Raw genomic sequence first — 54,140 nt, forward strand, 5'->3', positions numbered from 1 at the left:
GACGGTGAAGGGCTGCATCTTCGGCGGCGGCAACGCCCGCCAGGACGCGCCGCGCCTGCTCGCGCTGTACAAGTCCGGCCAACTCAACCTGGACGACATGGTGACACGCAGCTACTCGCTGGACGAGATCAACCAGGGCTATCAGGACATGCTGGACGGCAAGAACATTCGCGGCATCATCAAGTACACCGAAGCCGACTGGTAGACCGGATCAGCGCTGTTCGGCGGGCCGGGTGGCGGTCTGTGCGAACAGGTCGTACGCACCGGCTCGTCGAGGGGGACCGGGGCGCCCCTTGCCCGCCCGATACACCTCGACCGTGCGCTCGAACGCCACGTCGCCGTCCGGAATCGAGTAGCGGCTGACATGCTGCTGACGGCCCGCGAAGTGCCTCTCGGGCTCGTCACACATGGTGAGTCGATGGCAGTGGCGGGGTTCTCGTAGGCTCGCAGCGTGCGTTCACTGGAGCAGATTCGGGAATGGCCGGTTCGGCACGCGGCGGCGGCGGTGGTCACCGCGGACGGCGGCATGGCGAGCGAGGGCGAGGTCGACCGGGTCTTCCCGCTCGCGTCGGTGACCAAGCCGCTGGTGGCCTACGCCGTGCTGGTCGCGGTGGAGGAGGGCGCGATCGAACTGGACCAGCCCGCCGGGCCGCCGGGCGCCACGGTGCGCCACCTGCTGGCGCACGCGTCGGGACTCGCGTTCGACACCACCGATGTCCAGGCGGCTCCAGGCGCCCGCAGGATCTACTCGAGCGCGGGCTTCGAGGTGCTCGCCGGGTTCGTCACCGAGCAGACCGGTATCGCGTTCGAGGAGTATCTGCGCGACGCGGTGTTCCAGCCGCTCGGCATGACGGCTTCGGTCCTCGCGGGCCCCGCGGGACACGCGGGCCGGTCCACCGCGGCGGACCTGACGCGTTTCGCGGCCGAATTGCTGGACCCGCAGTTGATCTCCGCGCAGACGCACTCCGAGGCCACCTCGGTCCAATTCCCCGGACTCGATGGTGTGTTGCCCGGCTACGGCTCGCAACGCCCCAACGACTGGGGGCTCGGTGTCGAGATTCGCGGCGGAAAGACGCCGCATTGGACCGGTGGCACGAATTCGCCACGCACGTATGGCCATTTCGGCCAATCCGGGACGTTTCTGTGGGTCGACCCGAACGCGGGGGTGGCATGTCTTGCCCTGAGCGACGAGAATTTCGGCGACTGGGCGCGTGCGGCCTGGCCTCCCTTGAGCGATGCCGTCATGGCGGAGGCGAAAGCCGCACGCAACACGATCGCAAAGTAACACGTGTAACTTCGGGCACTCCAGTACACTCGGGCAACGCCAGTTCGACGAGTCGTTGGGGAAGACGTTCCTCGTCGAAGCTGGAGGTATTGGTGGTGCGAGCATCGAGTCAGTTCGCGGATGCGACGGCGGGTGTGGTCTACATCCACTCGTCGCCTGCCGCGCTGTGCCCGCATGTCGAGTGGGCACTCACCTCGACCCTCGGCTCCCCGCCAAAACTGCGTTGGACCGCACAACCGGCCGACGGCCAACTGCGCGCAACCAGCGACTGGATCGGTCCCGTCGGCACCGCCTCCCGGATCGCCCAATCGTTGCGCTCCTGGCCGGTGCTGCGTTTCGAGGTGACCGAGGACCCCAGCGACGGCGTGGACGGTGAGCGCTACAGCTTCGTCCCCGGCCTAGGTTTGTGGCACGGTTCCACCAGCGCCAACGGCGACGTCACGATCGGTGAGATGCGCCTGCGCGCGATGCTGCGGTCCACTCACGAACTCGGCAAGTACTCCGCCTACGACCTGGCCGCGGAAATCGACCGTGCCCTCGGCACCGACTGGGACGAGGACCTCGAAATCTACCGTTACGGAACCGAATCCGGCGCCGAGGTCACCTGGCTGCGCCGCGACGTGGGGTAGACACAACCCGCGATCCGTGTGGGTCCGCCATGAGCTACCAACCTCCGGGCAAGGAGCGACGGACCTGGTCCAATGCTTCGGGAGTGCGAGCCCGAACGAACAGGCAGTCTGCTGGGTCCACGCGCAACAGAACATCCGGGCCTGCGAACCAGCGATACCCGGCCTCAGCCGGGAGCTGAGGATATTCCGGTATCGGCAGCCGCGAATACAGTTGCTCCAACCTGGTTTCATCACTGAGGGTCAGGCAGTTGACGTCGCCGAATTCTTCCATTGCCGAGTACACCGATTCCGACAACACCACTTCGATGCAGGCCAACGAGAACCGGTCGAGCCATGGAAGACAAATATCTGAAGACTCATCGAAGATGTCCGACCGAACCATCACTGGAGGATCCGGCACAGCAAGATCAGCCATCGATATACCCAGATCCCAGATACCCTGGTTCTCCACCCTGAATGTCAACATCTCCCCGTCCTCGTCCATCTGGAGGCGATCCGGCGGCAGGAATTCGTCCTGGTTGCTCGTCAGATCCGCCCGCCGCCCGAACAACCCATACGCCTCACGCATCGCCAGCGGAAGCCGGAAGCCGAGCCTGTTCTCGACCGCCGCGAGTTCGGCGTCGGTCCACCCATCCGCAGCGGTCAAAGGCGAGCTCCAGTGCGCCGCAAAGCCCTTGATGAACTGCCAGGCGCCGGCCCGATCAGCGACGCCGCGAGCGAGTTCCGCACATACATCAAACCCAGTCGACATGCTGGGGAACCCTACCGGGTCGATCCTTCCCACCGGAGCGACCCCGGCAATCCATCGAAGCGCTCGAAGAGACGCAAACTCGCTGGGGCGAAACCGAATTCGGTGCCGTGATCGCCTGGCTGCATTGCAAGGATGGAATGGACACATACCCGTCGGCCCACGAGAGTCGTTGAACTACACTGCTTTCCATTTGGTGAGGTCGCGCATCGAGCAGGCTCGTAGAGGGGGTGGCCGTGCCGAACGGCATCGCATTGGGGGTAATCGGTGATGTCCTGTATTCCGTCGTGCAGACGGATCAGCCTTGGGAACTGGATATCGACTCCATTGTGGCGTCGGTGGGAAGCTCGCTCGGCTCGCTGGCGATGGCGCTGAAGAGACAGTACCCGCGAGCGCCGTGGCCTTCCGTTCAGTTCGAACGAATCCACGCCGATCAACCCGCTGTGCTGGACCTGTCGGAGGCGCGGAGCGACGATACGTCGCTGCGCCGAGCGATCCTTGTCACCCCCCGCGATCAGCCAGCTGATTTCGGGGACGTCACAGATGCTTCGCTGCGTCTCGCCGCCAGAAGCTCCGTCGAGGCCGCGGCAACGGAGGGAGCGAAGGCGGTCGGGTTTTCCTTGCTCGGTGCCGGAGCACTGGCGGAGCCCGTGCAGCATGTCGCGGCCGTTCTCGTTCCCGCCGTCGTCGACGCGGTTCAGGCACTGCGCGGCCATCGGCCGGATCAACTCGTCTTCGTGTGTCAGACAGGGGAGACCGAAGATCTGATCAGACGAGAGTTCGAGCAGCTTCCGCAGGCCACCACGGAATTGGCCGGTGGCGTGGCCCGAGACCTGGTGGACCCCAATGTCGGGATCCCATTGACCGACGACAAGCTGGTCTTCGCCCCTTACGTGTCCATGCTGGCCACCGTAATGGCGGACCGGGCAACGCCGCTGCCGCTCTCCGTGGGTGTTTTCGGCGAATGGGGCTCGGGCAAGAGTTATTTCATGGCCATGCTGCGCGATCGAATTCAGGTGCTGGCGGAATCGGGCGACGATCGATATTGCGGTGAAGTGGTCCAGATCGGCTTCAATGCCTGGCATTACGCGGACACCAACCTGTGGGCCAGTCTCGGGGACGAGATATTCCGGCAGCTAGCGGGGACGGGCCCGTCCGCGCATGAAAGCGCTGAGCGAATTCGCGCCGAACTCGCCAACCGATTGGATCAACGGCGCCAGTTGGAAACCGCCACCTGTGAGGCACGGACCGTCGCCGCTACTCTGCAGGCGGAAGTGGACCGCGCGGTCGCGGAGCGCGCAGCCAGCGCCAGGGATCTTCTTGTAGCGCTACGGAATTCGAGTGCATTCCGGAGGAAGGTCGACCTGCTGTGGAGCCGGCTCGGCATCAAAGACGAGGTCGAGCAGGCGAAGCTGTTCTCCGCTCAAATGCACGGCACACTGACCGAGGCCGAGGTACTGCGGCGGGCGTCGGCCGAGCGCCACGGCCGGATTGCATTGACGGTGGCGCTCGGGCTGGTCGGGGTGGGTGTGCTCGCCGGACTCCTGGCACCGGCTGTGCGCGAAGTGGCGGCCGCCGTGGTCGGCCTCGTGACCGTCTGTACCGGGGGTGTGGGGTTCACTCTGCTGAAGCGCGCGCGCGACGGACTGCAGAATCTGCGACAAGTCACCGAGGATCTGCGCTCCGAGTTGAGCCGGGCCGCGGTCGCGGCGGTGCACGCCGACATGGCGGGCACACTGGACAGGTTGCGTGCCGCCGAAGCCGACCAGCGGGTGGCGCAGGCCCAACTCGACGACGTCGTCGCGCACGTCGGTGAGCTCGGTCGGCAGTTGGCTGAGCTGACACCGGGACGTCGGCTGTACACCTTTCTTGCCGACCGCGCCAACAGTGCGACCTACGCAGGGAGCCTCGGCCTGATCTCGACGATCCGGAAGGACTTCGAGCAACTGATCGAACTGATGGCCGACTGGCAGGCGCATCCCGAGGAATGGGAATCTCGGCGTCCAGTCGATCGCATCGTGCTGTACATCGACGACCTCGACCGCTGCCGCCCCGATCAGGTCGTCGACGTGCTCCAGGCCGTGCATCTGCTACTGGCTTTCGAGCTGTTCATCGTCGTTGTCGGGGTAGATCCGCAGTGGTTGTTACGTTCGCTGCACAGTCGGTACACCGAACTCCTGCACGATGGTGCGCTCGGTGATCCGGTGGACGAACGGCACAGGCCGGAGGACTACCTGGAGAAGATTTTGAACATCCCGCTGGTGTTGCCGAGCATGCAGCAGGGGAGCCTGGAACGCATTCTCCGTTCCATCGAAGCGGAACATGCCGATATCCCGACCAGACGTCCGGCGCCGGTAAGCGATATCCATAGCACGCAGTCGCTGCGCCTGCCGGATCCGCTCGAGGGCGAATCCGTCGATGCTGCAGTCATCACCGTCGAGCGAGGATCCGAGGTCGATACTCAGTGGCCCGCGGCCGTTCCGGCCCCACGACCCCGACCGCTCACGGAGTCGGAAATCACGCTGCTGTCTGCGCTGGACCTCCTGATCGATACGCCCCGCGAAGCCAAACGCCTGATCAATCTGTACCGCATGGTGCGCGCGACCCGCGACCTGTCCGACGCGTCCCGCTTCCTCGGTACCGACGGCCGACCGGGGGAATACCAGGCGGTCGTGGTCCTGCTGGGACTGCTCACCGCACACGCGCGGCTGCTGGGCAGCGTGCTGGATGCGCGACCGGACCCGGATCAGGAAATCGACGGCGGTCTGGCACACCGCCCTGCTCACCTACCCTGGTCGGACTTCATCGATGATGTCGAACCGCACTGGGTGCACAGCGGATGGATCAATCGGATCGTCGGACCACTGTCGGAAAGCCAGCTCCCACACTGGGTCCGGCTACACCGCGGTCTTGCCAGGGTATCCACAGTGGCCGATTTGCGTGATCTGTCCGATCTGCAGACCTGGCTGCCGCGCATACGCCGCTTCTCCTATGCCCTCTCGGCGGCCCGAAGCGCTCAGAACTGAAGTCGACCGGACTCGCCGGCGAACTGCCCGGCGGGCACAAGCCACCGAAGCTGGCGGCTGCTTCGTGTTCCTCCACCCGATCACTTCGCCTGAGCCGTCGAAGCGTCGATGTTCGTCCGCGGTTGCCCGGTCATTGCGGCGAGCCTCCCAGGTTGGGTGTGCTGTCGGCAGACGAGGTCGTCGTCGAGAGGCGACGATGTCGGAAATCGCGCGAAAGATGTCGGTTCCGACGCTTATTCTCCATCGACGCTCGACGTACTGTTCTTGTCAGGGCCTCAGCGGGCCACCCCGGACGGTTCCGCGACCTTCAATTGAACAGATGAGGTAGCGAGACCGCTACACCTATGACAGTCCTGCATCCAGCAACGGCGCTGGAAGGGCCACCAACGATGTCGGCCCGTCAGCGGGAGCTGAACCGAGAGGGCTGGCGAGCCGCAAACCGGCATGCACGTAGGCGATCTCAGCCTCGAGTGCGCCGGTTATCCCTCGCCAGTCGTCGACGGTGTCGTGTCGGTCGAGATAGGATGCGAGTTGGGATATCGCGTTGTGCGCCAACACTATTCCTTCTTCCTGGCCCGAATGCGCCTCTACCTGGAACCTTGACCACGCACACCCGCCAGGCAAGCGGCCCCGTTGTCAGCGGGGTCGCTTGCCTGGCCGGCGCGGTCCTGAGGCCGCCGACGAGATGGCCGGAACGGTATTCTGCTTGCCCGCCGGCACACTCCGGGCGTCTTGGAAGCGGGCCAGCGCGGCGATCGGGCGAAATGCGGCAGCGTGCCGTTCGCTTGTGGGCGCACAGGGGATCGAACCCGAGGAGCCGCTCCTGACGTGCAGTGTGCGTCGCACTTCCGGTTCCTGATCATTCCGATCGCCAAGTGCGGCTATCCTTTTGAGCACCCTGGAATACGGGTGCCCTGCGCAACCGCAAGCCTGGCCGATAGGGAGGTGTGGTGGTTGGGGGACTGCTTGTACGTTCTTGACAAGGGGAGTGCGATTCTCAGGATGAAGATTCTGGTTGTAGGTTCATTCCGTGACCAATCGGATGAAAATCTGAATGACTTCAGGTCCGCTTGTAGAGCGCTGGGTAGCGTCTTGGCGCGACAAAAACATAGGGTGATACTCTGTTCAACAAGTGAATCCACGGCCGACAGATATGTTCTGGAAGGAATGGATCAGTCTGCTGAAGTGGCGCAGGTAATTTTCTACAGATTGTATAGGGGTCTCGCGGATCCGGTAGCAGATCGAGTGACGGCAGAGCTGTTCGGGTCGCTAAACAATGTAGAAATAGATCAGCGCTACGTGGATGGGGGCTGGCGAGTAGTCCATCTGAAATCAATTAATGAGGCTGATTTGGTTATCTCGCTCGCCGGGGCGGAGCGAGGCACTGGAACGGTAATATACTCGGCCGAAGCTCTTGAGAAGCCGGTGTTTGTAGTCCCGATATTCGGTGGAGCATCGGAAGATGCATGGCGAGACTTCAAGCGGTTCTATACCTCTGAAGAGGCAGCATTGCTCCAGAGGCCTTGGCGAGAGGGTGGGACCTGGGCCGGCGAGCTGCTCGATGCTGCGGTGGATTTTTCCCGACGTAATCCGATTGCCAAAGTGCGAGTGTCGGACGCTATGGCTTCTGTGATTGTAAGTTTGAGTCTGGTAGCTGGATGGATAGCGGCTTTAATGAGAGTGGACGAGGGTCTGATTCCCCCTCTGGCATGGGCATATGCAATGATATTGTTCGCTACGTACTTCGGTGTCATGCTGCGTCATTCAATATCTTCGGGAAGATATGATTGGCGCCGACGTCTCTATGACTTCTTTCAGGCGATACTGGTCTCGTTTGCGGTGTTCATATTGGCAGAAGGTGTGAATGTCTTTGTCACCGATAAAGGAATTCTGCTTGATCGGGAAAGTGCCCGGCTGGTTGGATGGAGGTTATCTGTTATAGGGTTTTTCGGCGGGTTTTTGCTGGACGAGTACATCAAATCGTTGGAAAAGCGTGCAAGGAAAGCTCTCGAGGAGTAGGCGGGATTCCCGAGCTCGGGGCTCCGAGGATGGCGACCCATTCCCCTGAGTTCTGGTCGTGGCTGTGAGCTTCGGTCAGGGGTTTGCAGTGTGGCCGGTGTCCTGGTCGCGGTGATTTGGTCTTGCCTGTTGGTCAGTGCTAGTTGGCCAGCGTAGTGCCACGATTCATCGCTTGCGCGGTTGGGCATGTCCCAGCCGGAGTTCGGCCAGTCTGGACAAGCTCCCCGACCCGCACTGGCGGCTGCTGGACAGGCTCGCGATGGTGATCAGGGTTGGGCGGGCTTGTAGTTCGTCGAAGGCCGCGAGTGCGCGCGAATCGGACGTTTCACAGTTGCGGGCGCAAGAGGTGTTCTCCCGCGAGTTGGATCGCTTCGCGTTTGGTATACCCAGGGTGGTCCGCGACGATGAAGTGGCGGCCGATGGCGAGCGCGAACGCCAGGGTGCTGCGTGCCTCGATCTCGTCGGGGTCGGTGATGAAGGCGCCGAACATCTTCCGCAGGAACTGCATCCGCTCGTTGTCGATGCGCCGCAAGCGCGTCGCAACGGACTGATCGTGGTGGGCCCAGGCCCGGATCGCGAGATCAATCCGATGAAGGTCCTCTGAGAAGGTCAGTCGACCCGCGCGCCGGATCCTGTCGGCGGCGTCGTCACCTTCAGCGTGGGCCTGGGCGATGACCTCTTTGGTGCAGCGGCGTTCCCACTCGTCGAGCATCTCCCTGAGGAACGCGGAACGGCCATCGAAGTGTCCATAGAACCCGCCCTTCGTCACGCCGAGTTCAGTGGCGAGCGTTTCGACGCGAACTGCGTCGGGTCCTCCCCTTGCGAGGGCTTCGAGGCCCGCCTCTATCCAGCGGACTCGTGTTGTGCGGAGCACGGCAGGAATCGGCACACCTCCATTGAGCGCGTTGAATTTATACGCTATCGTACATATGAACTGTACGACACCGTATAGATGAGATGTCGAACCCTGACTCGGAAATGGGAACGAGCCTGGCGCGACCGCAGTCACGCAGAGGCGCGGAGTGCGAAGTAGAGAGGTCACGATGAACTCCAGAAAGCGGTTGCTCCGCTGGGCGAGCGGGATCATGCTCGTGCTGGGAATAGGGCACCTATCTTTGCTGGCGCTCGCCGCCTGGGCGGACATCACCGGCTGGGTGGATCGGGGGCTGTGGGCAGCCGTCCCGCTGGTGCTCGATGGAGACGCTGTTCAGACGGTGGAGTCCCTTCAGAACGAAGTCACCTTCTGGGGCGGTCCGGGAAGTTTCGCCGTGCCCCTGATTCTCTTGGGCTGCCTGACCTGGCACCTCGCTGGACGGGGGGTGGCTGTGCCCGCCGGGATCGGCTGGGGCCTCGCAGCGTGGTGTGTGTTAGGCGGCGTCCTTCTTGTGCCGTCCCCGTTCTTCGCCGGGATCATCTCCGGGGCACTCATCATCGTGGCAGCGCGAAAGGAAGATCGGCTGGTAGCAACCCAAAGCCGGGAGATGGACCCGGCGTAATTCGCCGCCACCGGCGGCCCCTGTTCTGCCAATGCCACTGGACTCGGCCGCCGGATCACCGAGCCATGCCAGAGTCGTGGACACGTAGGCATCCGACTTGGTGGGGTCATATCGGAAGTGGTGTTCCGGCTGGCCGTGAACGCTCAGTCCGGACACCGGTGCCAGCGGGACGTTGGCCTCGCGGCGGCTCAACCGCCGGTCGAGCCGATTGCTTCGAAGCGGTGGAGCAGTGCTTCGTATGCGGTGGTGGCCGCGATGTTCTCGGTCATCGATCGGTTGAACAGGGCGTCGTCGTTGTCGTCGAAACTGCGTCGGCAGTCACTGCCCGCCTGCCTAGCGATGTCGAGATACCTGGCCGAGTCGGCCTGTGTCCGGTCGTCCGGAATCGGTATGAACGCGGCTATGTCGTCGGCATCGCGGACGATCGCGGCACACAGCGGCACAAATACCGCCTCATCGATTGGTACCGTGGGCAGCCACTCGGCGGCGCGCAGGGCATCTGCGGTGGCCGTTCGTAGCCGTTCGAAGTCGTCGCGAAGCGTGTTGATCTTCTCCGAACCACCGACCTTCAGCCAGGCATCGACTTTCCGCGCGATCGTGTCCGATGTGCGCGGCGGCTCGAGGCCGAGAGCCCCGACGGCGTCGACCTCGACCTCGCCCCGGTCGTAATAGTTGATTGCGGTGTTCGCGATCAGACCGATCACCGATCCGACCGTGAGTACCACGACGAACCTGCGCACGCCCACCGATTCGCGATGCCCGAAGGACATCTCGCCGTGAGGTGCCGTCCCCGGCCGTCGACCGGCGAGCCGACGGCCGCCCTCGACGACAAGCGCCCCAAGCAGCGCGGCAACGGCCGCGACGTAGATAGCGAGGCCGAGGACGAACGGCACCTGCAATGTGACCACCGTCCAGGCTGCGCGCGGCCGCCAGTCACAGGTGTAGGCCATGACCCGCAAGGGTGCGACACATCCGTCGACAGCCGCGAAGACGAACAGGCCGACCAGACCGAACAATCCGGCACCACCCGACGCGGCCAGCGCCAGCATCATCCGGAACCGGCCCGCGGTCACGGACACCATGATTGCGGTCAGCATGAGCACGGTCCCCAGACCCGCGCTCAACCACATCGGGTAGCGGAATATCCACTCGGCGGGCCACTCCCCCGGAGGCGGCTGGTTGCGATGCAGGCCCGCCATGATCACCGCGACCGCCACGCAGCACAGCCCGCCACCGACCGCGGCACCCATCACGGCGGGCCGGACCGGCACGATGCCCTGCACAACCGTATCCCTTTCCAGTGTGTCGGTGCGGGCGCGCTCGACCCACGCGGGCGTCTGTGTCACCGCTCCGCGCACGACGGTAAGCAAGGGGAACAACCACAGGATGGATGCCCCCACCAGCACCATGGGCCTGTTGACGAGGTCTGCGACGACCCAGAACCACGCGGGACTCCCCGGCACGGACAGGTTCGACAACCGCAGCGGCCCCCTCAGCAACAGGAACAGTCCAGTCATCCAGTAGCCGTACCAGGTACCGAAGACGACCAGCGCGGCCGCGAGGCCGAATACCTGCACCGGCCGGAGCGATCGGCCCCGGCTGCCCCGGATCCATATCTCGGCACAGTGCGTGACCCACCAGGTGAAAACCGGACCACTGATCACGAAAACGATCAGGATCTCTGGATCCGGAGGCAGCAGCCGCATTCCCGCGGTGCGGAAGGACAGCAATTCGCCAACCGCCATACCCACTCCGAGCCAGACCCCGGCGGTCCAGCCCGAGGGAACCGGCCGCCCGGTGAGGACGGCGTAACCGACTGCGCGCCACAGGATGGATCCGGCGATGCCTACCACGAGCACGGCGGTCGTCCAGGTCGACAATTCGCCGACACCGCCGAGGCTTCCGGACCACTGGAAGTCGTCGAATATGATCGGTGTCTGCACGTTCGCGACCTGCGCGGTGACTCCGGTGAGAAACATCGGCAGCGCCGTGGCACCGAACACGATGCCAGGATCGGTCAGCGACCGACTCCGTTCGGACCAACCGGGGTGCGTACGCCAGAGACCGAGGAACCGTTGCGAAACAACGAATGTCGGTCGAACCAACGGTAGCCGATCCCGCCAGGCGAAGGCTGTCCGTCCGGCCAGTTGCGCGGCGTCGATATCGGCGTAGATCTCGCGGGTCCGCAGAATGTCGGCGCGAACCAGATAGGTCAACGCGACGAGGACCGCGGCCCGGATGAAGCCGCGCAGCCCCAACTGCCATTGGAGACGCCAGATTTCGGTGTCCTCGATCAACGACACGACCTGTCCGGCCAGATAGGGAAGAAGGGCGCAGATCAGAAAGGCCCGCCACAGCGCGACCGTGGCGTAGGTGATGTCGACGTCGCGATTGCGGATGTGCGCAAGTTCATGCAGGACCACATCGCGCAGCACGGCCGGGTCGGCGCCGCCGTACGCGACCAGACCGGCGTCCAGGCATACCGTGTACCTGCCCATCCGTCCGAAGACGACCGCACCGACGGTGTCGGCTCTCGGATCGATCGCGAACGCCGGTGACCTGCGCAACTCGGCGACGGCCACGAGGTCTCGCAACTGCCGTGCCAACTCGTCGGACGAGTCCAGATCCACAGACAGCAACCGGCCGCCTCGGCGCCGCCATGTCGGCACCAGCAAGTAGAGCGTCACCGCGAGTACGAACACCGCCACCGAGCCGGCGGTCGTCCACCCGACGGCTGAGCGCACGCCGTGCGCGAGGTCGCATGACTCGATGAACGCGGCACCTGTCGTCGCCTCGGCGGGGACATACGATTGCGTGGGATCGTAACCGACTGCGAGACGGCATAGTTCGAACCATTCCCAGTTGTGGCCGCGATTCCACCACGTGGTGGTGATCGACAGCAGGGACAGGCTGTCGACCGTGACGAACGACAGCAGCAACGCGAACCGAATCCCGCTGCCCGCGGCGAAAGCTCTGGCGCGGATGGGAACTGCGCCGGTTTCCGAGGTGTCCTGCCCTTCCGCGACGCGCCCGGTCAGCTCGGCGTCCTCGGATCGTCGTCCGCACCCTGCGTACTCGCGTCGGTCGGGGGATCGTCCGGATCCGGCAGCGCACCGAGGACGAGACGGCCCGCCACGGAGTCCGCGAGCAGCCGCGCGCGATCCTCATCCATTCCGCTGCGCAATGCTGTATCCAAGACCTGCGCACGCACCTCGGCGATTTGTTCGGGATCGAGCGTGGGCAGGGCCGCTACGTTCCCGGCGCGGCTGAATCGGCGATTCAGCCATTGTCGTACCGCCTTGCTGCCACTGGTGACCGCCCCGTCAGCTAACCGCGCCGCCGCTTCGTTCAGCACGATCCACACCACGGGACTCGCCAGCACGACCATCTCGTCGATGCCGAAACCGAGCAGATCGCGCCCGCTTCTGCGCCGACCGAGCACTCGCACCGCCCGCTCGTCGCCCAATCGGCGCAGGCGATCCACCAAGGGCAGCTCGTTGGCGGCGACCTCGGCGACGACATCCCGGACTACGTCGCCGACTGCAACGTATCCGTCGGGCACATCGCGGATCACCGCATCCATCGGCAGTCCCCTCCGGTAGATCGCTTGAACGCCTGGTTCGAAATCCCGAATGCCTCTCCCTAGGCGAGCCTCAGCTCACCGCGGGTACCAGCTCGGTCGACTCTGCCCGCAACCAGGAAAGTTTGCACGAAATCCTGAAAACGGCACCGGACCAACCTGTTTGGAGATCATAGCAGCTGGATCAAAGACCATGGATACCCCCGAAGCCGCATGAGATACGAGTGCCAGTCGGTCCGTGACCTGCGGATATGCTGGGCACGAACGGAGCGGCATAACGGCCGGACCGAAGTGCCCCTGCACCAGTGGGTGCCAGGGACGCCGTCCGACCCGAGTAGCCACGTTCGCACATGCCGGTGCAGTTCAATGGCAAGAACGTCTCAGTGAGGACGTGAACGGGTAGCTGCCCGCTGACGGTTGCGGATCGGCCCAAGTGAGCGGGCTCGGGCGGATCGGGGCAGGGGCTGCCCTATGTTTGCCACACGGAATTACCGTGGGGCAAACATCCGCTGTAAGCTGTGCAGCTCTTGACCTGCATCCTGGAAGTGCAGCGATTCGAGCACCCGGGCATCGTAATCGGTTCGCTGTCGGACGGGCCTTTTATGCAAGATGGCCCGGCCTCCGAGTGGTGCTGGACGGCCGGCTTCACGAAGTTGGTCGTATGGCTCAGAGGTACGCTGAAGTTGCGACAGGTTTGTTGGCGGATTTCTGTGCACGATCCGCGCACTCGCACCGGTGGCGGGGCAGTGTCCGGCCGCATACCTGCCAGGCATGAGGATGGCTGGGAAATTCGCGCGCCGACGATAGCGTCGACTGTCTGGCCTGGCTAAAGCAACTAGTGTGGGGCTACCCGCTCGGGCGGGGGTTGGAATGCAAGCAAGTGCACCGTTTGCCAGTCGAGTGGTCACGGGACGGCACAATGGATGACATGTCAGTGGGTGGCGGGGACGCCACTTGTCCAGCGGAGGCGTTCGGACGCTATCGGCTTCTGTCCCTGCTGGGGCAGGGCGGCATGGGCCAGGTGTGGCGGGCGCATGATTCGCTGACCAACCGGGTGGTGGCGCTCAAGGTGTTGCCCGAGCGCTTCGCCGATGACGAGCAGCTGCGTGAGCGGTTCCGCCGGGAGTGCCGGGCGGTGGCGCAGTTGACCGAGCCGCATGTGATCCCCATCCACGACTTCGGCGACATCGATGGTCGGCTCTATCTGAATATGCGCTTGATCGAGGGCACCGACCTGCGCAAGGTGATCACGCGAGAAGGGGCCTTGTCGCCGCAGCGGGCAGTGGCGATCATCGCACAGGTGGCCGGCGCGCTGCAGGCGGCCCACGACGCCGGGCTGGTCCACCGCGATGTCAAACCCACCAACATCCTGCTAGGGGCCGATGAGTTCGCCTCCCTGATCGACTTCGGGATCGCCCACGCCGCCGACGACCGTACGCTGACCACGATCGGCGAGACCATCGGCACCATCGCCTACATGGCGCCGGAGGAGATCGGCTCGGAGATCAAGGCCGATGCCCGGGTGGACGTATACGCGTTGACGTGCGTGCTGTATGAGTGCCTGACCGGCCGGCCGCCGTTTGCGAGCGCAGCGGGGGTGCAGGGTGTGATCTCCCATCACCTGCACACCCCGCCGCCGCGTCCCAGCGCCACTACACCTGATGTACCGTCTGCGTTCGATGCGGTCATCGCCAAGGGAATGGCCAAAGACCCCGACAAGCGTTACCAGACCGTGCGTGAGCTGGCCGCGGCGGCCTGCGCCGTGGTAGACGATTCCGCGGTCGGCACCACCGGGGGCGTGGCTGCGCGCCATGTGCGGCGAATCAGATTGTCGCCCAAGACCGCCGGGCTGCTCGCCGCCGCGGTCGCGGTTACGGTGGCGGCCGCCGTAGCTGTCTTCATCGGTGTCCAACGGGAATCAGGCGGCGGTGGCAACTCGGCCACACCTATCGGCTCGGGCTACTCGTCACAGATTCCGCTGCCGTTCACCGACGTCGGCCTGCTCACCGATGTGGCGGTCGACCCGGCGGGCAACGTATACGTCACCGACATGGGTAACGATCGGGTGATGGAATTGGCGGCGGGCGCGTCGACGCCGACCCCGCTGCCGTTCACTGGCCTGAATAACCCCCAGGGTGTGGCGGCCGACCCGGCGGGCAACGTATACGTCACCGACACGAGTAACGATCGGGTGGTGAAATTGGCGGCGGGCGCGTCGACGGCGACCCCGCTGCCGTTCACCGGGCTCAAAGATCCCCAGGGTGTGGCCGTCGACACGGCGGGAGACGTGTACGTCGGCGACCGGGGTAATGATCGTGTGCTGAGGTTGGCGGCGGGCGCGTCGGCGCCGACGACGCTGCCGTTCACGGGGCTCCAAGATCCCCAGGGTGTGGCGGTCGACGCTGCGGGCAACGTATACGTCACCGAATTGAGTACCGAGCGGGTGCTGAGGTTGGCGGCGGGCGCGTCGGCGCCGACCACGTTGCCGGTCACTGGGCTCAAAGATCCCCAGGGTATGGCGGTCGACCCGGCGGGAGACTTGTACGTCGTCGACTGGGGCAGCAAATGGGTGGTGAGGTTGGCGGCGGGCGCGTCGACACCGACTCCGCTGCCGTTCACCGGCCTGAAGAATCCCCAGGGTGTGGCGGTCGACACTGCGGGCAACGTATACGTCACCGACCTGGGCTCCAATCCGGTGGTGAAACTCTCGGTCGGCTGAACCCTTGTTCCGCGTACTCGGGTTCTAGCGGTCGTCGCAACATCCCGAACCTGGAGCGGTGCATGACTCATCGCTTCGCTGTGCGTGCGAGCGGATGTGTGAGTGCTCGGGAATCTGGGGTGGCAGCGGTCGATGGTGCGGCCCCGTGCTGGTGGCAGGCGGCTTGGCTGGAATGGTCACGTGCTCCACGTTTGCTCCACGTAATGCGCATGGAGCAGAAGGTCGGGCGTAGAAAACCCTTGTCCAGCTGGTACTTCTTCGGTGGGCCTCACGCTCTACAACCCGAACTCGCTGACGGTCGAAGGGCCAGCGATCCCGAGAAACAGGTCGTCGACAAGCCGGAAAGGCTCACCGAGGGCAGTTGGCGCCGCAATGATCGCAATGCCGAACACTAGTCCGGACAAGAAGACTTCAACCCTTGGGTACCGGGACGAGATCGGCAAAAATTCCAGTACTGACTAGATGCGGCCCAGGTCCGGCCTGCGCGCACGGGTCGGCAAGGCATCGGATCATCACCGTGTCGGAGCGCCGGTTCTGCAGCTGTTGGTGTTGCAGCACCATGATTGCTGCCACGGGTGTTCCAGACGGGTTGGTCAGATGGACGAGAGCGGGCAAGACGGTGCTGGGGGACGGGATGTGCCATACACATAGCCAGCATTCCGGGCGGTCGAGCAAGGTGGTGTAGTCGTCGGCGGCGATCGTCATGAGCAAGAAGGGGCGGGCTGCGCCGGTCGGGTGCCGCCGGTCGCGTGCAGGACGTCGAGGGCCTGTATGAACAATGGCTCGATGCCAGCAGTGGTTGATTCGACCCAGCAACGTAGCCATTGCTCGGCAAGGTCGATCACGTACGAGGAGACGACGATGCTCGGCAGCGGCGGCCGGCGAGTGGTCGCGATGAGGGCGGATAGATCGGCGGGTGCACCTCGGTGTCGATCGTCAGCGCGACCTCGGGGTTGCGCCGCAGGGCGGGCAGCTTCGGGGCGTTCTTCGTGGTGCAGACGACGAGCTCCGAGCCGTTTCAGGTGAATGCGATCGGGACGGTGCGGGGGTGTGCCGTCCTTGGCGACGTAGGCCATGCGGAGCAGGTCGCGAGCCAGGAGCTCCTGGCTGATCGGAAGGTTCAGGATCGCGGTGATCTCGTTCGGTTGCATGGTGGTCGCTTCTTCGTCGGCGTCGTCGAGGCCCGTTCGGCTGCTCGTACCCCTGGGACGGAGCCGCCCGAGCGTTCTCGACATCGACAGCGCATGAATTTCCGGGTTCTTTTATGGACCCGATCGTCGCGGCGCCTGAAGATCAGCTCACGAAGCTGTGTGGAATTCGCTCCAGCCCGCGGTGCACAGGTTGACTGTGAGTGTCGCAGAAGCTGTGCCATCTCCGGCATCGCATCTGAAGGGTGCACAGCGGTGAGATCACGGGTGGTTGCGGCGCGGCCTGGCGGGTATCTCGGTCGTGTCCGTCTGTCGAGGATCGGATTACGGGTGAGGTGTCCCCGCATCACGAACCGCGTCCGCGGCGGCATGAGCGGGTATTTGCCTGGTGCTGAGTTTGTTGCGTGTCAGCGCCGTCCCCGGAAGGTGCGGCGCAGGTCGTCGGTCCAGTGGTCGGGGATTTCCCAGGGAATGAAGTGGCCGCCGTGGTCGTGGACGGTGAGGTTGACGTGGTTGTACCACTGGGCGCGGTCGCTGGCGCGGAAGTGTTCGATGCGTTGGGCGGTGCTGATGCCGGGTGGGTTCTCGTAGCCCACGAAGGTGATGCCGGTGGGGGCCTGCACTATCGGGAGACGGTCGTGGGAAGCCGTCCAGGGGTAGCGGTTGTGGTTGGCGTAAAGGCGTATCGAGGTGCCGATGGTGTTGGTGGCCCAGTAGATCGTGGCGTGCGTGAGGAGATCGTCTCTGCTGAACACGGTTTCGATGTCGCCGCCGTTGTCGCTCCATTTGAACCAACGTTCCAGGATCCATGCCAGCATGCCCGCCGGGGAATCGGACAGGGCGTGGGCGAGGGTGCTGGGGGCGAGGAGGTGTGCGGCCAGGTGGACGGCGAAACGCTTGTCCAGCTCCACGATTCGTGCGCGTACCTCCGCGGGCAGGCCGTCGGGAATCGGAAGTCCGCCGCTGAAGTCCCAGGCACGATCGCCATTGAACAGCGTGAGTTTCAGTCCGGATCCGATGTGGATGGCATACAACTCGTCGGCGTACTTGTGGCCGAGCTGCGCGGTGACCAGCGCGCCCACGTCGCAGCCGGCGGCACCGTATTTCTCGTAGCCCAGAACGTCGGTCATGAGCGTGTGCCAGAGGTCGGCGACCTTCCAGAAGTTCACATCCGGGCGGTTCGCCAGCGGGCTGGAGAACCCGAAGCCGGGAAACGAGGGCACGATCACGTCGAACGCCTCGGCCGGATCACCGCCGTGCGCCCCCGGATCCGCCAGCAAGTCGGCGACCTTGGACCAATGCCAGAACGTCCAGGGCCAGCCATGTGTCAGAATCAGCGGCGTCGGATCCGGCCCGACGCCGGGCCTGCGCATGAAATGCACTGGTACACGGTCGATTTCGACCTTGAAATGCTGGTAGGTGTTGATCTCGGCTTCGGCTGCGCGCCAGTCGTATCCGCTGCGCCAGTAGTCCACGAGCTCCTGGAGGTAGCCGCGAGGTACGCCGTAATACCAGTCTTCATTGCCGACATCGTCGGGCAGGCGGGTCAGATCCAGGCGCTGCCGCAGATCGGTGAGCACGCTGTCGGGGACGTGAATCTTCGTCGGCGTCAAGGGGGACGGTCGGGCATCGTGGGTTCTGTCGCTCATCTGGCCTCCTGCGCCGTTCGGGCGTCCTATTTTACATAAATAGCTTATTTAAGCAATTTTTATAAGTTCCGTATAGAGTTACTTGTGTGGACGACATCGACGATTTCGACGTGGACGCCTTCGCCGCGGTAATCGAGGACTTCAACCGCGTCTACATCCGCATCCCGGTGCGGGAGAAGCTGCCGTTCACCACACTGTCGGTGCTCGACACCCTGGCTCACCGGGGACCGGCGCGGCTGACCGATCTGACCGAGACCGAGCAGCTGACCCAGCCGGGCATCACTCAACTCATCACGCGCTTGGAGCGCGACGGGCTGGTGCTGCGCCGCCGTGACCCTGGCGACGGACGGGCCGTGATCGTGCACCTCACCGACGCGGGCCGGCAGGTGCGGCAAAACCGCCACGACGACCGGGTCCGGCACCTGGTTCCGATGGTCTCCGAGTTGAGCCCCGCCCACCGTCGGGCACTCTCCGCCGCGCTGCCCGCCCTCACCCGGCTCGCCCAGCTGGAGCGAGAGCGCTGACACGCAGGATCTCCCCGGCGACATACCGCTCGCTCATGGAGCCATGAGCACAATGGTCCAGGCGACTTGCTGGGCCTGCGGCTGCAGTCAGGTGCCCGAGGTGATCGATCAGCTACCAACTCCGTACTGGAAGTTTCGGCTACCCGGATAGGGAGGCCAGCCGAGGTAAATCGGAAGGGTCGCCGTAGAGCGGGACGGAGGGCCGGTCGACGCACCGCATCGCGCACATCGTGTCCCGCGCGCCTCTGCGCCGGTCGTCGTCGGTGTCGACGACACGCCCGCCGCCGACGCAGCCGTGATCTGGGCCGCCGCGACGGCCGCGGGACGAGGGCGTGGGTTGGTGGTCACGCACGGAATGGATCTCGCCGGTTCCGCTGCCGGGTTGGTCGGCTTCGGGAGTGTGGACGTCGTGCACCGGATCGGCGCGGAGATCGTCACGTCTGCGGCGGAACTGGCCGCGCGCCGCGCGTACCGCCCCGGGGGTGCCGATCGACACCGAGGTGAGCGCGGCGAAACCAAGCGATCTGCTAGTGGCGCGTTCCGCGTCCGCGCACCTCATTGTGGTTGGCGGTCCGGTCGATCGGACAGGCTTGGGACGGCTCGGCTCGACAATGCATGCGGTTACCGCCCGCGCGGATGGTTCGGTGGTGGTGGTACGAGCAGATTCCGGGCAGCAGCCCTCCGGGCCGGTGGTCGTCAGGGTTGACGGCACCCGGTGAGCGATGCCGCTGTCGAGGCCGCCTTTCGGGAGGCCGCGTTGCGGAAAACGGACCTGGTGGCCGTGTATGCCTGGTCCGATCCCCCCGCGGGACGGTTCACCCGGCTGCTGGAGAGTGTGGAGGGCTCCTTCGATATCGCTGCCGTCGAGCAGACCGTCCTCGCCGAGCGACTGGCTGGTCGGTGGGAGCGGTTTCCCGAGGTCGTAGTGCGACGCGAGGTTTCCCGCGGCATACCGCGCGAACGGTTGCTCGAGTGGTCGCGTGCGGCGCGGCTGCTGGTCGTCGGCAGCCGCGGCCGCGGCGTCCTAGCGGGCATGCTGCTCGGGCCCACCGGCAGCATGCTGGTCCACCGGGCCGAATGCCCGGTGATGGTCGTGCATCCCCCGGACCGGACGGGGTGAGATGAGGGAGCGTAGTGACGCCTGCTCCGCGGGCGGTGTCGTGCGTACCCCGCCGAGAACACGGCCAACCGACCCTTAGCGCGACTTTTCGCGTCACTGGACCCTATGTGCCGTGACACCAACTTCACGAGATAGCACACCTGACGGGGTCGGTGGTCTTCTTGGCCGCAACGCGAAGCGGAAAGGCTGCACTTGCATCGACCTGCCCCACGTTTTGTTTCATGGGATGTCCGTGGAGCAACGGACATCGAGGGCCGAAGCTGCCTCTACCTGCATCTTCATCGGTGGGCGCAGAGGGGATCGAACCCCCGACCGCTGGTGTGTAAAACCAGTGCTCTACCGCTGAGCTATACGCCCGGATCGTTGCCGACGGTCTATGAATCTAGCGCGGCGAGTGCTTTCTCCCAAGCCGCCTGGTCACGGGGCTCGCCGGGGCCGTTCATCTCGGCGAAACGGATGCAGCCCTCGCGGTCGACGACGAACGTGCCGCGGTTGGGATAGCCGGATTTCTCGTTGAAGACGCCGTAGGCGTGAGCCACCGCGCCGTGTGGCCAGAAGTCCGACAGCAGCGGGAAGGTGTAGCCCTGTTCGGCGGCCCAGATCTTGTGCGTGGGCGGCGGGCCGACCGAGATCGCGAGGATTTCCGCGTCGTCGTTCTGGAACTTCGGCAGCTCGTCGCGTACCTTGCACAACTCACCCTGGCAGATTCCGGTGAACGCGAGCGGGTAGAACACGATGAGCACGTTCTTCTTGCCGCGGAAATCCGACAGGGTGACGTTCTGGTTGTTCTGGTCCCTCAGCGTGAAATCCGGGGCAACAGTGCCGACCTCGAGTGGCATCGCAAGTCCTCCATCGTGTCGGGTTTTCACCGGGCGGCCGTGCGAGACCGCCCGGTGAAACCATAGCGAAGTGGGTCAGCGCTGCTTCGAGGGCGCCTTGGGCTGCACCAGACGACTACCCGTCCAGGTGCCGAGGTTGATCGCCGAGGTCTGGGTCAGACCGGCGGTAGGTGCGGATTCTGCTATTTCGCTCGGCTCCACATGGCCCGGCTGCCCAGTTTTGGGTGTGAGTACCCAGACGAAACCGTCGTCGGCGAGCGGGCTGATCGCGTCCATCAACGCGTCCACCAGATCACCGTCCCCGTCGCGCCACCACAGCAGCACAACGTCGACGACCTCGTCGGAATCCTCGTCGACGAGTTCGCCGCCGATCGAGTCCTCGACGTCGGCCCTCAGGTCGTCGTCGACGTCCTCGTCCCAACCCAATTCCTGGACAACCAAGCCGTGTGTGATGCCAAGCTTCTGAGCGTAGTTCTGCGCGTCCGCCGCGGCGACCACGGTGGTGTCCTCCTCAACTCCCGACAGTAGTTAGTTGCAAGCGAACATGGTTATGGGCTTCAGCGCAAGCTGATCCGGCGAAATAGGCACCGAATGTCGCGTTGTACCGATGTGTCACCCGCCGTTTCAGCGTTTGGGACAGGAGTCGCGGACGACGTTGCGCGCGTCGTTCACCCGCCTGCTCGCGTCGTTGAGCGCGCTGACCGGGGCGGTGTAGGTCATCTTGCGCGTCTCGTCGGCCAGCGCGCGCGCCGCGTTCACGTATTCGGTGAATTTCGCGGCCAGATCCGGCGGCAGCGTGTCCTTGGCGGCGCTCACGCCGCGCTCCACCGTGTTCGCGGCGTCCTCCAGGGTGGACACGGCCGCATCCCGCTTGGCGCCGTAGTCGGGCGCGTTCGAATCATGCGCATCGACGAATTCGTTGTACTTCGAGACGCCGGCACCGGTAGTGGTGGGGAACGGGCCGCAGTTGTCGGAGATCGCCTTGGCCTGCGCTGCCGCCCGCCGCGAGGACGTCGCCGCCGCCGACGAGGACGCCGCCTCGGTTTTGTACGCCGCCAGGTCGCTCGGGTTCGGACTCGGCGTACCCTCGACCCGATTCGCACATCCCGCGACGACCAACCCGATCGCGACCGCGCCGGTCGCGCACACCATTCCGAACCCACGTGGGTCCAGCAGCTTCATCGTCCTCCCCGCTCCTCACGGCTCCCACGGCTCGACACCTTGCCTGTCGAACGGTACTGGATTTCCGGCTGACATGATGACCTGGGACGCGCCATCGGGAAGGATGGGTGGTGCGCCCGAACCTGACGTGAACGGGCGGTCCGCCGACCACGCGTGTCCGCCCGGGGATACCGACGCCATCAGCATGTCCACCCCTGTACGAGGAGCAGATTTGACCGACCTGATCCACTCTTCCGCTCCAGCGAAATCCGCTGGCACCAACTCCGCCACCGCCGCGAGTGGCGATCCGAACGGATCGCACCTTCCGCAGGCCGGCGGACGGGTGCGGGTGATCCGCGAAGGGGTGGCGTCCTACCTACCGGACATCGACCCGGAGGAAACCAGCGAATGGCTCGAGTCGTTCGATGAGATGCTCGATCGAGAAGGCCCTGGTCGTGCGCGTTACCTCATGCTCCGCCTGTTGGAGCGGGCCGGTGAACGTCGTGTCGCCATTCCGTCTCTCACCTCCACCGACTACGTCAACACCATCCCCACCGAGAACGAGCCGTGGTTCCCCGGCGACGAAGAGGTGGAGCGGCGCTTCCGCGCCTGGATCCGCTGGAACGCCGCGATCATGGTGCATCGCGCCCAGCGCCCCGGTATCGGTGTCGGCGGGCACATCTCGACCTACGCGTCCTCGGCGGCGCTCTACGAGGTCGGCTTCAACCACTTCTTCCGCGGCAAGGATCACCCGGGCGGCGGCGATTCGATCTTCATCCAGGGTCACGCCTCCCCGGGCATCTACGCCCGCGCGTTCCTGGAGGGCAGGCTTTCGGCCGATCAGCTCGACGGGTTCCGGCAGGAGTACAGCCACGGCGGCCCTGGCCACGGGCTGCCGTCCTACCCGCATCCGCGGTTGCTGAGCAACTTCTGGGAGTTCCCGACGGTGTCGATGGGCCTCGGCCCGATGAACGCCATCTACCAGGCGCGGTTCAACCACTACCTGCACGATCGCGGCATCAAGGACACCTCCGACCAGCACGTCTGGGCATTCCTCGGCGACGGCGAGATGGACGAGCCGGAGTCGCGCGGTCTCGCGCACGTGGCGGCCATGGAGGGCCTGGACAACCTCACCTTCGTGGTCAACTGCAATCTGCAGCGCCTCGACGGTCCGGTGCGCGGCAACGGCAAGATCATCCAGGAGCTCGAGTCGTTCTTCCGAGGCGCGGGCTGGAACGTCATCAAGGTGATCTGGGGTCGAGAGTGGGACGCGCTGCTCGGCGCCGACCGCGACGGCGCGCTGGTGAACCTGATGAACAGCACCCCCGACGGCGATTACCAGACCTACAAGGCCAACGACGGCGCCTACGTTCGCGATCACTTCTTCGGCCGCGACCCACGCACCAAGGCGCTCGTGCACGATCTGACGGACCAGGAGATCTGGAACCTCAAGCGCGGCGGCCACGACTACCGCAAGGTGTACGCCGCCTACGCGGCCGCCATGGCGCACAAGGGCCAGCCGACGGTGATCCTCGCCAAGACCATCAAGGGCTACACCCTCGGCAAGCACTTCGAGGGCCGCAACGCCACGCACCAGATGAAGAAGCTCACCCTGCAGGACCTCAAGGACTTCCGTGACCTGCAGCGGATTCCGATCAGCGATGCCGAGCTGGAGAAGGATCCGTACCTGCCCCCGTACTACCACCCGGGCATGGCGGCGCGTGAGGTCCAGTACATGCTCGACCGGCGTACCGCACTGGGCGGGTTCCTGCCTGAGCGGCGGACTGCGGCAAAGCCGCTGCAACTTCCGGGCGACGAGGCGTACCGGTCGGTGCGCAAGGGCTCGGGCAAGCAGAACGTGGCGACCACGATGGCGCTGGTGCGGCTGATGAAGGAGCTGCTGCGGGACAAGGAGATCGGCAAGCGGATCGTCCCGATCATCCCCGACGAGGCACGTACCTTCGGTATGGACTCGTGGTTCCCTTCGTTGAAGATCTACAACCGCAACGGGCAGTTGTACACGTCCGTCGACGCCGAATTGATGCTTGCCTACAAAGAGAGCGCCGTCGGGCAGATCCTGCACGAAGGCATCAACGAAGCGGGATCGACCGCGTCGTTCACCGCGGCGGGCACCTCGTACGCCACGCACGGCGAGCCGATGATCCCGCTGTACATCTTCTACTCGATGTTCGGCTTCCAGCGCACGGGCGACGGACTGTGGGCGGCCGCGGACCAGCTTGCCCGTGGGTTCGTGCTCGGAGCAACCGCGGGGCGAACCACGCTGACCGGTGAGGGCCTGCAGCACAACGACGGACACTCGCTGCTGCTCGCCTCGACCAACCCGGCCGTGGTGACCTACGACCCGGCGTTCGCGTTCGAGATCGCACACATCGTGCGCGACGGCCTACGCCGGATGTACGGCGGCGGCACGCCGCCGCAGGGTGCGGTGGCGCTGCCCGGCACCCATCCGCACGGCAGCGCGGGCGAGTTCGGCGGCGAGGACATCTTCTACTACATCACCCTCTACAACGAGCCGTACCAGCAGCCCGCCGAGCCGGAAGGCCTGGACATTCCCGGTCTACTCGAGGGCATCTACCTGTACAAGCGCGGGGGAGAGGGCGCGGTGCGCGCTCAGATCCTGGTCTCCGGAGTCACCGTGCCGGACGGCCTGCGCGCGCAGGCGCTGCTCGCCGAGGAATGGGGTGTGCAGGCGGACGTCTGGTCGGTGACTTCGTGGGGCGAGTTGCGCAAGGAGGCGCTGGACAAGGAAATCGCCGCGCTGCGCAACCCAGGCACCGATCCGGGCGTCCCATACGTCACCGAGGCGCTGTCGCGGGTCGAGGGCCCGTACGTCGCCGCGACCGACTGGATGCGTGCCGTGCCCGATCAAGTCCGCAAGTGGGTGCCCGGCGACTTCACCACGCTCGGCACGGACGGTTTCGGTTTCTCCGACACTCGCCCCGCCGCGCGACGGGTGTTCAACGTCGACGCACAGTCCATCGTGGTCGCCGCGCTGGCGGGTCTCGGACGGACGGGCAAGATCGACCCCGCCAAGGCCGTCGAGGCCGCGGCGAAGTACCGGATCGATGATGTGGACGCCGCGCCGAAGCCCGCGGCAAGCGCCGAAGAAGAACTCGCGTAGCGGAATATTGGATGGTGGACCGTAAACCGCCGCGGCCGCGGCGGATCTCCGAAGGCTCTTCCGAGCACGAGGTGTATCTGCCGACCGGTGCGCTCTCCCCGAACCGGCAGACCCGCGACCCCCTTCCGGACACGCTGCTCAAACGCGTCAAGCAGTTCTCCGGCCGCCTCTCCACCGAGGCGGTGGGGTCGATGCAGGATCGGTTGCCGTTCTTCACCGATCTGGATGCCGCCCAGCGGGCCGGTGTGCAGATGCTGGTGCAGACCGCGGTGGTGAACTTCCTGGAATGGCTACAGGACCCGGACAGCGACATCCGGTTCAGCCTCGATGCCTTCCAGGTGATCCCGCAGGACCTGGCACGGCGGCTCACCCTGCGCCAAACCGTGGACATGGTTCGCGTCGCCATGGAGTTCTTCGAACAGTGGCTGCCCGCCCTCGCGCGCAACGACCGGCAGCTGGTCGCACTCACCGAGGCGGTGCTGCGCTACGGGCGTGAACTCGGGTTCGCCGCCGCCTCGGTGTACGCGAGCGCCGCGGAGTCGCGCGGCGCGTGGGACACCCGGCTGGAGGCGCTCGTCGTCGACGCCGTGGTGCGCGGGGACACCGGCCCGGACATGTTGTCCCGAGCCGCGACGTTGAATTGGGACGCCACCGCGCCGGCAACAGTGCTGGTGGGCACCCCGCCTGGCGAGCAGGGCGTCTCGTCGGTGGGAGCGGTGCACTCCATCGCGGCGCGGCACGGCCGCGCCGCGCTGGCCGTGGTCCAGGGCACCCGGTTGGTGATGGTCGTCTCCGGGCATCTGGGCGATTCCTCCTATGTCTCCCCGTTCCTGGCCGACCTGCTCGCCGAGGTGTTCTCCGACGGTCCCGTGGTGATCGGCCCGACCACCCGCACGTTGGGCGCGGCGCACGCCAGCGCGCTGGAAGCGCTGGCCGGAATGGAGGCCGTCGTGGGCTGGCGCGGGGCGCCGCGGCCGGTGCACGCGACGGAATTATTGCCCGAACGCGCTTTGTTGGGCGATCGGGCTGCGATCGACGCGTTGAACGAGTACCTTGTCCTACCGTTGGCCGCGGCAGGGTCGTCGCTGGCGGACACTCTCGATGCCTATCTGGATTGCGGTGGAGCGGTCGAGACGTGTGCGCGTCAGCTGTACGTCCATCCAAATACGGTTCGGTATCGCCTCAAGCGCATCGCCGAGATCACGGGCCGTGATCCGATGAATGCGCGGGATGCGTATGTGCTGCAGATTGCCGCCACAGTAGGTCGTTTGACACGAACTCGTAACGAATCGTCAACATCGACCCCAGAGGTCACTCATGCCGCACTGGGCCCCGAGGGCTTGTAACGCGCCCGCGGAATCCTCGATCAGGACTTGGCCACGTGGACATTTGTGGGACCCCCACAAAACCTGCTCGAAACCTTGAGTGGCGTCGACATCTCGTGCGGCCCGCCTCACAGTGTTTTCTTAGAGACGTGATCGCGTTGTTCGCCCCAGGACAGGGCTCCCAGACACCCGGCATGCTCGCGCCATGGCTCGACCTTCCAGGCGCGAATGAACGCCTGACGCTGTGGTCCAAGGCCTCCGGCCTCGACCTCGTCCGTCTCGGCACCACCGCGACAGCCGAGGAGATCACCGACACCGCCATCACCCAGCCGTTGGTTGTCGCCGCCGCGCTTCTCGCGTTCTCCGAAATTGCGCAGGATTCGGTGCCGGCCGCTACCATCATCGCCGGACACTCGGTCGGTGAGCTCGCCGCCGCCGCTGTCGCCGGCGTCATCTCTGCCGACGACGCGGTCAAGTTGGCCGCTATCCGCGGAGCGGAGATGGCCAAGGCGTGCGCGCTGGAGCCGACCGGCATGTCCGCGGTGCTCGGCGGCGACGAGGCCGCCGTGCTCGAACGGCTCCTCGACCTCGACCTCGTCCCGGCCAACCGCAACGCGGTGGGCCAGATCGTGGCCGCGGGTCGGCTGGATGCCCTCGCGGAGCTCGCCGCGAACCCACCGGAAAAGGCCAGGGTTCGCGCGCTGCCTGTCGCGGGAGCATTCCACACCGCCTTTATGGCCCCGGCGCAGGACGCTGTGACCGAAGCCATAACGAAGATCACGCCGAACGAGCCGACCAGGACCCTGCTCTCGAACTTCGACGGCGAGCCGGTCGCGTCCGGACAGGATGCGATAGACAAGCTTGCCGCGCAGGTCACCCGGCCCGTCCGATGGGATCTGTGCATGGAGACCGTGCGGCAGGCCGGGGTGTCGGCGGTGGCGGAGCTCCCGCCGGCGGGAGCCCTTGTCGGTATCGCGAAACGGGAGCTGAAGGGCACGCCGACGCTTGCTTTGAAGACCCCGCAAGACCTCCCCGCGTTGGCTGAGCTGACCACATCCGGCTAGCTTTCCTCCGCGACCGTGCATCCATATGCAAGGTCGTGACCGAGCGAGTGGTAACTATCGCCCGACTCGATCCGAAAAACCAAGTAAACCCTGCAAAGTAACAAGAAGGGAGCCACGAAGTGGCCGCTCTGACCCAGGAACAAATCGTCGAGGAGCTCGGCAAGATCATCGAGGAGGTGACGGGTATCGAGCCGTCCGAGGTGACGATCGAGAAGTCCTTCGTCGATGACCTGGACATCGACTCGCTGTCCATGGTCGAGATTGCGGTTCAGACCGAGGACAAATACGGGGTGAAGATCCCCGACGAGGATCTGGCCAGCCTGAAGACGGTCGGCGACGCGGTCGCCTACATCCAGAAGCTCGAGGCCGAGAACTCCGAGGCGGCCGCTGAGCTCAAGGCCAAGTTCGACAACGCCGAGTAGGGCCGAAACTGTGACCACTCCTTCCACCTTGAACGGGAACTTCCCCAACGTCGTCGTAACTAGCCTGGCGGCGACCACGTCGATCGCGGGTGACGTCGATGCGACGTGGAAGGGACTCCTCAACGGCGAGAGCGGCATCGACGTTCTCGAGGATTCCTTCATCGAGGAATACGACCTTCCGGTCCGCATCGGCGGCCACCTGAAGGTCCGGCCGGACACCCTGCTGACTCGTGTCGAGTGCCGGCGCATGGCGTACGTCGAGCAGCTCGCGACCGTGCTCGGTCGCGAGGTGTGGCGGAACGCGGGCAGCCCGGAAGTCGATTCGGAGCGGCTGGGTGTTGCCATCGGCACCGGGTTGGGTGGCGGCGACGCTCTCATCGACTCGGTCGACAAGCTGAAGAACGGTGGCTATCGCAAGATTTCGCCGTTGGCTGTGCAGATGGTCATGCCGAACGGCCCCTCGGCCGTTGTCGGTCTCGAACTGAAGGCCAGGGCAGGAGTGGTCACTCCGGTCTCGGCATGCTCGTCCGGCTCCGAGGCGATCGCCAATGCGTGGCGGATGATCGTCATGGGTGACGCGGACATCGTCGTCACAGGGGGCGTCGAGGGCTTCATCGACGCGGTGCCGATCGCGGCGTTCACCATGATGCGTGCCATGAGCACCCGCAACGACGACCCGAAGGGTGCCTCGCGCCCGTTCGACAAGGATCGCGACGGCTTCGTCTTCGGTGAGGCCGGTGCCCTCATGGTCATCGAGACCGAGGAGCACGCCAAGGCACGCGGTGCCACGATTCACGCGCGTCTGCTCGGCGCGGGCATCACCTCCGACGGCTTCCACCTGGTCGCACCGGACCCCACGGGGGACGGCGCGGCGCGGGCGATGACCAGGGCGATGCAGACCGCTGGACTGACGAAGAAGGACATCACCCACATCAACGCGCACGCGACCGCGACGCCGATCGGCGACACCGCCGAGGCGAACGCGATCAACAAGGCCGTCGGCGGCCACGCCTCGGTCTACGCGCCCAAGTCGGCCCTGGGCCACTCGATCGGCGCCGTCGGCGCTCTCGAGTCGGTACTGACCGTGCTCAGCATCCGGGACGGCATTGTCCCGCCGACGCTGAACCTGGAAAGCCAGGACCCCGAAATCGACCTCGATGTAGTGAAGGGCGAGGCCCGGCGCCAGGAGATCGAGTACGCGATCAACAACTCGTTCGGATTCGGTGGGCACAATGTGGCGCTCGCCTTCGGTCGGGCATAGCCGCGCGATCGACTGCACAAGGATCACGGCGGGGTCGGCCAACTGGATTGGCACGACCCCGCCGTGATTCGACATACGCAGCCGCAGTAGCGGCGAGCTCTTCGAGGTGAGGAGAAAACGCGATGACAATCATCGCTCCCGTGTTGCCCCACGAGGCAACAACCGATCCGCGCGATCCGCTGGGTCGACTCCAGCGCTTCTTCGATCCCGGCACCATTCTTCCGCTGCACCCGCGTGACAAGTCCGGCGTGCTCGCCGCCATCGGCGAGGTGGACGGTGTCCGCACCGTGGCCTACTGCTCCGACGCCACCGTCATGGGCGGCGCGATGGGCGTGGCGGGCTGCAAGCACATCGTCGACGCCATCGACACCGCCATCGACTCCGGTATCCCGGTGGTCGGGCTGTGGCACTCCGGTGGCGCTCGTCTTGCCGAGGGTGTCGAGGCCCTGCACGCGGTAGGCCTGGTCTTCGAGGCCATGGTCCGCGCGTCCGGCCTGGTCCCGCAGATCTCCGTGGTGCTCGGATTCGCCGCCGGTGGCGCCGCCTACGGTCCCGCGCTGACCGACATCGTGATCATGGCGCCGGAAGGCCGCATCTTCGTGACCGGTCCGGACGTGGTGCGCAGCGTGACCGGCGAGCAGGTCGACATGGCCACCCTCGGCGGCCCGGAGACGCACGGCAAGAAGTCCGGCGTCACCCACATCGTCGCCGACGACGAGGCCGACGCGCTGCACCGGGCGCGGCGGCTGGTGTCCATGTTCGCCGAGCAGGGCGAGTTCGACCTGGCCGCGGCCGAGCACGGCGACATCGACCTGAAGGCGATGCTGCCGGAGTCGGCCAAGCGCGCCTACGACGTGAAGCCGATCGTCCACGAACTGCTCGACAACGTCGACGGTGAGTCGACGTTCGAGGAGCTGCAGGGCCGCTACGCGCGCAGTATCGTGACCGGCATCGGCCGCCTCGGCGGTCGCACCGTCGGCGTGCTGGCCAACAACCCGATCCGGCTCGGTGGTTGCCTGAACTCCGAAAGCGCCGAGAAGGCCGCGCGTTTCGTGCGGCTGTGTGACGCCTTCGGTATTCCGCTGGTCGTCGTCACCGACGTACCGGGCTATCTGCCCGGCGTCGGCCAGGAGTGGGAAGGTGTCGTGCGCCGTGGTGCGAAGCTGCTGCACGCGTTTGCCGAGGCGCGCGTTCCGCGGGTCACGCTGGTCACCCGCAAGATCTATGGTGGCGCCTACATCGCGATGAACGCCCGCTCGCTGGGCGCGACCGCGGTCTACGCGTGGCCGGGCTCCGAGGTGGCCGTGATGGGCGCCAAGGCGGCGGTCGGCATCCTGCACAAGAAGGCCCTCGCGGCCGCGCCGGAGGAAGAGCGCGAAGCGCTGCACGAGCGGCTGACCGCCGAGCACGAGCGCATCGCGGGTGGCGTCGAGCGTGCCATCGCGATCGGCGTCGTGGACGAGGTCATCGACCCGGCCAAGACGCGCAGCGTCATCGCCGCAGCCCTGGCGGCAGCGCCGTCTCGTGCGAGCAACCACAAGAACATCCCGCTCTGACCCACCGCACACCCAGTGGGCCCCGGAATACCGGGGCCCACTTGTGCATTTTCTACCGGACTTTGCACGCGGCTCGGTTCTTCGCCAGATGCCGTTGCGTGTGTTGAGACGTAAGCAGCCGGGATATATCGATGAGGTAGCGGAGGCGCAACACAGGGGACACCGGGGCGATACAGGGGATTCGTAGGGTTCGTCACGTGGCTGTGATGATGGAATCCTCGGGGGAAGTAGGCGATGAGGTGGTGTCGCGGACGCCGTGGTATCGATCGCTGTTCGTACAGTTGCTGGTCGCCATCGTGGCGGGCATCGTGCTGGGGGCGCTCTGGCCGGATTTCGGTGCTGATCTCAAACCGCTGGCCGATGGATTCGTCAAGCTGATCAAGATGGTGATCGCGCCGATCATCTTCTGCACGGTGGTGCTCGGCATCGCCCATGTCGGCGACATGAAATCAGTGGGGCGGATCGGCGTGAAGGCGCTGATCTACTTCGAGGTCATCACCACCTTCGCACTGCTGTTCGGGCTGCTGGTCGGCAACCTCGTCAAGCCGGGCGCCGGGTTCGACATCGACCCGCAGACCCTGGCCACCGGTGCGGACAAGATCGCGCAGAAGACCGGCAGCGGTGAGCTGCCGCATACCGTCGAGTTTCTGCTGAACATCATTCCGGCGTCGGTGGTTTCCGCGTTCGCGGAAAACGTGCTGCTGCAGGTGCTGTTCTTCGCGGTGCTGTTCGGGCTGGCCCTCGCCAAGTTCGGTGAGCACGGCCCGCCGGTGATTCTGGAGGCCGTCGACCACATCGGGCGGATCTTCTTCACCATCATCGGATGGATCATGCGGTTGGCGCCGCTGGGCGCGTTCGGCGCGATGGCCTACATCGTCGGCCAGTACGGGCTGTCCTCGCTCGGCAGCTACGGAAAGCTCATCGCCTGCTGTTACGGGGCGGCGCTGCTGTTCCTGCTCGTCCTCGCGGTGGTGGCGCGGATGTTCGCCGGGGTGAATCTGTGGAAGTTCGTGCGGTACATCAAGGACGAGTTGTTTCTGGCGCTCGGCACCGCCTCCACCGAAGTGGTTTTGCCGCGGATCATGATCAAGCTGACCGAAGCGGGGTGCTCCCGAGCGACGACCGGACTGGTGATCCCGACCGGGTACTCGTTCAACCTGGACGGTGCGACGCTGTATCTGTCTATCTGCGTGCTGTTCCTGGCGCAGGCGCTCGGTGTCGACCTGAGCCTGGGGGAGCAGATCACCGCGGTCGGAGTGTTGATGCTGACCTCGAAGGGGATGGCGGGCGTGCCCGGTTCGTCGTTCCTGGCGCTGTCGGCCACGATCAGCGCCATCGGACACGGTTCCATCCCGGTGGCGGCGGTGGCGCTGCTGCTCGGCGCCGATCGCATCATGGACTCGATGCGGGTCACGGTGAATCTGCTCGGCAACTGTGTCGCCACCGTCGTGGTCGCGGCATGGGAAGGCCAGCTGGACATTGCGCGGATGCGCGCAGTGCTCGACGGCGAGGCAGTGGCGCCGCCGCCGGAGGAGGACCCGATGGTGGCGTACACCCGGGATCAGCCTGCGGGATCGTGAGATTTCCCAGGCGCAGGGGCGGGGACCAATCGTCGCCGGGTGCGCTGAGAAGAACTGGCCGATGCGCCGTGCTCGATCACGCGCCCGCTCTTGGTCTTCGGTGACCGGTGCACTCTGCTGATCCGGACAGATGCGACGAGCCGTTGCCGGTCAGGGAACAGGTTGCTCGCATTGTCGCGATCGCAGCGCTTGGACGAGGCAGAATCCGGGTATGGCTTCCGAGGCGCGGGACCGAAAGCGGCACGGCAGGCATTACACGCCGCCCGCGCTGGCGCGGTTCCTGGCGGGCAGGCTGCTGCGGCACGCCGAGCCGTCGGTATCGGGGGTCCTGCGTGTGCTCGATCCGGCCTGCGGTGACGGCGAGCTGCTGTTCGCGGTGCACGCGGAGATCGCGGCGCGGCTTCCCGGCGCCCGGCCGGTCCTGACCGGTTACGACCTCGACGGCGATGCGCTCGCGGTGGCACGCGAACGTGCTGGTGGTGCTGGGATTGTCGTGGACTGGCAGGTGGCCGACTTCCTGGCGGTCGAGGCGGAGCTCGCGGACGGTTCGTTCGACGCGGTGATCACCAATCCCCCGTACGTGCGGACCCAGCAGTTGGGCGGATCGACGGCACAGCTGCTGAGCAAGCGTTTCGGGTTGCGCGGACGGATCGATCTGACGCATCCGTTCGTCGCGACGCTGCCACGGCTGCTGCCTACCGGGGGGATGCTCGGCCTGTTGTGCGCCAACAGATTCCTGACCACCAAGGCCGGTGCGAACATCCGGCGGCTGCTGCTGAGCGAGCTGGCACCGGTCGAACTGTACGACCTGGGCGATACGAAGCTCTTCGCGGCGGCTGTGCTGCCCGCGATCACCATCGCGCGTCGCGGCAGCTGCCGTGACAGCTGCCGTTACGCTTCCACGTACCAGGTGAGTTCCGGCGAAATACCCGGTGAAATGGATCTTTTCGATGCGCTGACAGCGGATCATTGCTCGCTCGTCCAGCACAACGGGCGCACCTTCGCCGTCGAGGTGGGCAGGTTGGTGACCGGGCGGTATCCGCAGGACAGGTCCACGTCGCGTTTCGCATCGAATCAGGCTCTCAACGACGAAAGATCCACTGCGAGTGGGCTTTCGGACATCAGACCGATTGGGCTTCCGGCGTCTCCCGAGCGCTCGCCCAGGGATCGTTCGTGGGCTCGCCGAGGGCAAACGCGTCGGGAGACCGCGCCACGTGGCGCGCGCGAACCCGAGGCCGCGTGGCGGATGTCGCACGACGCGGTCGACATCTGGCTGGCGAAGGTCGGCGCCGCCACCTGGCGCAGCTTCGGTGATGTCGCGCGCATCCGAGTCGGCATCAAGACCACCGCGGATCGCGTTTTCATCTCCGATCGCTGGGCCGAAGCAGACCCGTCCCCCGAGCCCGAACTCCTGCTCGCCCTGATCACCCACCACGATCTCGGCCCATGGCTGGCCACCCGCGACCGCGACATCCGCGTGCTGTACCCCTACGATCTGGCGCGTTCACACCGTGTCCCCGTCGATCTCGCCGACTTCCCGGACGCCGCGGCGTATCTACTGGCCAACAAGGAGACGCTCGCTGCTCGCCGCTATGTCACCGCGAGCGGGCGGGAGTGGTTCGAGATCTGGGTTCCGCAGCGCCCGCACCTGTGGCGCGAGCCGAAGCTCGTCTTCCCGGACATCAGCGACCGTCCTCGTTTCGCGCTGGATCGCTCGGGCGCGGTGGTCAACGGCGACTGCTACTGGGTCTCGCTACCCGACCTGTCCTGCGCTGGCCCGGACGCGGAAAGGCTGGCGTATCTGCTGATGGGCGTGGCAAATTCGGCACTCGGGCTACGGTTCTACGACGCGGTCTGCGGCAATCGTCTGTACTCCGGCAGGCGGCGCTGGATCACCCAGTACGTGTCGCGGCTTCCGCTACCCGACCCGGCCACCGCCCGGTCCGCGGGCGTCGTCGATCTGGTCCGCGAGTTGGTCGAAGGCCGTCCGCCCGACGCCGCGGCCCATGCTGAGCTGGACGAGCGCGTGGCGGCGGCGTTCGGACTTCCTAGGCCCTGACCCCGACCCCGACCATCGGCAGCAGGGTGCGGCGGGCGAACTCGCGCGCGGCATCCTGGTCGGTCACCGGGATGAGGCCGTCGGGCGTGAGCGCGAGCGAGAGAGCCAGTCGGGCCATGATCTCGGCGACCAGGTCGGCATCGAAATCGTGCGTGCCGCCGGCATCCCGTAGTTCGCCCAGTTTCTCGGCCAGATAGCCGCGGCCGACGGCGAGGATCGCTCCCGCGTCGGTGGTCAGCCGAGGCAGGATCAGGTCGGGCTCGGTCCGCAGCAGTCGGCGGAGCAACTCGTTGCCCGCGATGGCGCCGATAAAGGCGACGAAGATCTCCACAAGCTGATCATCGCTGCCGGAAACGGCTTGCACCTGCCCGTCGATAGCGGCGACGAAGCGTTGCGCTTCCCGCACGCTCACCGCCTCGACGAGGTCGTTCTTCGACTCGAAGCGCCGGTACAGGGTGGCCGGGCTGATGCCCGCCCGGCGCGCGATCTCGCCCATGCTGGTCCGCTTGATGCCGAAGTCCAGGAACGCCGAGAGCGCGCTTTCCAGCAGCTTCTCGCCGTCGGCGACCGGTTTCTCCAGGATGCGCTGCAGCATGGGCGGAACGGTAGGCATCGGATCTCCAGTGGTCTCGGTGCGGACGCCAGGCGGGTGGGCCGCGCGGAGCGGCACAGCGACGGTGTGGACGGGACGTTCATTATTCCACCGGGATGCCGCGGTGCGGTCGGGCATGCCCGACGGGAACCGAGCACCAGGCGGTTTTGACTTCGCCGCGACGATAATCCCTTGCGCGCGGGACATTTCGCCTGCCCATCATCGTCTTGACCGCCGTGTCCGCGCCTGGACGGTAGCTGACGGCCGGTGCGAAGGCGGGCCGCGCTGAGAGCGCTCGATCAGCACACCACGGCTGGACCTGTTACGGTCACCGCGGCAACGCGACACGCGGCGACCATGGCGTTCTGGTCACTGGCGGGGCAAATTCAGCTCGGCCATTTCCTGCTCGATCGCGTTGGCGGCGAAATCGACGCCGGTGGAACGTAATTCATGAACCCTACGCTGGAGTGCCTCGACTCCGCCAGGTTGGGCCGCGATGTCGGCCACGCTGATCCGCCCCTGGGGCCGGTGTACACCCGACTGCACGTACGACACCGTGATACCTCCTGCCTGCACGCTCACCCAGCGACCCGGGTTGGTTCACCACTGCGCTACGAGCCGCACGACAACCGTTCCGGCAGGAGACCCCGGGTCACCGGGCACGCTGGCTGAATGTTATCAGCGCTTCTGGCGACGCCTTCGATAAATGTGTCCTGTCTCACACCTCATTTGCCGTGCGGTGACGGGCTGCGTTGTGTAAGTAGACGGTCGCATTCAGGCGAATGCGATCTTGCTCCGACTCGCCCAGTTCCCGGCGGACCTTGCCGGGCACGCCGGCCACCAGGGAGCCGGGTGGAATCTGCGCGCCTTCCGGGATCAGCGCGTTCGCCGCGATCAGACTGCCCGCTCCGACGACGGCGCCGTTGAGGATCGTGGCGCCCATGCCGACCAGGACGTCGTCGCCGATTGTGCACCCATGCAGGATTGCGTTGTGTCCCACCGAGACTCCGGTGCCGACGGTGAGCGGGAAGCCCGGGTCGGCGTGCAGCACGCAGCCGTCCTGGATATTGCTGCGGGCGCCGACCTCGATTCCCTCCAGGTCGCCCCGCAGCACCGCGCCATACCACACGCTCACCTCGTCCGCGAGCTGGACGCGGCCGATCACTGTGGCGTTCGGCGCGATCCACGCGCTCTCCTCGATTTCCGGCGCATACTCGCCCACCTGAATCCGCATGGTCACGAACCTAGCCGTGACCCCTGGAAGCTGGCGCGGTGGGCGGCCGGGCTGGTTCCGAGAATGCGGTGGAAGTGGTGGCGCAGGCTCACCGCCGTCCCGAATCCGGCTTCGGTGGCGATGCGTTCGATGGTGTCGCCGGTGGATTCGAGCAGCAGCCGTGCGCGGTCGGCGCGCTGCAGCAGCAGCCACTGCTGTGGACTGCTTCCGGTGCGGTCGCGGAAGCGGCGGGTGAAGGTCCGCCGCGACATGAGCGCGACCCGTGCCCAGCCGTCCAGATCGATCGACTCGCCGAGGTGTGTTCGCGCCCAGACCATCGCGCGTTCGATCGGGTCGTCGTCGGCGGCGTCGGGCACCGCCACTGGAATGTACTGCGCCTGTGAGCCGCTGCGGTGCGGGGCGGTGACCATCGCTCTGGCGAGTTCGGTGGCCTCGCGGCTACCGAGGTCTCCCCGTACCAGGTGCAGGCAGCAGTCCAGGGCCGCGGCCACGCCCGCGGACGTAACGATGTCTCCGAGGTCCGACCACAGCGTGTCGGCGCGAACCCGGACCGCCGGGTAGGCGTGAGCCAGTTGGGCGGCCGCGGCCCAGTGTGTGGTCACTTCGCGCCCGTCGGCCAGCCCGGTGGCCGCCACTGCCCACGAGCCGAGGCAGAGGCCGACGATCCTGGCGCCGCCCGCGTGCGCATCGTGCAGGGCGGTCCGCAGATCCTCCGACAGCGGCATGTCACGCTCCCAGCTCGGGATCACGACCGTGTCGGCGCGGGCAAGGGTCTCGAGCCCATGCCGGACGTCGATATCGAAACCGGCCGGGGTGCGCAACCTTCCGGGTTGTTCGGCGCAGATGTCGACCCGGTATGGTGCCGGACCGCCGACCCCCACCCGGCCGAAGACGAGGGTCGGGACGGACAGGTGGAACGGGCTGATCCCGTCGAAGGCGACGACGGCCACGGTATGCATGGCCCGATTTTAGCGGTGGTGGGCTCATGGGCCACTGTTGACGTTGCCGCGGCCAGGACAGGATCGACGGCATGAGTGAGCGAACAATGAGCACAGAACGAGCCACCCTCGAAGTTCTGCACGTCGGCGGACCGACCCTCCGGTTCCGCTACGCGGGCCGCACCTGGCTGACCGACCCTACCTTCGACGGCCCGGGCGATTACCCGGGCCCGGTCACGCTGCACAAACTCATCGGCCCCGCGGTGTCGCCGCAGCAGGTCGGCCCGGTGGACATCGTGTTGCTCTCGCACGACGAACACGCCGACAACCTGGACAATTCCGGTCGCACATTTCTGACCACAGTGCCGACCGTGCTGTCCACGCCCGGCGCGGCGACCCGGATCCACGGGGTGCGCGGACTGGAGAACTGGGAGACCGTGACGGTGGACGGAGTCCGCGTGACAGGCGTGCCCGCGCTGCACGGTCCGGAAGGGTGCGAGCCGTTCAGCGGGATCGTCACCGGCTTTGTCCTGCAAGCCGACGGGGAGCCGACGGTATACGTCTCGGGCGACAACGCCTCCGTCGACGTGGTGGCGCGGATCGTCGAGCGAATCGGCCGGATCGACATCGCAGTTCTCAACGTGGGCGCCGCCAATGTCGGCCGGTTCGGAGATGCCGACGCCACCCTGAACGCCCGCACCGCCCTGCTGGCCGCCGAACTGCTCGGCGACGCCCTGATCGTCCCGGTGCACGGCGAGGGCTGGGCCCATTTCAGCGAGACGCTCGACCACCTCGCCCGCGTCTTCCGCTACGCGGACCGCGCTGACCAGCTGCACATTCCACCCATGGGTACGGAGGCAACCCTGGGCCGGTGAGTGGCACGCCGCCGTACACCATCTGCTTGTACAGGTGAGCAACGTGCACCATCCTGATGTCGGGCCGCTGTCGTGCTCTGTGCGCAAGGAGCGAGCGGTTTCTGTCGGTGCTGGATCGGTCCGGATCACGAGAGAAGGGTGCGGAGGCAATGCGGATCGGCATACCGAAGGAGGTCAAGAACAACGAGTATCGCGTGGCCATCACCCCGGCTGGGGTACACGAACTGGTACTACACGGCCACGAGGTTGTCGTGCAGCGAGGAGCTGGGGGTGGCTCCTCGATCACGGACGAGGATTACGCCGCTGCGGGCGCTGTCCTCCAGCCCGACGTCGACATGCTCTGGGGCGACGCCGAGATGGTCCTCAAGGTCAAGGAACCCGTTGCCGAGGAATACGGCCGGATGCACGAGGGACAGGTGCTGTTCACCTATCTGCATCTCGCCGCCGACCGGACCCTGACCGAGGAACTGCTGGCCCGCCGGGTTACCGGGCTCGCATATGAGACGGTGCAGTTGCCCAACCGCTCGCTGCCTCTGCTGGCGCCGATGTCCGAGGTGGCAGGCAGGCTGGCTACTCAGGTCGGTGCTGCCGCTCTTCTGAAACGGGCTGGTGGTCGGGGGGTGTTACTCGGCGGTGTGCCCGGGGTGCCACCGGCGAAGGTTGTCGTCATCGGCGCCGGCGTCGCTGGCATGAATGCCGCTCAGATCGCGGTCGGCATGGGCGCACAAGTCACCCTGCTGGACCGCGAGCCCGCGCCACTGGCGGTAGCCGACCGGATCTACCGCGGGGGGCTGCAGACGCTTGCCTCCAATGTCGACGCGATCGAGAGTGCATGTCTCGATGCTGATTTGGTTATCGGAGCCGTCCTTGTCCCAGGCGCCAAGGCACCGACGTTGGTTTCCAGCGAACTGGTTTCACGTATGAAGTCGGGCACAGTACTCGTCGATATCGCCATCGATCAGGGCGGCTGTTTCGAGGACTCCCGTCCGACAACGCACGCCGAGCCGACGTACATCGTCCATGGCTCGGTCTTCTACTGCGTGGCCAACATGCCAGGCGCCGTTCCCACGACTTCCACCCACGCACTCATCAATGCCACTCTGCGATATGTCGTTGCGCTGGCAGACAAAGGCTGGAAGCGGGCCCTGGAGGATGATCGAAGCCTGGCTCTCGGCCTGAACACGCACGCTGGGGTGCTCACCAATGCCGCCGTCGGCGAGGCGATCGGTATCGACGCCGTGGCTCTGGAAAACGTACTGGCTCTGCTGTAGCGGCGTGCGAGCACGCGCAGCGACGGCGCGGAGCCTCGGTCAGCGCGGATGGTAGGCATGGAGACGGCATGCTGGCCGCATATGTCGTGAGCCTTGTCGTTCACGGTCGTGACGAGGTGCGCACCAACAAGGTAACCGCGGCGATTCGTGAGGTCGGGGTGCTGCGTCGGTGGCACGGGGCGATCTCGCCACCGACGCGGCTGCGGAGGTAGCTCTCGGCTACGCCTCGTCGGTGCGGCCCTCGCCCAAATACCAGTCGGGCTGGCCGCTGGTGGGCAGGTCGTGGAGCTTGTCCGGGTTGCGGACCACGTCGATCGCGACGATGCGGCCGTCGTCGACGGTGAAGGAGAAGACACCGGTGTGCGTGCCGTCGAAGACCACAAGACCCGGCCGGCCGTTGACCAGCACCGCCCGGCCCCAGGCGCCCGCCGCGGACGGGGCGTGGTACCAGCCGAGCAGCAGCTTGGCCACCAGTTCGGCGCCGTGCACGGGCTGCCGGATCGCGGGCACCTTGCCGCCGCCGTCGGCGGTGAGGCTGACGTTCGTGTCGAGCACGCCGAGCAGGGCACTCAAGTCGCCGGAACGCCAGGCCAGCGCGAAGGCCGACACCACCTTCTCCTGCTCGTCGGGCGACGCGGGGAAGCGTGGGGTGCCGTCCTCGACGTGCTTGCGAGCACGGGAGGCGAGCTGGCGGACAGCGGCAGGGGAGCGGCCGACCACCTCGGCGACCTCGGGGCCGCTCATACCGAACACGTCCTGCAGCACGAAGGCGGTGCGTTCGGCAGGGGACAGCGATTCGAGGACGACAAGCAAGGCCGTGGTGACCCGCTCGTCCTGGGTGATCCGGTCGGCCGGGTCGTCCCAGCTGGTCACCTCGGGCTCGGGCAGCCATTCACCCACGTACTGCTCCCGGCGCATGCGGGCCGAGCCCAGGTGGTCGAGCGCGAGCCGCCCGGTCACCGTGGACAGCCATGCGCGCAGGTTGTCGATGTCGTCCGCGGTGCCCGCCTCGTGCTGGCGCTGCAACCGCAGCCACGCCTCCTGCACCACGTCGTCGGCGTCGGTGAGGCTGCCCAGCGTGCTGTAGGCGAGCCTGCGCAGATACGGCCGGTGTTCCTCGAAACGCCTGGCCAGCTCGGCCTGGTCGAGGGGCTCCGGGGCGGAGGGCTGTTCGGAATTCACTGCTGTTCGCCGTTCGGTCGTTCGGTCCCCACGGGGAGTGTATGAATGCGTCACCAGGTCGACGACGCGGGGGCCGGGAGTGTGACACGTCCACGCGGCGGTGACGGCCCCGGCCAGCCGCTCAGACCGTCGGACCCACCCGATAACCTCGCCGAGTGCAGAAGGGGACGTCCATCGCGGTCGGGCTGTTATTCGGATTCGCGCTCGACCGGGTGTTCGGCGATCCCCGGCGAGGACATCCGGTGGCGGCGTTCGGCACGGCGGCCGCGGCGCTGGAATCGGTGATCTACGCCGACAGGCGCGCGGCGGGGCTGGTGCACGAGGGGCTCGCGGTCGGTTCGGTTGTCGGGCTCGGTGTGGCGGCGCGGCGGGGCGGCGTAGCCGCGACCGCGGTCGCGACCTGGACCGTCCTCGGCGGGCACAGCCTGGCACGCACCGGTCGCGTAATTGCCGACCGGCTGGCCGGCGGCGATCTGGACGGCGCTCGCGCGCTGCTGCCCGCGCTGTGCGGTCGCGACCCGGATGTGCTCGACGCGAACGGGCTTGCACGCGCCGCCTTGGAGTCCATCGCCGAGAACACCTCCGACGCGGCCGTCGCTCCGGTCGTCTGGGGCGCCGTGGCGGGCGTGCCCGGTTTGCTGGGGTATCGCGCGATCAACACGCTCGATGCGATGGTCGGCTACCGCAACGATCGCTACCTGCGTTTCGGCTGGGCCGCGGCGCGCGTCGACGACGTGGCGAATCTGATCCCGGCCCGGCTCACCGGATTGCTCACGGCGGCGCTCGCACCGCTGATCGGCGGACGCCCCACCGCTGCGCTGCGGGCCTGGCGCCGCGACGCCGCCGGGCATCCCAGCCCCAACGCAGGGGTGGTCGAAGCGTCGATGGCGGGCGCGCTCGGCGTCCGGCTGGGTGGCCGCACGCAGTATCCGCATGGCGTCGAGCAGCGTCCACCCCTCGGCGACGGCCCTGCCCCCACCGTCGACGATCTGCGACGCGCGGTCCGCCTCTCCGAAGCCGTCCAACTCGTCGCCGCCCTTCTCGCCGCCGCTGTCGCCGCCATCAAGGGCTGAATCCGCTTCGCGTGCCCGGCCGTCTATGAGTCTCGGCCGGTCGGCGCCACAGCGTCCTTCGGCTTGGCTGTGGGTCCGGACGCGGCAGGTATCAAGCCGAATTCGCCCGGGTCGAATGCCGGGGTTGTGCACGTCGCGGCAGGCGGCGACGTGGTTGTGCGCAGAATGGGTTCAGCTGCGACTGCGGCCGTAGCGGTCGGCGAGGCGCGCCTCGGTGGCAGGTTCGGCGGGTTCGGTCGCCGTGGTTGCTGCGACCGCAGCTGCGCCTGCGGGAGTCGTTGCCCCGCGAGTTGTCTTGGCGCGAGTTGTGGCGGCGGCGCCCTTTTCCTTCCGCCGCTCCCGGATCTCGGCGTACACGAAGTAGCCGAGCCCCAGCGGTGCCATGATGCCGAAGGCCAGCCATTGCAGGCCGTAGGACAGATATGGGCCCGCGTCGAGCTGCGGGAGCGGGGTGGGGGTGAACACACCCGGCTGGTTCTCGCTCAGCTGCAGGTAGCCGCCGCGTTCGCCGGTCGGGATAGCGGTGACGGGCTGTTCGAGAACCGTCGACTCCTGAGCGGTGTCGATGGAGTACACCTGGCGGTAGCCGTCCTGGACGCTCGGGTCCTTGCCGGGTGTGACGCCTTCGGACATGCGGATCCGCGCTTCGATGCGCTGTGGCCCGGTGGGCGGTTCGGGGATCCGCGGTGGGCGGGACCCGTCCACCGCGGCGACGAGCCCGCGATCGACAAGCAGCACGCGCCCGTCGTCCAGCCGGAACGTCGCGAGCACCGCGTAACCGGGCGCACCGTCGAGGTGGCGCAGCCGCACCAGCACCGTGGAGTCGGGAAGGTAATTTCCGGAGGCGGTCACACGACGCCATTCGGTGTGCGAGCCGGCCGTGTCGCCGAAGACCGTGATGACGTCCACCGGCTCGGCCCGGACCGAATCGGCGATCAGCTGATTGCGGTGTGAGGTGGCCGTGTTCTTGCCGAGCTGCCACGGCGCGAGCACGGTGAAGCACAGGTAGGCGAACGCGGCGACCAGCACCGCCAGGATCAGCCAGCTGGGGCGCAGCAGAAAGGTGAACCTGCGCATCAGGATCGTCCGTCGAGGAGGGATCTCCGGTCAGGCGGCTCGGCGGCCGTGTGCAGCTCGGCGCGCACCCAGTCGAGCAGGCCGGGGATGGCCGATTCGATCTGATCCCGAACGAGCTCGAAGTCGGCGGCGCTGCCGTAGTAGGGGTCGGCCACGTCCTGGTCGTCGGCGTCGGGGTCGAAGGTGCGCAGCAGCCGCAGCCGTTCCCGCGGTACGCCGAGGCGGGCCAGTTCCCGCTGGTGCGAGCTGTCCAGCGCGACCACCAGATCGGCGTCGCGGTGCTCGGCGCCGAACGCGGCGGCGACATGTCCGGTCGGATAGCCGTACTTGCGCAGCGTCGCGTCGGTCCGTGGGTCGGCGTCGTCGCCGACGTGCCATGACCCGGTACCCGCGCTGCTCACCCGCACCCGGTCGGCCAGTCCGGACCGGTACAAATGCACCGCGAAGATTTTTTCCGCCATCGGAGAACGGCAGATGTTGCCGGTACAGACGAACGACACGTGCAGCTGACCCACGACTGCCATTCTGGCCGGTCGCGCGCCAGGACCGCCACGTAGGGTGTCGTCTCGTGCCCGAGGACAGTGTCGATCGCGCGAAACTGCGCTACCACGGCGACGTGGACGCACGTCCGGGCATGCTCGATTTCGCGGTGAACGTCCAGGGCGTGGCGCCGCCGCAGTGGCTGCGGCAGCGCTTGGCCACCCGGCTCGAAACGCTCGGCCGCTATCCCAGCGCCGAGGACACGGACGCCGCGCGCCGCGCGGTCGCGGCCCGGCACTGCCGTGCTCCCGACGAGGTGCTGCTGCTGGCGGGCGCCGCGGAGGGGTTCGCGATGCTGCCCCGCCTCGCTCCGCGGCTGGCCGCGGTGCTGCATCCGTCGTTCACCGAGCCGGAACTCGCGCTGCGCGAGGCGGGTGTTCCGGTGACCAGGGTGCTGCTGCCACCGCCCTACCTGCTCGATTCCGCCTCGGTGCCGGTCGAGGCAGATCTGGTGGTGCTCGGCAACCCGACCAACCCGACCTCCGTGCTGCACCCGGCGGACGCCGTTCACGCGCTGCGCAGGCCGGGCCGCACCATTGTGGTCGACGAAGCGTTCGCGGACGCGGTGGTGGGCGAATCCGAATCCCTCGCCGCGGACGCGGCGCCCGACCTCCTTGTGCTGCGCAGCCTCACCAAGACCTGGGCGCTCGCAGGTCTGCGCTGCGGCTACTTTCTCGGCGATCCCGCGCTTCTCGCGCGGCTCGAGCGCGGGCGGTCCCACTGGCCGCTCGGCACGCTCCAGCTGGAGGCGATCACCGCCACCGCCGACGAGGCGGCGATCATCGAGGCCGAGCGGCGGGCCGAGGCTGTCGCCGCGGCACGTGCCGCGATGATCGAGCGGCTGACCGAACTCGACGTACACGTGCACACCCCGGCCGAGGGTCCGTTCCTGCTGCTGCACGTCGCGGACGGCGAACTGCTGCGCAAGCATTTGGCCGACCGGGGGATCGCGGTTCGCCGGGCCGACACGTTCCCCGGTCTCGGCCCGAATCATCTGAGGGTCGCGGTCCGCGACGGACCGGAGGTGGATCGGCTCGTCGCCGCAATCCGGTCGGCAGGTATGCGGTGACCGCATGCGGCGAAGCCGAACGAAACCGAAGTGGCAGTGCATGACCGAAGCGAAGGAAGGTAGACGATGACCACGCTCGCGGATCTCATCGCGGTGCTCGACGCGGCTTACCCGCCGCGGCTGGCCGAGTCCTGGGACTCGATCGGGCTGGTCTGCGGCGATCCCGCGGAGGAGCTGACCCGCGTGCTGTTCGCGGTCGATGCCACCGCAGCCGTCGTCGACGAGGCGATAGATGGGCGCGCCCAAGCTCTGGTGGTGCATCACCCGCTGCTGCTGCGGGGTGTCGACACCGTCGCGGCTGACACGCCGAAAGGCGCGCTGCTGCATCGGCTCATCCGCTCCGGCTGCGCCCTGTTCACCGCGCACACCAACGCCGACTCCGCCGATCCCGGAGTTTCGGACGCGCTCGCCGCGGCCCTCGGGCTCACCGTGACCGGTCCGCTGGATGCGAAACCCGAATCCGCTGTGGACAACTGGGTGGTCCAGGTGCCGCGTACGCACACAGACGCGGTGCTGGCCGCGCTTTTCGCCGCGGGCGCCGGCAGCAGCGGGAACTATCGGGACTGCGCGCTGCGGGTGCCCGCGACCAGTCAATACCGTCCGCCGGCCGAGGCGAATCCGGCGCGCGGCGCCCTCGGCGAACTCCAGCATGTCGAGGAGGACCGGGTCGAAGTGGTCGCCGCGCCGGCGGCGCGTTCGGCGATGCTCGCCGCGCTGCGCGCAGCCCATCCCTACGAGGTCCCGGCCTACCACATCAGCGAACGCGTCCTGCTGCCCTCGTCGCTGGGGATCGGTCGGGTCGGCACTCTGCCGCAGCCGGAGTCGTTGCGCGCCTTCACCGATCGGGTGGCGGCCGCCCTCCCACCCACCGCGTGGGGTGTGCGCGCCGCGGGCGATCCCGACCGCACCGTCTACACCGTCGCGGTCTGCGGCGGCGCAGGCGATTCCTACCTGACCGCCGCGGCCCGTCTCGGCGTCGACGCCTATGTCACCGCCGATCTGCGGCACCACCCGGTCGACGAGCACCTGCGCCGGGGTGGGCCCGCCCTCGTCGACGCCGCGCACTGGGCCACCGAATTCCCTTGGTGTGCACAGGCGGAATCGCTTGTCCGGACCGCGCTGCCCGACCTGGAGACCCGCGTGTCCACGCTGCGCACCGACCCATGGACGGTTCGAGCATCCAGCTGACCGCCGGCCGCAGAACCCAAATGCCGTTGTCCTGGCAACGGAGTCGTAACGATTGGGCGTGACCGCGTTCGCGCGGGGATGCGGTGGTCGGTTCGGGTGAATTGTGCGGCTCGTGCGGGGTACAACTAGCGCATGAGCGAGCGCAGCGAGCGAATCATCAACACCCAGCGCGCATTGCGCATGTCGGAGCCGAGGGCTGGCGAGGCGCAGGTATGAGTGAGCGTAGCGAGCGAATCATGTCACAGCGCGCATTGCGCGTGCCGGAGCCGAGGGCTGGCGAGGCGCAGGTATGAGTTTTCCGGTCGATTTCGGGGTCGTGCAGATCGGCCTGATCCTGCTGCTGCTCGTCGGTGTCGCGCTGATCGTCTCCGGACTGATCACGGCGCGCCGGGGCGGGATGCGGGCGCTGGTCGCCCGCGGCGCGAGCGGGCTCGTCCTGCTGCTGGTCGCGGCGGTGCTGCTGTGGATCGCGACGTTGCTGCAGACGTATCTGGGATTGACCGGGGAGGTCAAGGCGGCGCACGTGGTCGCCAAGCAAGTGGCGGGGCAGGAGCATCAGCTCGACGTGGACGTCACGCTCTACGGCGACGACGACCATCCCGAACAGCGCGAGACCTATCGGGTCGAGGGTGACATGTGGGTGCTGCAGGCGGGCATCGTCGAGCTCGAGCCCTGGGTGAACGCCCTCGGCTTCCACTCCGGCTACCAGATCAGCCGCTTGTACGGCCAGCGCCTGGACGGTGTGGCGACCACCCAGCATCAGATCTTCCTCAACGACGGCGACCGGGACTTCTTCACCGACATGCGGGCCGGCCGCTGGTGGACCCAGCCGTTCGTGCGCTCCGCCTACGGCAACGCGGTGATCGCGGTACCCGGCGAATACGACGTCTACATCTCCAGGGATGCCATCAAGACTCGCACCGTCGGCGGCTAGCGCGGGGCAACGGGTCCGGCGGGGTACGGTTGAACACCAACCCCGTCCACCATGTCCAGGAGTTTGTCCGCGTTGAATGTCGAACCCCCGATTCAGGCTGAGCTGCTGAAACTCGCCGCCGTCGACGCCGAGCTGACGCGGATCGCGCACCGTCGCACCGTGCTACCCGAGCAGCAGGAGGTTGCCCGGCTGGAGGCCGAGCGCAATGCGCACAAGGACGCCGCGGTGGCCGTGGAGATCGTGCTGGACGACCTCGATCGCGATATCCGCAAGCTGGAAGGCGAGGTCGAGGCGGTCCGCAAGCGCGAGGACCGCGACAAGGGGATGCTCACCGCGGGGTCGGTGAACGCGAAGCAGCTGACGGAGATCCAGCACGAGCTGGGTAGCCTGGAGCGTCGCCGCTCGGTACTGGAGGACGAACTGCTCGAGGTCATGGAGCGCCGGGAGGCTTCCGCCGCCGACCATGAGCACGCGGGCGCCAGGCTGAGCAAGACCGAGGAGGATCTGGCCGTTGCGCAGCGGCAGCGTGACGATGCGCTCGCGGATCTGGCTGTGGCGCAGGGCCGCTGCGACACCGACCGATCCGGTCTGGTCGCGCTGTTCCCGGCCGAATTGCTCGCGATCTACGACCGCCAGCGCGAGCAGCACGGTGCCGGTGCTGCCCTGTTGCAGGCCCGTCGCTGCGGCGCGTGCCGCATCGAACTCGACCGCGGTGAGATCGCACGAATCGCCAAGACCGCGCCCGACGTGGTCGTGCGCTGCCCGGAGTGCGGCGCGATCCTGGTCCGGACCAAGGAATCGGGGCTGTGAGCGGGCCGCTGTCCGGCTCGGCCGCGCGCGCGAAGCGGGGATGGCGGTGACATATTCCGAAGTGGTCGTCGAAGCCGACGGCGGCTCGCGCGGCAATCCAGGCCCGGCCGGGTACGGCGCGGTGGTGTACGACGCGGAGCAGGTCCGGGTGCTCGCCGAACGCCGGGAGTTCATCGGCGTTGCCACCAACAACGTCGCCGAGTACCGCGGCCTGATCGCCGGATTGGAGGCGGCGGCGGAACTCGGCGCCGAATCCGTCACGGTGCGAATGGATTCCAAGTTGGTCGTCGAGCAGATGTCGGGTCGCTGGAAGGTCAAGCACGCGGCCATGGTTCCGCTCGCCGACCGCGCGCGCAGGCTGGTCGCCGGTTTCGCGCGGGTGAGCTTCACCTGGATTCCGCGCGAGCAGAACGCGCGCGCCGACCGGTTGGCGAACGAGGCGATGGACGACGCCATCCTGGTGGATGAGGTCCGCTCGGCGGCTTCGCGTGAGCAGCGGGCACCGGCGACGGGGCCCGTCGATCCGGCCGTCGCCACCGGCGACGAGCGCGAGCTGCCGAGTTGGATCGACGAGGTAAGGGACGCGGACGCAGTGGCGGCGAAGGCCGCACAGACCGGCCCGGGCTGGACCGGAGCCACCGGCCGCCCCACCCGTCTGCTTCTGTTGCGCCACGGCCAGACCGAGCTGTCGCTGCAACGCCGCTACTCCGGTCGCGGCAACCCTCCGCTCACTGCCCTTGGCCGCGAGCAGGCTGCCCGCGCCGCGAAAATGCTCGCCGCCAAAGGTGATATAGCGGCCGTGGCCAGCTCGCCGCTCGGCCGCGCCAGGGAGACCGCCGACGCCGCGGCCACCGCGCTGGGCGTGCCGGTCACGGTGCTCGACGGCCTGATCGAGACCGACTTCGGTGCCTGGGAGGGCCTGACTTTCCTGGAGGCCGCGCAGCGCGATCCGGAACTGCACGCCCGCTGGATCGGCGATCCCGCGATCGCTGCCCCAGGCGGCGAGAGCTTCGATCAGGTCCGGGAGCGGGTGGACGCGGCTCGTCGCGATCTGGTCGGGTTGTATCCCGGCGCGAACGTGGTGGTGGTCAGCCACGTGACCCCGATCAAGACGCTGCTGCAACTGGCGCTCGGCGTCGGCCCGTCGCTGCTGTACCGGCTGCATCTGGATCTGGCGTCGTTCTCGATAGCGGAGTTCTATCCCGACGGTGCAGCATCGGTGCGTCTGGTGAACGACACGTCATATCTTTGATGCGCCGCCGAACACGGTGTGGGAACCGCGAACTATGCCTTACTTCAACATATTTGCCTGTCACATTCGTGCGATGCGGTGAATCTCGCTTCAACTCCACCTGTCCCGCCGCAGAGCGGTAGAGTCCCGGACGGTGGTTCATGGGCAGCAACGCCCGCGTCGCGGCAGGAAGCACCTGTGTCGTCGAATAACCTGGGCACAGCGCTCGAGGCGGAACCGGGTCGGGCGCCCGCCCAGCCGGAGGTTGCCGCCGGCACAGCCGTGTGGTTCCGCCGGACTGTCACGAATTCGCTGCTGCCGCAAGGTTGCGCAGCGCGGTCGCGGTGAATTGATCCAGAGGATAGAACAATTCGATGGCCAGTTCGGACAGCGTGATGTCGGCCGGTGCGCCGAACGTGGCCATCGTGCTGAACATCGACAGCTCGCCTGCGGGGGTGCGGATCCGGATCGGCACCTCGAACGGACTCGTTCGTGTCCCTGCCTGATCCGAATCGTCGGTGATCCGCGGTGGGGCCGGGTAGCCGGACACCTCGTCGTACAGCGCCGCCAGCTCGGGATCGCCGCTCGCGGTGACCTGCCTGGCCAGCCGTTCCACGAACAGCTCGCGTACCTGGGCGAGGTTGGCCAGCCGGGCGGAGAGCCCCTCTGGATGCAGCACCAGCCGGTACACGTTCGGCCGTGGCGCCCGCACGTGGTCGGGAACGCCGTGCATCAGCACGCCCATCGCCGCGTTGCCGGTCACCACGTTCCACACCCGATCGACCACCACCGCCGGGTACGGCTCGTGCGCCGTCAGCATGGTGTCCAGCGCGGCGCGGACCGACGTGAGATGCGCGTCGTCCAGGCTGCTCTCCCGATACGCCGGCGCGTAGCCCGCGGCCATCAGCAGCGTATTGCGCTCGCGCAGTGGCACATCCAGCGTCTCGCACAGTCGCAACACCATTGCCCGACTCGGCTGGGCGCGCCCGGTCTCCACATACGACAAGTGGCGCGCCGAGGTGTCGGCCGCCAGCGCCAGATCGAGCTGGCTCAGCCTGCGTCGCTGCCGCCACCCGCGCAGCAGAATGCCCGCTCTGGATTCCGTTCCCACCGGTGTATGTGCCACCCGCCCAGCTAATCACCAGCCGTGCCGCGCAGCCATGACCTCAGAGGTTATTGAGACTCTCACCTCGAGTCAGCAGGGTTGGACCCGAGAGCCGATGGGGCCCCGACAGGGATCGACCACAGGAGCGGACATGAGCATCTCGACCACGGCCACCCGGCCCGCACCCACCCGTGAGTTTCTGCGTACCGCGCTGCGGGTGGACGGCTGGAGTACCGGAATCTTCGGTGGGGTACTGCTGGCGGGCGCCGCGGCTCTGCGGGACCCGCTCGGGCTGCCCACCATCTGGAGTGTTGTGTTCGGTGTCGCCATGCTCTGCGGTGCGCTCGTCCTGCTGCTGATCGCGGGACAGCCCGAGATCCGGCCGCGGCACGCGAAGGGGGTCGTCGCTGTCAATGCACTGTCGGCCGTAGTGATGATCGCGCTGGCCGAGTCCGGTGTCCTCGAGCTCACCGGCCTCGGTGTGGCGCTCCTGCTCGTCGGCGCCGTCGTGGTCGCGGTCTTCGCCGGGATCGAATTCACCGGCCTGCGCCGACTCGCCTGAGCGGTCGCGACCAATGCATACCGACGACCGATCACGCCGCGCCGACGAGGCAGCCCTTGCCCGTCTGCTCGACGCACAGATCGCCGCGTGGGCAGCCGGTGACGTGCGGCATTCGCCGCGACCTTCACACCCCGAACGCGTGATGGAATTGCGCCTCTGAGGTTCGGTTTGTCCGCGCGGTCGCCGGGTAACCGGGCGTCGACAGGGGCGTGACGAGCGGTTCTCTCGCCCAGCGCCCTCGGTCTTTGGTGCCGCGCTCGCCGATCGACACCATCGGGACATCCGCCCGGCACCGCGCCGCCGAGGACAGGAGACAGTGATGAACGAACGCAAATCCCCCGATCCGGAAACCGACGGTTTCCAGGAGATCGTAGGCGCCGCGCGCGGCGAGGCGGCCGAGACCGAGCACCGGGCCGAGGACACGGCTGCCGAGGCACGGCACGCGGCCGAACGCGAAGCCGCCGACGTGCGCCGCCGGGCCGCGGAGGCGACACGGGAGGCGGAGGAGAAAGTGGCCGCCGCGCGCCGGGCGGGTCACAGCCAGGAGGCCACGCAAAAGACGGCCGAGTCCATTCGCCGGGCGGCCGAGCGCGCCGAACTCACGGAGGCGAACACCGCCGCAGTCGGCGAGCGTGGGGCAGCCGGAGTCCCCGAACCGGTTGCCCAGCAGGGCCGCACGCTGCTGGAATTGTTCCGCAACCGACCCCTGCTCGCCGCCGCACCCGCAGCGGTCATCGCCTTCGTTGTCTGGCGAGCCCTCCGCGGACGGTAATCGAGCCGCCTGCGCGTCAGAAGGTGCGGAGACGAACCTGGCGAACCGGTCCGTCGCCCCCGCTTCCACTGGTGCGAACCACAGGCTCTTGTAGCACGAACGTCCGCGCGCACTGGCCAGTGGTGAACCGTCGACGAGGACAGGGTGAGCATCGACACCACCGAGGCATGTGCCGGACCGAGCGCTCCCGGTGGCCACGCCTGCCGACGTGCTGAATCCGGCCGGCCGACGGCCCCGAATGCGCTCGTACCAGCAGGTCAGCGGTTCGGATATGGCGGCTGGCCGTACGGCGGGGCCGGATGTCCGGGGGCTGCGGCGGTGGGATGCCCGTAAGGCTGGGGATGCTGGTGGCCGTACGGCGGGGGCGCGGGCTGACCATATGGCGGTGCGGGCTGGTGGCTGTACGCCGGAGTCGGTTGACGACGTGCCGCGATCCACCGGCCGGTCGGACTGATGGCGGCGAGGACAAGGGTCGCCAGCGCCAGCACGGAGACGACTATCGGCAGCAGGCCGAAAAGGCCTACCATCACGAGCCCGACAACTATGTTGATCAAGCTCAGCGCGCTGCCGACGACGACCAGAACTCGGCCGACGGTCGATCGACACAGCAGCAGGACACCGCCCAGAACGAGCAGGAACGCCACGAATCCGGTCACCGCCAGGTTGACCAGCGCGAGACCTGCCAGAGTGTCGAAGGTCCGCGATCCGACCGTCACCATCGAGACGAGACCGAATATCTTCCAACCGCCATCCAGCAACGCAAGCAGGGCCGCCGCGATTCCGGTGCCACCACCCGCCGACGATCGAGGCGGCGGATAGCCGTGACCCGGCTGGTGGGGATGAACGGGCGGATAGCCGCCCGGTGCGGCACCTGGCCCGCCATGCTGGTAGTTCATATCGGCAGTCATTCCTCCTTGGTCACCGCGGACCATACCGTGCCATGGCCCGGCTCGCCCAGGCATGGGAGTCTCGCCAATTCCGCGATCCAGCCGAGAAATGACTACGAAAGTGCGCCCGTACATGGGACACCTACGGGCGCAACGTCTTTCGATTCCTAAATATTCGCCTTCGCGTAAACCTTCATCGCGTCGCGCACGAATTCGGGTGTGCCGGATCCGTGTACGTCGTGGATCAGGGCGAAAAGGAAGTCGGATGCGTGCGGGTCTCACCGCAGTCCATGGTGCCTTCGAGACTCGACGGTGTGGTCGCGAAGGCTGGACGAGTTCGATCGACGAGGAATTCGAGATCCAATGTCCCGTCTGCTGGGCCGCCATGATCGTGCACCTCGGCGGGCCCGGATTCTTCATTTGTGCGAGTGGTTATCCGCTCGACAAGGTCACCAAGCGACCGCTGATTCCAGCGAACCCCGGTGACATGACCGGGCTCGGTGCTCGTCTCCACCAGCTCGCCCTTGTCGGTCGGCAGCGCACGATCGCTCGGCAACTCACCTTTTCTCTTCGGTCGTGGCACATAGATGGCAGTCACAACACCCGCGGCCGTCGGAGAGACATGTCGAGCTTGGTGCGGAAGCGGCCGAAATGGGGGTCGGAGTGTGGGATGGCGAATCCGTCGATGTCCCACCACTCTTCGCCGTCGAACTCGCGGGGATCGAGAGTGTAGTCGCGGCTGTGGTCTCCGCGGATGACGTACCAGAGGCTGACGTCCTCATGGCCCCCGTTCGCGTCGACAATCGAGGTGATGGTGAGGAAAAGCGGGTCGGGCCCGATGACATCGAATTCCGCCTCGACACCGATCTCCTCGGCGGCTTCGCGGCGCGCCGTCTCGTGCGGATGCTCCCCAGGATCGGCGTGCCCTCCGGTCGGCAACCACAGCTCGGCGAGGCGATGTCGACCGAGCAGCACCCTGCGCGCCTCCGGATCTACCAGCACGACGTAGGAGACCAGATGCCGCGGCGGCATGGCGGGTTTCGCGCGGCGGAACACGTCGTCGGTCGACGCGAGCCAGGCCAGCGCCGTATCGATGTGCTCCTGCTCGAGGCTGTCGAGGGGTGCTATTGCGTCCACGATCTCGGCGACGGCAGCGGTCGCGGCATTCATGGCACCGGACAGTAGCGCCGGGCACCGACAGGGTCAGCCGTCGAGAACGGACTGGCCTGAGCCGGGTGGCTCCAGCCGCAGCGGCGGGATTCGAAGCGGACGGGTCGAGACGCAGCGGCTGTCGGGTTGCCGGATCTGTGTGGCGATGTGCTGGGGGGTCGGAGTCGCGACGTGATCGTAGAGTGGGTTGCATGCTGGAGCGGTATGAGGTGGAAGCCTTCTTGACGCTTGCAGAGGAGTTGCATTTCGGTCGGACGGCAGAGCGGATGAGAGTGTCGACGACTCGGGTCAGTCAGACGATCAGGAAACTGGAGCGGAGTGTCGGTGCGGACCTGTTCACCCGCACCAGCCGACGAGTGGAACTCACTCCCATCGGTCGACAACTCGAGAAGGACCTTCGCCCCGCGTGGAACCAGACGGTCAGCGCCTTCCAGCGGGCTGTCGAAGCCGGCCGAGGTGTGACGGGAACGCTGCGGGTCGCGTTCGTCAACGCCGCAGGCGGAACGCTACTGGCCGAGGCGGCGGAGCTGTTCCGTCAGAGACAACCCGATTGCGCCGTCCAGATTCGGGACGCGCAACTCTACGAAATCATGCCTTGGCTTCGTGAAAACGAAGTGGACATAGCGTTCTTCGCTTTTCCGGTGCGAGAAGAGGGGGTCGTCGTGGGGCCCGCCCTCGTCGTCGAGCCTCGCCTGCTTGCTGTGTCATCGTCACATCCCCTTGCCGGCCAGGAGTTCGTCTCTGTCGAGGAGTTGGCCGATGTCGAGGTGCTGCGCTTGCCGGAAACCCTGCCGAAATCCTTCCGCGACGAACGCACTCCCTGTGCCACACCTGCTGGGCGGTCGATCCGCTTCGGCCCTTCGGCCGCGACGTTCCAGGAGCTGCTGGTACTCATCGGTGCCGGGCGGGGCGTCCTCCCGGTCAGCATGAGCGCGGCGAAATACTACGCGCGACCCGAGATCTCCTACATTCCGTTCCGCGACGCGGAGCCGGTGGAGTGGGGACTGATCTGGCGAGCGGACAACACAACCGCACGGGTCCAGGCATTCGGCGCCGCGGCACGCGAGCTTTGCGCAGCCGGTGTGCTCGCGGCTCAGGCTTTACCAGGCAAACGGCAGCATTTCCGCTCCCTAGTGTGTCGGTCCCGAAATTGCAGCTCTAATTATCTATGGTGTTGGGGTGGCGGGTTTCGGGCGTAGTGATGTCGAGTTCGTACTGGCCGGTGACGAGCGGGACCAGCTTGTCGCATGGTCGCGGGCGGAGTCGTCGCGGTTGGCG

54 protein-coding genes and 1 tRNA gene (1 of these 55 running past the window's edge) are annotated in these 54,140 nt (G+C 66.7%); 31 read left to right on the forward strand and 24 right to left on the reverse strand.

The window, feature by feature from the left end:
• A protein-coding gene (locus AB4Z47_RS15185; protein ID WP_441951318.1) for an NDMA-dependent alcohol dehydrogenase crosses the window boundary here: on the forward strand, positions 1 to 205 show its final stretch. It extends 926 nt beyond the left edge of the window; the window shows 205 of its 1,131 coding nt (coding positions 927-1,131); its start codon lies beyond the left edge, outside the window; the stop codon is at positions 203 to 205.
• A gap of 6 nt (positions 206 to 211) precedes the next feature.
• Here AB4Z47_RS15185 and AB4Z47_RS15190 read toward each other — a convergent pair whose 3' ends face one another.
• Positions 212 to 409 (reverse strand): hypothetical protein, encoded by a 198-nt coding sequence (locus tag AB4Z47_RS15190; protein ID WP_441951320.1) that lies wholly within the window; start codon positions 407 to 409, stop codon positions 212 to 214.
• Positions 410 to 451: 42 nt separating this feature from the next.
• Between AB4Z47_RS15190 and AB4Z47_RS15195 the strand changes: the two genes are divergently transcribed.
• Together AB4Z47_RS15195 and AB4Z47_RS15200 are read left to right on the forward strand one after the other, a co-directional pair.
• Positions 452 to 1,285: a serine hydrolase domain-containing protein gene (locus tag AB4Z47_RS15195; protein WP_441951322.1), complete on the forward strand. Its 834-nt coding sequence runs from the start codon at positions 452 to 454 to the stop codon at positions 1,283 to 1,285.
• A 95-nt stretch (positions 1,286 to 1,380) separates the two neighbouring features.
• The gene (locus AB4Z47_RS15200; protein ID WP_441951324.1) at positions 1,381 to 1,914 is read left to right on the forward strand and encodes a DUF3145 domain-containing protein; all 534 of its coding nucleotides are present in this window, start codon (positions 1,381 to 1,383) and stop codon (positions 1,912 to 1,914) included.
• A 34-nt stretch (positions 1,915 to 1,948) separates the two neighbouring features.
• Here AB4Z47_RS15200 and AB4Z47_RS15205 read toward each other — a convergent pair whose 3' ends face one another.
• Positions 1,949 to 2,665 (reverse strand): hypothetical protein, encoded by a 717-nt coding sequence (locus tag AB4Z47_RS15205; protein ID WP_441951326.1) that lies wholly within the window; start codon positions 2,663 to 2,665, stop codon positions 1,949 to 1,951.
• 233 nt (positions 2,666 to 2,898) lie between these two features.
• Here AB4Z47_RS15205 and AB4Z47_RS15210 point away from each other — a divergent pair, with 233 nt between their 5' ends.
• Both AB4Z47_RS15210 and AB4Z47_RS15215 read left to right on the forward strand, forming a co-directional pair.
• The gene (locus tag AB4Z47_RS15210) at positions 2,899 to 5,688 is read left to right on the forward strand and encodes a P-loop NTPase fold protein (protein WP_441951328.1); all 2,790 of its coding nucleotides are present in this window, start codon (positions 2,899 to 2,901) and stop codon (positions 5,686 to 5,688) included.
• 1,002 nt (positions 5,689 to 6,690) lie between these two features.
• Positions 6,691 to 7,707, forward strand: coding sequence for a hypothetical protein (locus tag AB4Z47_RS15215; protein ID WP_441951330.1), 1,017 nt, complete (start codon positions 6,691 to 6,693; stop codon positions 7,705 to 7,707).
• A gap of 325 nt (positions 7,708 to 8,032) precedes the next feature.
• Here the strand turns inward: AB4Z47_RS15215 and AB4Z47_RS15220 are convergent, their stop codons facing one another.
• Positions 8,033 to 8,638: a TetR/AcrR family transcriptional regulator gene (locus tag AB4Z47_RS15220; RefSeq protein WP_441951403.1), complete on the reverse strand. Its 606-nt coding sequence runs from the start codon at positions 8,636 to 8,638 to the stop codon at positions 8,033 to 8,035.
• A 112-nt stretch (positions 8,639 to 8,750) separates the two neighbouring features.
• Between AB4Z47_RS15220 and AB4Z47_RS15225 the strand changes: the two genes are divergently transcribed.
• Positions 8,751 to 9,203, forward strand: coding sequence for a DUF6463 family protein (locus AB4Z47_RS15225; RefSeq protein ID WP_441951332.1), 453 nt, complete (start codon positions 8,751 to 8,753; stop codon positions 9,201 to 9,203).
• A gap of 188 nt (positions 9,204 to 9,391) precedes the next feature.
• On the opposite strand, the gene AB4Z47_RS15230 is transcribed toward AB4Z47_RS15225, so the two are convergent.
• Both AB4Z47_RS15230 and AB4Z47_RS15235 read right to left on the reverse strand, forming a co-directional pair.
• Positions 9,392 to 12,142: a M56 family metallopeptidase gene (locus tag AB4Z47_RS15230; protein ID WP_441951333.1), complete on the reverse strand. Its 2,751-nt coding sequence runs from the start codon at positions 12,140 to 12,142 to the stop codon at positions 9,392 to 9,394.
• Positions 12,143 to 12,237: 95 nt separating this feature from the next.
• Positions 12,238 to 12,786 (reverse strand): hypothetical protein, encoded by a 549-nt coding sequence (locus tag AB4Z47_RS15235; protein WP_441951335.1) that lies wholly within the window; start codon positions 12,784 to 12,786, stop codon positions 12,238 to 12,240.
• A gap of 925 nt (positions 12,787 to 13,711) precedes the next feature.
• Between AB4Z47_RS15235 and AB4Z47_RS15240 the strand changes: the two genes are divergently transcribed.
• Positions 13,712 to 15,502 (forward strand): serine/threonine-protein kinase PknD, encoded by a 1,791-nt coding sequence (locus AB4Z47_RS15240; protein WP_441951337.1) that lies wholly within the window; start codon positions 13,712 to 13,714, stop codon positions 15,500 to 15,502.
• Positions 15,503 to 15,913: 411 nt separating this feature from the next.
• Here AB4Z47_RS15240 and AB4Z47_RS15245 read toward each other — a convergent pair whose 3' ends face one another.
• The 3 genes from AB4Z47_RS15245 to AB4Z47_RS15255 all read right to left on the reverse strand — a co-directional run bounded on the left by AB4Z47_RS15245 (position 15,914) and on the right by AB4Z47_RS15255 (position 18,299).
• Positions 15,914 to 16,207 (reverse strand): hypothetical protein, encoded by a 294-nt coding sequence (locus AB4Z47_RS15245; RefSeq protein WP_441951339.1) that lies wholly within the window; start codon positions 16,205 to 16,207, stop codon positions 15,914 to 15,916.
• Complete coding sequence (locus tag AB4Z47_RS15250; RefSeq protein ID WP_441951340.1) at positions 16,204 to 16,653, reverse strand: hypothetical protein; 450 nt, start codon at positions 16,651 to 16,653, stop codon at positions 16,204 to 16,206. The genes AB4Z47_RS15245 and AB4Z47_RS15250 overlap by 4 nt, the downstream gene beginning before the upstream one ends.
• 404 nt (positions 16,654 to 17,057) lie before the next feature.
• Positions 17,058 to 18,299: an epoxide hydrolase family protein gene (locus AB4Z47_RS15255; protein WP_441951342.1), complete on the reverse strand. Its 1,242-nt coding sequence runs from the start codon at positions 18,297 to 18,299 to the stop codon at positions 17,058 to 17,060.
• A gap of 86 nt (positions 18,300 to 18,385) precedes the next feature.
• Here AB4Z47_RS15255 and AB4Z47_RS15260 point away from each other — a divergent pair, with 86 nt between their 5' ends.
• Complete coding sequence (locus tag AB4Z47_RS15260) at positions 18,386 to 18,823, forward strand: MarR family winged helix-turn-helix transcriptional regulator (protein WP_441951344.1); 438 nt, start codon at positions 18,386 to 18,388, stop codon at positions 18,821 to 18,823.
• A gap of 139 nt (positions 18,824 to 18,962) precedes the next feature.
• Here the strand turns inward: AB4Z47_RS15260 and AB4Z47_RS15265 are convergent, their stop codons facing one another.
• Entirely contained in the window at positions 18,963 to 19,319 is a 357-nt protein-coding gene (locus AB4Z47_RS15265) for a hypothetical protein (protein ID WP_441951346.1), read from the reverse strand.
• Positions 19,320 to 19,323: 4 nt separating this feature from the next.
• On the opposite strand from AB4Z47_RS15265, the gene AB4Z47_RS15270 reads away from it, so the two are divergent.
• Both AB4Z47_RS15270 and AB4Z47_RS15275 read left to right on the forward strand, forming a co-directional pair.
• On the forward strand, positions 19,324 to 19,542 hold the full coding sequence (locus tag AB4Z47_RS15270; RefSeq protein WP_441951405.1) for a universal stress protein: 219 nt from the start codon (positions 19,324 to 19,326) through the stop codon (positions 19,540 to 19,542).
• A complete protein-coding gene (locus AB4Z47_RS15275) occupies positions 19,539 to 19,943 on the forward strand; it encodes a universal stress protein (RefSeq protein WP_441951347.1) in 405 nt (134 codons plus the stop codon). The genes AB4Z47_RS15270 and AB4Z47_RS15275 overlap by 4 nt, the downstream gene beginning before the upstream one ends.
• A gap of 285 nt (positions 19,944 to 20,228) precedes the next feature.
• Here the strand turns inward: AB4Z47_RS15275 and AB4Z47_RS15280 are convergent.
• The 4 genes from AB4Z47_RS15280 to AB4Z47_RS15295 all read right to left on the reverse strand — a co-directional run bounded on the left by AB4Z47_RS15280 (position 20,229) and on the right by AB4Z47_RS15295 (position 21,964).
• Positions 20,229 to 20,300, reverse strand: a tRNA-Val gene (locus AB4Z47_RS15280).
• Between the two features lie 17 nt (positions 20,301 to 20,317).
• Complete coding sequence (locus tag AB4Z47_RS15285) at positions 20,318 to 20,782, reverse strand: peroxiredoxin (RefSeq protein ID WP_441951348.1); 465 nt, start codon at positions 20,780 to 20,782, stop codon at positions 20,318 to 20,320.
• Positions 20,783 to 20,857: 75 nt separating this feature from the next.
• Complete coding sequence (locus tag AB4Z47_RS15290) at positions 20,858 to 21,280, reverse strand: DUF3052 domain-containing protein (protein ID WP_441951350.1); 423 nt, start codon at positions 21,278 to 21,280, stop codon at positions 20,858 to 20,860.
• 126 nt (positions 21,281 to 21,406) lie between these two features.
• Positions 21,407 to 21,964 (reverse strand): hypothetical protein, encoded by a 558-nt coding sequence (locus AB4Z47_RS15295; RefSeq protein WP_441951352.1) that lies wholly within the window; start codon positions 21,962 to 21,964, stop codon positions 21,407 to 21,409.
• A gap of 184 nt (positions 21,965 to 22,148) precedes the next feature.
• Between AB4Z47_RS15295 and aceE the strand changes: the two genes are divergently transcribed.
• The 8 genes from aceE to AB4Z47_RS15335 all read left to right on the forward strand — a co-directional run bounded on the left by aceE (position 22,149) and on the right by AB4Z47_RS15335 (position 34,352).
• On the forward strand, positions 22,149 to 25,085 hold the full coding sequence (gene aceE, locus AB4Z47_RS15300; protein WP_441951354.1) for a pyruvate dehydrogenase (acetyl-transferring), homodimeric type: 2,937 nt from the start codon (positions 22,149 to 22,151) through the stop codon (positions 25,083 to 25,085).
• 11 nt (positions 25,086 to 25,096) lie between these two features.
• On the forward strand, positions 25,097 to 26,431 hold the full coding sequence (locus tag AB4Z47_RS15305; protein WP_327114201.1) for a PucR family transcriptional regulator: 1,335 nt from the start codon (positions 25,097 to 25,099) through the stop codon (positions 26,429 to 26,431).
• Positions 26,432 to 26,559: 128 nt separating this feature from the next.
• Positions 26,560 to 27,474: an ACP S-malonyltransferase gene (locus tag AB4Z47_RS15310; protein ID WP_441951357.1), complete on the forward strand. Its 915-nt coding sequence runs from the start codon at positions 26,560 to 26,562 to the stop codon at positions 27,472 to 27,474.
• A 119-nt stretch (positions 27,475 to 27,593) separates the two neighbouring features.
• Entirely contained in the window at positions 27,594 to 27,896 is a 303-nt protein-coding gene (acpM, locus tag AB4Z47_RS15315; protein WP_218475618.1) for a meromycolate extension acyl carrier protein AcpM, read from the forward strand.
• Positions 27,897 to 27,906: 10 nt separating this feature from the next.
• On the forward strand, positions 27,907 to 29,157 hold the full coding sequence (locus tag AB4Z47_RS15320) for a KasA/KasB family beta-ketoacyl-ACP synthase (protein WP_441951359.1): 1,251 nt from the start codon (positions 27,907 to 27,909) through the stop codon (positions 29,155 to 29,157).
• Between the two features lie 122 nt (positions 29,158 to 29,279).
• On the forward strand, positions 29,280 to 30,713 hold the full coding sequence (locus tag AB4Z47_RS15325; RefSeq protein ID WP_441951361.1) for an acyl-CoA carboxylase subunit beta: 1,434 nt from the start codon (positions 29,280 to 29,282) through the stop codon (positions 30,711 to 30,713).
• Positions 30,714 to 30,919: 206 nt separating this feature from the next.
• A complete protein-coding gene (dctA, locus tag AB4Z47_RS15330) occupies positions 30,920 to 32,293 on the forward strand; it encodes a C4-dicarboxylate transporter DctA (protein ID WP_441951407.1) in 1,374 nt (457 codons plus the stop codon).
• Positions 32,294 to 32,504: 211 nt separating this feature from the next.
• Positions 32,505 to 34,352: an Eco57I restriction-modification methylase domain-containing protein gene (locus tag AB4Z47_RS15335; RefSeq protein ID WP_441951363.1), complete on the forward strand. Its 1,848-nt coding sequence runs from the start codon at positions 32,505 to 32,507 to the stop codon at positions 34,350 to 34,352.
• Here the strand turns inward: AB4Z47_RS15335 and AB4Z47_RS15340 are convergent.
• The 4 genes from AB4Z47_RS15340 to AB4Z47_RS15355 all read right to left on the reverse strand — a co-directional run bounded on the left by AB4Z47_RS15340 (position 34,342) and on the right by AB4Z47_RS15355 (position 37,137).
• The gene (locus tag AB4Z47_RS15340; RefSeq protein WP_441951365.1) at positions 34,342 to 34,947 is read right to left on the reverse strand and encodes a TetR/AcrR family transcriptional regulator; all 606 of its coding nucleotides are present in this window, start codon (positions 34,945 to 34,947) and stop codon (positions 34,342 to 34,344) included. The genes AB4Z47_RS15335 and AB4Z47_RS15340 overlap by 11 nt on opposite strands.
• A gap of 366 nt (positions 34,948 to 35,313) precedes the next feature.
• Positions 35,314 to 35,499, reverse strand: a complete 186-nt coding sequence (locus tag AB4Z47_RS15345) for a hypothetical protein (RefSeq protein ID WP_441951366.1) — start codon at positions 35,497 to 35,499, stop codon at positions 35,314 to 35,316.
• Positions 35,500 to 35,662: 163 nt separating this feature from the next.
• On the reverse strand, positions 35,663 to 36,178 hold the full coding sequence (locus AB4Z47_RS15350) for a gamma carbonic anhydrase family protein (RefSeq protein WP_441951367.1): 516 nt from the start codon (positions 36,176 to 36,178) through the stop codon (positions 35,663 to 35,665).
• A gap of 2 nt (positions 36,179 to 36,180) precedes the next feature.
• Positions 36,181 to 37,137 carry a GlxA family transcriptional regulator gene (locus AB4Z47_RS15355; protein WP_441951368.1) on the reverse strand — a complete coding sequence of 319 codons (957 nt, stop codon included), beginning with the start codon at positions 37,135 to 37,137 and terminating at the stop codon, positions 36,181 to 36,183.
• 86 nt (positions 37,138 to 37,223) lie between these two features.
• Between AB4Z47_RS15355 and AB4Z47_RS15360 the strand changes: the two genes are divergently transcribed.
• The 3 genes from AB4Z47_RS15360 to AB4Z47_RS15370 all read left to right on the forward strand — a co-directional run bounded on the left by AB4Z47_RS15360 (position 37,224) and on the right by AB4Z47_RS15370 (position 39,474).
• On the forward strand, positions 37,224 to 37,991 hold the full coding sequence (locus AB4Z47_RS15360; protein ID WP_441951370.1) for an MBL fold metallo-hydrolase: 768 nt from the start codon (positions 37,224 to 37,226) through the stop codon (positions 37,989 to 37,991).
• A 149-nt stretch (positions 37,992 to 38,140) separates the two neighbouring features.
• Positions 38,141 to 39,262: an alanine dehydrogenase gene (gene ald / locus AB4Z47_RS15365; protein ID WP_441951372.1), complete on the forward strand. Its 1,122-nt coding sequence runs from the start codon at positions 38,141 to 38,143 to the stop codon at positions 39,260 to 39,262.
• Positions 39,263 to 39,330: 68 nt separating this feature from the next.
• A complete protein-coding gene (locus tag AB4Z47_RS15370) occupies positions 39,331 to 39,474 on the forward strand; it encodes a hypothetical protein (protein ID WP_441951374.1) in 144 nt (47 codons plus the stop codon).
• Positions 39,475 to 39,481: 7 nt separating this feature from the next.
• Here AB4Z47_RS15370 and sigJ read toward each other — a convergent pair whose 3' ends face one another.
• The gene (gene sigJ / locus AB4Z47_RS15375; RefSeq protein ID WP_441951375.1) at positions 39,482 to 40,444 is read right to left on the reverse strand and encodes an RNA polymerase sigma factor SigJ; all 963 of its coding nucleotides are present in this window, start codon (positions 40,442 to 40,444) and stop codon (positions 39,482 to 39,484) included.
• Positions 40,445 to 40,599: 155 nt separating this feature from the next.
• Here sigJ and AB4Z47_RS15380 point away from each other — a divergent pair, with 155 nt between their 5' ends.
• On the forward strand, positions 40,600 to 41,517 hold the full coding sequence (locus tag AB4Z47_RS15380) for a cobalamin biosynthesis protein (protein ID WP_441951377.1): 918 nt from the start codon (positions 40,600 to 40,602) through the stop codon (positions 41,515 to 41,517).
• Between the two features lie 171 nt (positions 41,518 to 41,688).
• Here the strand turns inward: AB4Z47_RS15380 and AB4Z47_RS15385 are convergent, their stop codons facing one another.
• Positions 41,689 to 42,594, reverse strand: coding sequence for an SURF1 family cytochrome oxidase biogenesis protein (locus AB4Z47_RS15385; protein ID WP_441951378.1), 906 nt, complete (start codon positions 42,592 to 42,594; stop codon positions 41,689 to 41,691).
• A complete protein-coding gene (locus tag AB4Z47_RS15390) occupies positions 42,594 to 43,118 on the reverse strand; it encodes a low molecular weight protein-tyrosine-phosphatase (RefSeq protein WP_441951380.1) in 525 nt (174 codons plus the stop codon). Before AB4Z47_RS15390 ends, AB4Z47_RS15385 begins: the two co-directional genes overlap by 1 nt.
• 44 nt (positions 43,119 to 43,162) lie before the next feature.
• Here AB4Z47_RS15390 and cobC point away from each other — a divergent pair, with 44 nt between their 5' ends.
• The 5 genes from cobC (at position 43,163) to AB4Z47_RS15415 (ending at position 48,387) form a co-directional block, all read left to right on the forward strand.
• On the forward strand, positions 43,163 to 44,203 hold the full coding sequence (gene cobC, locus AB4Z47_RS15395; RefSeq protein WP_441951382.1) for an Rv2231c family pyridoxal phosphate-dependent protein CobC: 1,041 nt from the start codon (positions 43,163 to 43,165) through the stop codon (positions 44,201 to 44,203).
• Positions 44,204 to 44,269: 66 nt separating this feature from the next.
• Entirely contained in the window at positions 44,270 to 45,391 is a 1,122-nt protein-coding gene (locus AB4Z47_RS15400; protein WP_441951383.1) for a Nif3-like dinuclear metal center hexameric protein, read from the forward strand.
• A gap of 289 nt (positions 45,392 to 45,680) precedes the next feature.
• Positions 45,681 to 46,325 (forward strand): hypothetical protein, encoded by a 645-nt coding sequence (locus tag AB4Z47_RS15405; RefSeq protein WP_441951385.1) that lies wholly within the window; start codon positions 45,681 to 45,683, stop codon positions 46,323 to 46,325.
• A 72-nt stretch (positions 46,326 to 46,397) separates the two neighbouring features.
• Positions 46,398 to 47,135 carry a zinc ribbon domain-containing protein gene (locus AB4Z47_RS15410; RefSeq protein WP_441951409.1) on the forward strand — a complete coding sequence of 246 codons (738 nt, stop codon included), beginning with the start codon at positions 46,398 to 46,400 and terminating at the stop codon, positions 47,133 to 47,135.
• A gap of 40 nt (positions 47,136 to 47,175) precedes the next feature.
• Positions 47,176 to 48,387 carry a bifunctional RNase H/acid phosphatase gene (locus tag AB4Z47_RS15415; protein ID WP_441951386.1) on the forward strand — a complete coding sequence of 404 codons (1,212 nt, stop codon included), beginning with the start codon at positions 47,176 to 47,178 and terminating at the stop codon, positions 48,385 to 48,387.
• Between the two features lie 280 nt (positions 48,388 to 48,667).
• Here the strand turns inward: AB4Z47_RS15415 and AB4Z47_RS15420 are convergent, their stop codons facing one another.
• Positions 48,668 to 49,492, reverse strand: coding sequence for a helix-turn-helix domain-containing protein (locus AB4Z47_RS15420; protein ID WP_441951388.1), 825 nt, complete (start codon positions 49,490 to 49,492; stop codon positions 48,668 to 48,670).
• A gap of 130 nt (positions 49,493 to 49,622) precedes the next feature.
• On the opposite strand from AB4Z47_RS15420, the gene AB4Z47_RS15425 reads away from it, so the two are divergent.
• The 3 genes from AB4Z47_RS15425 to AB4Z47_RS15435 all read left to right on the forward strand — a co-directional run bounded on the left by AB4Z47_RS15425 (position 49,623) and on the right by AB4Z47_RS15435 (position 50,805).
• Positions 49,623 to 50,033, forward strand: a complete 411-nt coding sequence (locus tag AB4Z47_RS15425) for a hypothetical protein (protein ID WP_441951389.1) — start codon at positions 49,623 to 49,625, stop codon at positions 50,031 to 50,033.
• A 13-nt stretch (positions 50,034 to 50,046) separates the two neighbouring features.
• Positions 50,047 to 50,193 (forward strand): hypothetical protein, encoded by a 147-nt coding sequence (locus AB4Z47_RS15430; protein ID WP_441951390.1) that lies wholly within the window; start codon positions 50,047 to 50,049, stop codon positions 50,191 to 50,193.
• 159 nt (positions 50,194 to 50,352) lie between these two features.
• Complete coding sequence (locus tag AB4Z47_RS15435) at positions 50,353 to 50,805, forward strand: hypothetical protein (RefSeq protein ID WP_441951392.1); 453 nt, start codon at positions 50,353 to 50,355, stop codon at positions 50,803 to 50,805.
• 257 nt (positions 50,806 to 51,062) lie between these two features.
• Here the strand turns inward: AB4Z47_RS15435 and AB4Z47_RS15440 are convergent, their stop codons facing one another.
• The 3 genes from AB4Z47_RS15440 to AB4Z47_RS15450 form a co-directional block, all read right to left on the reverse strand.
• Entirely contained in the window at positions 51,063 to 51,713 is a 651-nt protein-coding gene (locus tag AB4Z47_RS15440) for a hypothetical protein (RefSeq protein WP_441951393.1), read from the reverse strand.
• Between the two features lie 223 nt (positions 51,714 to 51,936).
• On the reverse strand, positions 51,937 to 52,248 hold the full coding sequence (locus AB4Z47_RS15445) for a hypothetical protein (RefSeq protein WP_441951395.1): 312 nt from the start codon (positions 52,246 to 52,248) through the stop codon (positions 51,937 to 51,939).
• A gap of 38 nt (positions 52,249 to 52,286) precedes the next feature.
• A complete protein-coding gene (locus AB4Z47_RS15450; RefSeq protein ID WP_441951396.1) occupies positions 52,287 to 52,862 on the reverse strand; it encodes an NUDIX hydrolase in 576 nt (191 codons plus the stop codon).
• A 191-nt stretch (positions 52,863 to 53,053) separates the two neighbouring features.
• On the opposite strand from AB4Z47_RS15450, the gene AB4Z47_RS15455 reads away from it, so the two are divergent.
• Positions 53,054 to 54,061, forward strand: coding sequence for a LysR family transcriptional regulator (locus AB4Z47_RS15455; RefSeq protein ID WP_441951398.1), 1,008 nt, complete (start codon positions 53,054 to 53,056; stop codon positions 54,059 to 54,061).
• Positions 54,062 to 54,140: the final 79 nt, after the last annotated feature.

The organism is Nocardia sp. 2TAF39 (genome assembly GCF_052114905.1).
In the GTDB taxonomy this organism is placed as follows: Bacteria; Actinomycetota; Actinomycetes; order Mycobacteriales; family Mycobacteriaceae; genus Nocardia.

What these genes read in the sequence shown, in the direction of transcription:
- AB4Z47_RS15225 (WP_441951332.1), top strand. Translation starts at nt 8,751, where the DNA reads ATGAACTCCAGAAAGCGGTTGCTCCGCTGGGCGAGCGGGATCATGCTC.
- AB4Z47_RS15335 (WP_441951363.1), top strand. Translation starts at nt 32,505, where the DNA reads ATGGCTTCCGAGGCGCGGGACCGAAAGCGGCACGGCAGGCATTACACG.
- AB4Z47_RS15295 (WP_441951352.1), bottom strand. Translation starts at nt 21,964, where the DNA reads ATGAAGCTGCTGGACCCACGTGGGTTCGGAATGGTGTGCGCGACCGGC.
- AB4Z47_RS15255 (WP_441951342.1), bottom strand. Translation starts at nt 18,299, where the DNA reads ATGAGCGACAGAACCCACGATGCCCGACCGTCCCCCTTGACGCCGACG.
- AB4Z47_RS15205 (WP_441951326.1), bottom strand. Translation starts at nt 2,665, where the DNA reads ATGTCGACTGGGTTTGATGTATGTGCGGAACTCGCTCGCGGCGTCGCT.
- aceE (WP_441951354.1), top strand. Translation starts at nt 22,149, where the DNA reads ATGTCCACCCCTGTACGAGGAGCAGATTTGACCGACCTGATCCACTCT.
- AB4Z47_RS15305 (WP_327114201.1), top strand. Translation starts at nt 25,097, where the DNA reads ATGGTGGACCGTAAACCGCCGCGGCCGCGGCGGATCTCCGAAGGCTCT.
- AB4Z47_RS15240 (WP_441951337.1), top strand. Translation starts at nt 13,712, where the DNA reads ATGTCAGTGGGTGGCGGGGACGCCACTTGTCCAGCGGAGGCGTTCGGA.
- ald (WP_441951372.1), top strand. Translation starts at nt 38,141, where the DNA reads ATGCGGATCGGCATACCGAAGGAGGTCAAGAACAACGAGTATCGCGTG.
- AB4Z47_RS15215 (WP_441951330.1), top strand. Translation starts at nt 6,691, where the DNA reads ATGAAGATTCTGGTTGTAGGTTCATTCCGTGACCAATCGGATGAAAAT.
- AB4Z47_RS15390 (WP_441951380.1), bottom strand. Translation starts at nt 43,118, where the DNA reads ATGGCAGTCGTGGGTCAGCTGCACGTGTCGTTCGTCTGTACCGGCAAC.
- AB4Z47_RS15425 (WP_441951389.1), top strand. Translation starts at nt 49,623, where the DNA reads ATGAGCATCTCGACCACGGCCACCCGGCCCGCACCCACCCGTGAGTTT.
- AB4Z47_RS15325 (WP_441951361.1), top strand. Translation starts at nt 29,280, where the DNA reads ATGACAATCATCGCTCCCGTGTTGCCCCACGAGGCAACAACCGATCCG.
- AB4Z47_RS15360 (WP_441951370.1), top strand. Translation starts at nt 37,224, where the DNA reads ATGAGCACAGAACGAGCCACCCTCGAAGTTCTGCACGTCGGCGGACCG.
- AB4Z47_RS15245 (WP_441951339.1), bottom strand. Translation starts at nt 16,207, where the DNA reads ATGACGATCGCCGCCGACGACTACACCACCTTGCTCGACCGCCCGGAA.
- AB4Z47_RS15415 (WP_441951386.1), top strand. Translation starts at nt 47,176, where the DNA reads ATGGCGGTGACATATTCCGAAGTGGTCGTCGAAGCCGACGGCGGCTCG.
- AB4Z47_RS15350 (WP_441951367.1), bottom strand. Translation starts at nt 36,178, where the DNA reads ATGCGGATTCAGGTGGGCGAGTATGCGCCGGAAATCGAGGAGAGCGCG.
- AB4Z47_RS15455 (WP_441951398.1), top strand. Translation starts at nt 53,054, where the DNA reads ATGCTGGAGCGGTATGAGGTGGAAGCCTTCTTGACGCTTGCAGAGGAG.
- AB4Z47_RS15355 (WP_441951368.1), bottom strand. Translation starts at nt 37,137, where the DNA reads ATGCATACCGTGGCCGTCGTCGCCTTCGACGGGATCAGCCCGTTCCAC.
- AB4Z47_RS15370 (WP_441951374.1), top strand. Translation starts at nt 39,331, where the DNA reads ATGCTGGCCGCATATGTCGTGAGCCTTGTCGTTCACGGTCGTGACGAG.
- AB4Z47_RS15340 (WP_441951365.1), bottom strand. Translation starts at nt 34,947, where the DNA reads ATGCTGCAGCGCATCCTGGAGAAACCGGTCGCCGACGGCGAGAAGCTG.
- AB4Z47_RS15235 (WP_441951335.1), bottom strand. Translation starts at nt 12,786, where the DNA reads ATGGATGCGGTGATCCGCGATGTGCCCGACGGATACGTTGCAGTCGGC.
- AB4Z47_RS15400 (WP_441951383.1), top strand. Translation starts at nt 44,270, where the DNA reads ATGACCACGCTCGCGGATCTCATCGCGGTGCTCGACGCGGCTTACCCG.
- AB4Z47_RS15190 (WP_441951320.1), bottom strand. Translation starts at nt 409, where the DNA reads ATGTGTGACGAGCCCGAGAGGCACTTCGCGGGCCGTCAGCAGCATGTC.
- AB4Z47_RS15430 (WP_441951390.1), top strand. Translation starts at nt 50,047, where the DNA reads ATGCATACCGACGACCGATCACGCCGCGCCGACGAGGCAGCCCTTGCC.
- AB4Z47_RS15405 (WP_441951385.1), top strand. Translation starts at nt 45,681, where the DNA reads ATGAGTTTTCCGGTCGATTTCGGGGTCGTGCAGATCGGCCTGATCCTG.
- AB4Z47_RS15250 (WP_441951340.1), bottom strand. Translation starts at nt 16,653, where the DNA reads ATGCAACCGAACGAGATCACCGCGATCCTGAACCTTCCGATCAGCCAG.
- AB4Z47_RS15450 (WP_441951396.1), bottom strand. Translation starts at nt 52,862, where the DNA reads ATGAATGCCGCGACCGCTGCCGTCGCCGAGATCGTGGACGCAATAGCA.
- AB4Z47_RS15385 (WP_441951378.1), bottom strand. Translation starts at nt 42,594, where the DNA reads ATGCGCAGGTTCACCTTTCTGCTGCGCCCCAGCTGGCTGATCCTGGCG.
- AB4Z47_RS15435 (WP_441951392.1), top strand. Translation starts at nt 50,353, where the DNA reads ATGAACGAACGCAAATCCCCCGATCCGGAAACCGACGGTTTCCAGGAG.
- dctA (WP_441951407.1), top strand. Translation starts at nt 30,920, where the DNA reads ATGATGGAATCCTCGGGGGAAGTAGGCGATGAGGTGGTGTCGCGGACG.
- AB4Z47_RS15440 (WP_441951393.1), bottom strand. Translation starts at nt 51,713, where the DNA reads ATGACTGCCGATATGAACTACCAGCATGGCGGGCCAGGTGCCGCACCG.
- AB4Z47_RS15285 (WP_441951348.1), bottom strand. Translation starts at nt 20,782, where the DNA reads ATGCCACTCGAGGTCGGCACTGTTGCCCCGGATTTCACGCTGAGGGAC.